Raw genomic sequence first — 57,671 nt, 5'->3', positions numbered from 1 at the left:
TTTGATGCGCTGGACGGAGCGGTGGCGCGGCGGCGAGACATGTGCACCCGCTCTGGCGGGTATTTCGATGCGATGGTCGACCGCTATCAGGAACTGGCGGTGCTGGCGGCGATTGCCTATGTCAACGATGCCTGGGCGCTGGCGCTGCTGGCCCTTTCGGGCGGGGTGTTCACCAGCTATGCCAAGGCCCGCACGGCCATTGAAATGCCGATCAGCAACGAGGCCTGGCCGGATCTGTTCGAGCGGCTGGAGCGGACGATTTTCCTGTGCGTGATGCTGATCGTCGCCGGGGTGGTGCCAGTGTCATTGGTCGCCTCGTCCGATGTGGTGATCGTCGGGCTCGCCCTCTATTCGGCGCTGGCGCATATCACCGCGCTGCAGCGGACACGCCGGGCGGTGATGATGTTGCGGGCGGCGGAAGGCGACGACCGGTAGGAGGCGTCAGAATCGCAGACCGGACAACCGTTTCCCGAACGGCCTTCCGATCTGCGTGGGCAAGATGGATGGAAGGGGCTTACTGCCCCTCGACGCCGAGCAGCTCCACGTCGAATTTCAAGGTGGCGTTGGGCGGGATCACATTGCCGGCGCCGCGTGCGCCATAGGCCATTTCCGGCGGAATGATCAGCTCGCGGCGGCCGCCGACGCGCATGCCGGCAACGCCTTCATCCCAGCCGCGGATCACCCGGCCGGCGCCGAGCGGGAACTTGAAGGGGCGGTTGCGATCCCGGCTGGAATCGAACTTGGTGCCGTCCATCAGCCAGCCGGTGTAATGCACCACCACGGTGCCGCCGGCCCTGGCTTCCGCGCCGGTGCCGACTGTAACATCGGTGACTTTCAGCTCTGCCGCCATCGCCCCGCCCGCCAGGAGCGAGAGAAAGACGGCGGGTATCAAACGTTTCAGCATGGGATCCTCGTCGTGTGAAATGCGCTGCCGTAGCGCGGCTCGGTTCGGTGGTGCGGTGACTTGCCTGCAGGTGTGATCGCGGGCAATCATCCTGTCCAGAACGATACCCGAACCAGGGTAAACGAATGGAGGAGAGGCGGCGTGAAATCCACATGGGAACCGGATCGGATGCGGCCCTTGCCGCAGGATATCGCGCGGTCGAGCCTGAAGGCGCCACTTAGCATAGCTGATTCGCCACGCGATCCCGAGATGCGCGCATGACCCGGTCGTCTCCCAGGCTTGAGCCGCTGGAAGGCGCGGGCACGGGCATCAGTGCCCGCCTTGCCGCTTTCATTGCCGAGACGCCGCGCAGGGCAATCCCCACTGAGGCAAGGGTCAGTGCCCGGCTGTCGCTGCTCGACTGGGCGGCGGTGGCGCTTGCCGGCACGGATGAACCGGTCGCGACCATCGTCCGGACGATGGTGGAGGAAGAGGGCGGGGCGGCGCAGGCAACGGTGGTCGGCAGCCGTTGCCGCCTGCCGGCGCGGGCGGCGGCGCTCGCCAATGGCGCGACGGCGCATGCCCTCGACTATGACGACACCCATTTCGACTATATCGGCCATCCGAGCGTCGCCATCCTGCCGGCGGCGCTGGCGCTGGCGGAAAAGACCGGCGCGGATGGCGCGGGCCTGCTCGATGCCTTCATCATCGGCCTGGAGACCGCTTGTCGGGTGGGGACCTGGCTGGGGGATGCCCACTACCGGGCCGGCTTCCACCAGACCGCGACCGCCGGGGCTTTCGGCGCGGCGGCGGCCTCGGCCCGTCTGCTTGGCCTGGATGCGCAGCGGACCGCCCATGCGCTTGGGCTGGTGTCCACCCGGGCCTCCGGGTTGAAGTCCCAGTTCGGCACCATGGGCAAGCCCTATCATGCCGGGATCGCCGCTGCGAACGGGGTGGAGACGGCAACCCTGGCCGCGCTCGGGCTTGTCTCCAATCCGGAGGGGCTGGCCTGCGCGCAAGGCTTTGCCGCGACCCATGCGGGAGCCGGCGGGGGCGTGGGCGCGGAAATGCAGGCAGTCGATGTCGTCGACGGCCTCGGCCGGGACTACCGCTTCACCCGGGTGCAGTACAAGTTCCACGCCTGCTGTCACGGAACCCATGCGGCGATCGAGGCCCTTTCTGAGCTCCTGTCGGCGGAGCCGGTCCGGCCGGAGCAAATCGCGCGGGTGGTCATCGAGGTGCATCCGCGCTGGCTTGCGGTCTGCAACATCGCCGAACCGCACACCGGCCTTGAAGCGAAATTCAGCTACCGGTTGATTGCCGCGCTGGTGCTGTCGGGCTGCTCGACGGCAGCGCTCGCCACCTACACCGATGCCATCTGCACCCGGGCGGATCTGGTGCGCCTGCGTGACCGGGTCGAGGTGACGACGAAAGACGGGTTCGGCAGTCTGGAAACCCGGGTCGTGCTGGAGCTGAACGACGGGCGGAGCCTCTCCCGGCATGTGGATCTCGACCGGCCGGTGCCGTTCGATGTCTCGCGGGAAAAGCTGACCGTCAAGGCGGAGGCTCTGCTTGGGGCGGCAGCGGCGAGCCGGTTGCTGGCCGCCGTCGACGGGTTGGAGCAAGGTCCGCTCGACGGGTTCGTGGCGCTCTTGCAAGGGTAAGCCGACGGGGCGCGGGCTGGGCCTGAGGAAATTATTTTAAGATTGAAACATCGCGTGCGGCCCCTAGAATGCGCCGCAGCATACGAGATCCAACAGAAAATTCATGCCAGGAGGCAGTCCCGTGACCGAACCGGTTCGTTATTCCGTCGAAGATGGCATCGCCCTGATCGCAGTCGACAATCCGCCGGTGAACGCCCTGTCGCAGGCGGTGCGGGCCGGGCTTGACCGGGCCATCGCCCGGTTCGCCGAGGATGGAGAGGCGCGGATCGCGGTGATCTACGGGGCAGGCGGCACCTTCATTGCCGGGGCCGATATTCGCGAGTTCGGCAAGCCGATGGCCGAGCCGTTCCTGCCGGATGTGATCAACCGGATCGAGGCCAGTGAGAAGCCGGTGGTTGCGGCCCTGCACGGCACCGCGCTCGGCGGCGGGCTGGAAGTGGCGCTTGGCTGTCACTACCGGGTGATCCTGGAAAGTGGCCGGGTTGGCCTGCCGGAGGTGACCCTCGGCATTCTGCCCGGTGCCGGCGGCACCCAGCGCCTGCCCCGGCTTTCGGGCGCGGAAGCAGCCCTCGATCTGATCACCAGCGGGCGCCAGGTGGGTGCGCAGGAGGCGGATCGGCTCAACATTGTCGATTATGTCGCGGAAGGCGACGACGTGCGGGCCGCCGGTCTTGAGTTCGCCCGCCGCCTGCTGGTGGAGGAGTGCCGCGCCCGGCGCACCGGGGAGATCGACCCGGGAGCCAAGGACGCGGAGCTGTTCACCACCTGGCGCGGGACGGTGTCGCGCCGCGCGCGCGGACAGCTTTCACCGATGGTTGCCATCGACGCGATCGAGGCGGCCTATGACCTGCCGCTTGCCGATGGGCTGGTGCGGGAACGCTCGCTCTTCACCGAACTGATGGGCTCCGATCAGCGGGCCGGGCTGATTCATGCCTTCTTCGCCGAGCGGGCGGTGGCGAAGATCCCGGAAGCGGGCACGGCGAGCCCGCGCGAGCTTGCCCGGATCGGCATCATCGGCGGTGGCACCATGGGGAGCGGCATTGCGGTTGCCGCGCTCGCGGGCGGGTTGACCGTCACGCTCATTGAACGGGATGCGGACAGCGCCGAGCGGGCGCGCGGCCTCGTGGAAAAGCTGCTGAACGACGGCGTACGCCGGGGCAAGATGAGCGAGGCGCGCCGGGACGCGCTCCTGGCCGACGCTTTTGCCGCCGTCACCGACTATGAGGCGCTGGCCACCGCCGATCTGGTGATCGAGGCGGTGTTTGAGGATATGGCGGTCAAGAAGGAGGTGTTCGCCCGGCTCGATGCGGTGTGCCGGGCGGGGGCGATCCTGGCGACCAACACTTCCTATCTCGACGTGGACGAGATTGCCGCCTCCACCTCCCGTCCGGCCGATGTGATCGGCTTCCATTTCTTCTCGCCGGCCCATGTGATGCGGCTGCTGGAAGTGGTGGTCGGGGAAAAGACCTCGGCGGATGTGGTGGTGACCGGCTTCGCGCTGGCCAGGAAGCTGAAGAAGATCGCCGTGCGCGCCGGTGTCTGTGACGGGTTCATCGGCAACCGGCTGTTGAACGCCTACCGCAAGGCCGCCGACTACATGGTCGAGGATGGGGCGAGCCCTTATGAAATCGACGCGGCGCTGGTGGCCTTCGGCTTCCCGATGGGGCCGTTCGCCGTCAGCGATCTGGCCGGCCTCGACATCGCCTGGGCCGGGCGCAAGCGCCGGGCCGCGACCCGCGATCCGCGCGAGCGGGTGGTCGGGGTCGCCGACCGGCTGTGCGAGCGGGGCTGGTTCGGCCAGAAGACCGGCCGGGGCTATTATCTTTACGAGGAAGGCGCGCGGCGTGGCACCCCGGATCCGGACGTGGAGGCGATCATTGCCGCCGAGCGGACCGAGAAGGGGATCGTGCCGCGCAGCTTCGACAGCGCGGAGATCCTGCGGCGCTACATGGCGGCGATGATCAACGAGGCGGCGAAGATCGTGGAGGAGGGCATTGCCCTCAGGCCGCTGGATGTGGATGTGACCGTGCTGTCCGGCTATGGCTTCCCGCGCTGGCGCGGCGGACCGATGCATTATGCCGATACAATCGGTCTCGACACCATCCTGGCTGATCTGCGGAGCTTCGCTGAGGAAGACCCGTATTTCTGGGCGCCTGCCCGGCTGCTGGTCGATCTGGCGGAGCGCGGCGAGACCTTCGCCGATCTGAACAAGAGCGCCTGACGAGGCAGGGCCGGCCCGGCCTGTTCGGGGCGGCCGCGATTGCCAAGCCCTCCTGCGCGTTGTAGTTGAGAAGAGGCTGGATTGAAGTCGCCTTCTGGGCGCGACCGGGGACGCATGTCATGCGGGAGACGACAGGGTTCTGGAACGGCGGCGTCGACAGCGGCTATGCCTGGGCACGGCTGATCCTGTCGCTGCTCCTGGCCACGGTCGGCGGGGTCGGCATGTGGTCGGTGATCGTTGTTCTGCCGGGGGTGGAGGCGGAGTTCGGTGTCGACCGGGCCGATGCCTCGCTGCCCTACACCGCCACCATGATCGGCTTTGCCACCGGCAACCTCTTGATCGGCCGTTTCGTCGACCGTTACGGGGTGACCTTTCCGCTGGCGATCTCCTCGGCAGCGCTTGGGTCAGGATTGCTGCTGGCGTCTCAGGCCCAATCCCTGCTGCTCTTTGCGGTGATACAAGGGGGGCTGATCGGCTTTGGCTCGGCGGCAACCTTCGGGCCGCTCCTGGCCGATGTGTCGCATTGGTTTGCCCGCCGGCGCGGGCTTGCGGTGGCTGCGACCGCCTCGGGCAATTATTTCGCCGGCGCGCTCTGGCCCTTGCTGCTTCAGGCAATCATCGAGGATCATGGCTGGCGCACGGCCTATTTCGTCGCCGGGCTGATCTGTCTCGCCCTTCTCATTCCGGCGGCTTTTCTCTTGCGCCGGCCACCGCCCTCGGCTCTGCGTAATCCGCAGGATCTGACGCCGATCAGCGACGGGCCGTCGCGCAAGGTCGCCTTGTCGCCCGGTGCGCTGCAGGCGCTGCTGATCGCCGCCGGTCTTGGCTGCTGCGTCGCCATGTCGATGCCGCAGGTGCATATCGTCGCCTATTGCGTCGACCTGGGCTATGGGGTGGCGCGGGGCGCGGAAATGCTGTCGCTGATGCTCTTCGGCGGGATTGCCAGCCGGCTCTTGTCGGGCCTTCTTGCCGACAAGATCGGCGGGGTGCCGACCTTGCTGCTCGGCGCGGTGCTGCAATGCCTCGCCCTGCTGCTCTACATTCCCTACGACGGGCTGGCCTCGCTCTACATGGTTTCGCTGATCTTCGGCCTGTCCCAGGGCGGCATCGTCTCCAGCTATGCCATCGTCGTGCGTGAATACCTGCCGGCGCGCGAGGCGGGACAGCGGGTCGGCACGGTGATCACCGCGACCATCGTCGGCATGGCGCTGGGCGGCTGGATGTCCGGTTGGATCTATGACCTGACCGCCTCCTATCAGGCGGCGTTCCTCAATGGCATCGCCTGGAACCTCATGAACATCGCCGTCATGGCGTTCATTTTGCTGCGGACCCGCCGGCCGCAACCCGCGCTCGCCTGAGCCGCGCCGCTCAGTCGAGCGGCGCTCCGGCATGCACCCGGTCGATCAGCGCCAGCGCCTGCCGGTTGCAGCCCTTCTCCGTCAGCCAGGACAGCAGGGCGCCGGGCGCGGCGTCCGCCAGCGCTTCCGGTCGCCGGATCAGGGTGAGGTCGCGCAAGGTGCCACCGAGCGAGATCGCCAACCGTCCCTCGCTGTTCGCGAACTCATCCGGAAGCGTCAAGGCCGCCTCTCCGGCGGGCCAGTCGAGCCCCTTGACCCGGGCGTCCTCGCTGCGGGCGGACACGGACAGGGCCTCAGCGGGATCGCGGCGCCAGAGGACCAGCGCAGTGCCATCGGTACAGCGTGGGCCGGAACTGTCGGTGCTCAGGTGCCAGATGCCCGGAGGGGCGGGCAAGTCGCCGGCGCCGGCCCGGGCCGCACCGAGAACGGTGGAGCGGGCGTCGGTGTCGCCGAGCAAGGTCTTCAGCGCCGCGAAGGTGCCGCTTTTCGCCGTCCCGGCCGTCGTTGCGGCACTGTCTCCGGGTGTGCCGGAGAAGGGGCCTTGAAGCGTCTGCATGGTGCCGTCCTGCTTGAGGAGGGTGATCCGCGCGCCGGTCGGAAGGGTCAGTGTTTCGCCAGGATCGACCGACCGGCCGGGTTCCAGCGGCGCCGCCGGGCCGCTGACGGCGATGACGAGCAACTCCGACGCCATGGCCGGTAGTGGCAGGAGCGCGAGGATAAGGAGACAGAAGCGAAGAAAGCGGTGCATCCGGGTCTCACCTTTCATGGATCACTTGCCGGCAAGCACGAGTGTTGCGCCTTCCTCTCCGGCCCGCAAGCGTGTGGCGTGGAGACGGGTCAGCGGGTCGTCCGGGGCAAGGCAAAGGGCGGCCTCGAAGGCGGCGGTTGCCGCATCCGATTTGTCGCGCATCAGGCCGAAGGCCGCCTTATAGGCCTTGGTGACATCGCTGTCCGCCCTGTCCGGCGGCAGCGGTTCAAAGCAGGCAAGCGGGGTCTTCCGCCCCTTCAGCACCAATTCGCCGGCGGGGCGGAAGCTCAGGTCCGGCGCGGCGCTGGCCACCGTTTCGCTGACGCAGATGCGCGTGCCGAGATAGCGGTTGGCGCCCTCCAGCCGGGCGGCGGTGTTCACCGTGTCGCCGATGCCGGTGTAGTCGAAAAAACGACTGCCGCCGAAATTGCCGATCACCGCCTCGCCCCGGTGGATACCGATGCGGGTGACGCCAAGGGCGATGCCCCGGGCGGCGAGCTGGCGGCGATGATCTTCCGCGAAGGCATCGATGGCCAGCGCCAGCTCCACCGCATGGCGGGCCTGCTCCGGGTTGGCATCGGGCGCGCCGAAGAAGCCGACCACCGCATCGCCGATGATCTTGTCGATGGTGGCGCCGTGATCGGTCATCAGCCGGCACATGTCGTCGAGATATTCGTTGAGCAGACCGGCCAGCACGGCAGGCGGCAGCTGCTCCGACAGGCCGGTGAAGCCTTCCAGATCGGTAAAGAGATAGGTGACCTCGCGTTTTTCGCCGCCGAGCGCCAGCTTGAGATCGCCGGAGGCAAGGCGCCTGACCACCGCCGGGCTGACATAGTGGGAAAAGGCGGTGCGCAGGAACGCCCGGTCCGCCCGGTCGGCGATCCAGCGCCACAGCGACAAGGTGAGGGCCGAGGTGATGGCCGCGAGGGTCGGGGCGACGAGCGGCGGCAGCAGGGTCCCGCTGCGAACCAGCACCCAGCTTGCGGCGCCAGAAAGGACAAGTCCGAAACCGAGCAGCAGGTAATGCAGGCGCGGCGAGCCCGGCAGGCTGAACAAGAGGGCACTTGCCAGCGCGGCCAGGGCGGCAAGCAGAGGCGCGGCCAGTGCCGGCAGGGTCGGCAAGGCGATGCCAGCCAGCATCTGCGCCAGGATATGGGCGTGGATGACAATGCCCGGCCGGGTGCCGGCGGCGCTGCCGGCCGCCGTGCCAAGCGGTGTCGGATGGCGGTCGATATCCGGCAGATCCGTGCCGATCAGAACGTATTTCCCGGCAAACCAGTCATCCGGCAACAGAGCCGCCGCATGGGCCGGATAGAGGGCGAAGTCCGGGGCGCCCGGTGGGCTGGGCGCATAGAGAATGCGGCCCGATGCGGCTTCGGTGCCGGCGCTGGCGCCGGTCGCCGTTGTCAGCGCTTCGGCAAAGCCGGGGATCGGCGTCTCCTCCCGGCCGCGCGGGCGGGGCAGGTGGCGCACGATGCCGTCGATCTCGTCCCGCTCCAGCACGATCAGGCCGGCGCGGCGGGTGAGCACATGGGCGGCGACATAGGCCGCCTGCCGCTCGGTCAGCCCGTCGCGGCTGCGGGCGGCGGCCAGCACCACCGGCGCGCTGGCCGCGTCAATGGCGGCGAACAGGCGTTCGTCCTTTTCCACCTCGCTGGGCTGGTCGAACAGGATGTCGATGCCGATGGCCCGCGCGCCGGCCCTGTCCAGACGTTCGATCAGCGCGGCCAGAAAGCCCCGGTCGATGGGCGAGCGATAGGGAAAACCGGCGAGCGTGTCCTCGGTGATGGCGACGACGACAATCCGGTCCCGCTCTGACGCGGAAGGATGCGGGCCGAGGCCGGCGGTGACAAGGTCGCCGATCAGCGGATCGAGCCGGGCACCGAGCGGGAGGGCCAGCAGCACCGCAACACAGGCGGCGATGAGCGCCTGGCGCAAGAGCCGCAGCCGTGAGCGCAGGGGCGGGGCGAGGGGCGCGCTCACCGCAAAGCCGGCCCGTGGAGGCGGGCGACCATCAACGGCGCGGGGCGCGGATCCGGGCGCGTGTCAGCGTGGTACATCGAAACGCTTGACCTCGGAGCGGGTGCCGTCGGCGTAGGTAAGCTGAACGGAGATATAGCGCGTCGCCTTCGGGACGTTGGTTTGCACCTCCGAGCCCGGCCCCTTGTCGGGGATCGCGTGGGGATTGTCCGGATCGCAGGCGCCGACGGGGAAGGTCTTGTCCGGCGTGTCGCTGTCGATGCCGTAGCGCACCTCGGAGATGGCGCAGCGGTAGCTGATCAGATGGGTGAAATAGACCAGCAGCTTGCCGTCCCAGTCGCGGTAGCTCAGCCAGGCGGAGGACATGCGTTCGAGAATGTCCTTCTGGCCGGCCACCAGGGCCGAGGCCGGGTTGAAGGAAAGGGTAAAGGGGCCTTGGGTCTCACCGCGAATATCGAGATATTTCACCTCGATGCTGGTCTTACTGGCGGTGCCGGGCAGCTCGAAGGCGGGATAGGGAACCGGCTGTCCGGTGGTCGGGTCGAGAGCGCCGGAGACGAAGCCGGTGGAGCGGAATTCGCCGTCCGGCAGGCGGATGAAGATCTCGCGGGCGCGGTCGGCGATGGCCAGGGTCAGCATCCAGCCCTGGTTGGAACGCATGGCGTTGAGGGTGACCGGATTGCGGGCAATGGCCGAGTTCATCACCGACAGGGCGGCGAGCCGGGTGCGGGCGTCCTCAAGCTGTTCCGCCGCCATTTGCTGATCGATGTAATAGCCAAGGAAACGGCCGTCCTCGACGCCTTTCATGAAACGGGTCAGAAGCTCGGCCTCCCGGGTCTTGTCGGCGAGCGACTGCTGGCCGAGGCGGGCCTGGGAATAGTCGAGGCTGAGGGCATAAAGGGCGGGGGTGAACTCCGGTTCGGCTTCGGTGAAGGCGGTCAGCCGGCGCACCCGCTCCTCGCGGTCTTGCAGCAGGATCTCGGCGAAGAGGGTGGTTGGGTCGCGTCGGCCCTGCGACAGGGCGCGGTAGACCTCGCGGGCGCCGGCGCGCCCCTCCTGGATCTTCAGCACTGCCTGAAAGCGCAGATGCGGGTCCACCTGCGGCATGCCGAAGGCGAAGTATTTCAGATAGTCCTGCCGCGCCTTCGGGTAGTCGCCCTTGAGTTCGCGCAGGCGGGCGTTGGCGTAGAATTCATGCGGCTGTGTCGGTGTGTCGACAATCAGCGAGCGGCTGGCGAGCTGGGCGAACAGCCGTTCCACCTCGCCGCCGGTGCCGGTCCTCGCCTTTGCCAGCCGGTCGCGGGCGAGGGCGGCGAAGGCCCCTTGCGGATAGCGGTCGAGATAGGCCTGAAGCTGTTCGGCCGAGCCGCTGTCCTTGACGTCGTTCCAGAGCTGCAATTCCAGCCGGACGGCGCTGACCTTGCCAGAGTTGCCAGAGGCGTCGGCGTTGCCGGCCTCCGCCGTCCGGGGCTCGCCGGCGGGCAACAGCACGATATCGGCGGTCAGGGAGGAATGGTCCCAGGGCACCTGTTCGCCATCAGTGGCGGCGACCACCCGCTGGCGCACCTTCTTGAACACCGCCTCGACGCTGCTGCCGGGAACGAGGATCTCCTCGGCGATGGCCGCCGTATAGGGGCTGTTGAGGCCGCTGCCATCGGTTGCGGTGCTGCCGGGCGCGGTGGCGAAGGAGATGAAGCTGCCGCGCGGCGTGCTCTGCAGCAAGGTGAAACCGCCGGCGGTGCCGCCGACCGAGCGGGTCAGCGCGGTGTTGCGGCAGGCATCGAGAATGACGATGTTGGCACCGCCATGGGCTGCCTCGACGGTGGACAGCAGCCAGTCGACGGACAGGGCCTCGAATTCCGCATCGACCTCGTCGCGCAGGTCAGCCTTCAAGGGCGCCAGATAGTTGCGCCCGCCGGCCTCGAACCCGTGGCCGGAGTAGTAGACGGCGGCCAGGCTGCCATCGCCGGCGGCGGAAAGCTTGTCGGTGAAGGCGCGCACCGCCCGTTTCATGCCGCGCAGATCCGCATTCAGCACCAGGGTCACGTCGAATCCGGCGGATTTCAGAGAATCGGCGATCAGGGCCGCGTCATTCGCCGGGTTTTTCAGCGGCGTCAGCGTGGCGCTGTCATAATCGGCATTGCCGACCACCAGCGCATGCCGCTCGGCGGCAAGGGCGCCGCTGGCCAGCACCGCCGACAGGGCGAAGACGGACAGGAGAAGGCGAAGGGCGGAGGCAAGGCGCATGATCATGTCCCGGCGGCGTTGATGTTTGGGCAGAATTTCATACCTTGGCGCGAAATTCGACCCCGGCTTCGCGTTTCCCTCAATCTCGGGGACGGTGTGCCGGCAGGCCTTGCCCTTGGTCCCGACGATCGCCGAAGATGCGCGCGCGAGGTGGACGGAGCGATGATGACAGACCGTGCCGAACAGGCGAAAGACTGACCGATGGCGATCCATCCCTATCTCGCGGATCACCGCTTCGCCGCCCTTGCCCATCGCGGTGGCGGGTTGGAAAACCCGGAAAACAGCCGTCAGGCCTTCGCGGCGGTGGCCGCGCTCGGCTACAGCTTCATCGAGATCGACGTGCAGGCGTCCTCCGACGGGGTGGTTGTCGTGTTCCACGACGACACGCTGGAGCGCACCACCGACGGGCGCGGGGTGGTGTCGGAGATTCCATTCTCGGCCCTGCATGCGGTCAGGATCGGTGGCGGCGAACCGCTGCTGACGCTGGAAGAGGCGCTGCTGACCTGGCCCGAGATGCGCTTCAACATCGACATCAAGACCGATCAGGCGTTGGCGCCGACCCTTGATCTGTTGCGCAAACTGGACTGTCTTGACCGGGTTTGCGTCGCCTCCTTCTCCGACCGGCGCTTGAGGGCCGCGCGGGCGGCGCTAGGGCCGGCGGTCTGTCTCAGCTCCGGTCCGAAAGGCGTTGCGGCGCTGAAATTCGGCTCCTGGCACCTGCCATTTCCGACGCCGGATGTGGACTGTGCCCAGGTGCCCTTGCGAAAATACGGCATCCCGCTGGTGACGCCCGGGTTTCTTCGTCACTGCCGGGTGCGGCGCATTGCGGTGCATGTGTGGACCATCGACGAGGAAGCGGAGATGCGCCGGCTGATCCGGCTCGGGGTGGACGGCATCGTCACGGACCGGCCATCGGTGCTGAAGCGTGTCGCGCAGGAAGAAGGCGTGTGGTGACCCCGCGCGATGCCTGACTATGGGAATGCTTGATTCCGGCGCCGGCCGGAACAATATGTCTGCCGCCCGGATCACCGCCGGACCGTCCACAGTCAAACAGGGAGCAAGATCAGGACCCATGAGCAGCAGCGAAAACACCACCGCCACCACCGATGCCAGCGCGCCGGAGACCCATGCCTTTCAGGCCGAGGTGGCGCGCTTGCTGCACCTGATGGTGCACTCGGTCTATTCCAACAAGGACATCTTCCTGCGCGAGCTGGTCTCCAACGCGGCCGATGCCTGCGAGCGGCTGCGCCATGAGGCGGTCACCCGCCCGGAGCTGACCCGGGACGATCCGGATTTCGCGATCCGGCTGGAAGCGGACAAGGACAAGCGCCTGTTGATCGTCGCCGACAATGGCAGCGGCATGAGCCGGGAGGAGATGGTCTCCAATCTCGGGACCATCGCCCGCTCCGGCACCCGCGCCTTCATCGACAGCCTGGGCGACAACAAGGACGGCTCGGCGCTGATCGGTCAGTTCGGTGTCGGCTTCTACTCCGCCTTCATGGTGGCCGACGAGGTGGAGGTGATCAGCCGTGCCGCTGGCGAGGACACGGCCTGGTGCTGGCGGTCGGACGGGCTTGGCGCCTTTTCCATCGAGCCAGTGGAGCTGGATGCTGCGCCCGCGCGCGGCACCCGGGTGGTGCTGCATCTGAAGGAGGACGCGGCCGAGTATGCCGAGCCGGCGAAGATCGAGCGCATCGTCCGGGCCTATTCGGCGCATGTGCCGGTGCCGATCGTGCTGTTGGCGCCGAAGGAGGCGACGGCAGGCGAGGACAACGGCGCGGCCGCCGAGGGCGGTACCGAGGAGCGGCAACTGGCCGATGGCACGGCGCTCTGGACCCGGCCGAAATCTGGCATCTCCGAGGAGGAGTACAAGGAGTTCTACGGCCATGTCTCCGGTCAGTTCGACGATCCGGCGCTGACCCTGCACTACCGGGCCGAGGGCCGGCACGAATATTCGGTGCTGGTGTTCCTGCCGTCGATGGCACCGTTCGACCTGTTCGATCCCGACCGCAAGGGGCGGGTCAAGCTCTACGTCCGCCGGGTGTTCATCGCCGATGACATCGACCTGTTGCCGGCGTGGCTGCGTTTTGCCCGCGGTGTGATCGATTCCGCCGATCTGCCGCTCAACCTGTCGCGGGAGATGCTGCAGACCAACCCGGTGCTGGAGTCCATCCGCAAGGGCGTGACCAACCGCATCCTCTCCGAGTTGCAGAAGCTGGCGAAGAACGATGTGGAGACCTTCAACGCCATCTGGGAGAGTTTCGGCCCGGTGCTGAAGGAAGGTCTTTATGAGGATGCGGAGCGGCGCGACAAGCTGCTGGAGCTGGTACGCTTCCGCTCCAGCGCCGACAATGGCGCCAGCTGGCGCTCGCTGGCCGATTACGTCGGCGCGATGAAGGAGAACCAGACCCAGATCTTCTACGCCACCGGCGCGAGCCAGGAGGCGATCGCCTCCAGCCCGCATCTGGAAGGCTTCCGCGCGCGCGGGGTCGAGGTTCTGTATCTGGCCGATCCGGTCGATGCGTTCTGGATCCAGATGGTGCAGGGCTTCGAGGGCAAGCCGTTCCAGTCGGTGACCCAAGGGGCGGCGGCGCTCGACGAGATCCCGGCGGAAAGCACGGATGCGGACAAGGCCGAGGCCGACAAGCAGGGCGCGGGCGCCACGGATATCGGCCTGGTGACCGCCTTCCTCAAGGAGACGCTCGGCGACAAGGTCTCCGATGTGCGGGCCTCGGCCCGTCTGTCGGAAAGCCCGGTCTGTCTGGTGGCGCCCGAGCATGGTCCGGACCGGCAGCTTGAAAAGCTGATGGCGCGGCAGAAAGGGGCGGGCGCGGGCATGTTCGCACCGGTGCTGGAGTTCAATCCGAAGCATGCGCTGGTGACCTCGCTGTCCGGCCGGCTCGGCGCGGAAGGCAGCAAGGACGATCTTGCCGACATGGCGTTCCTGCTGTTCGATCAGGCGCTGATCCTCGATGGCGAGGCGCCGAGCGATGCGGCGGCCTTTGCCCGCCGGCTGGCGAGCGTCATGCAGCGGGGTCTGGCCTGATCCCAGGGCTCAAGGTGGGGCGCGGGCCGTTCGCCGGCGCGTGCCCCACGATGATGCAGGCCGGGGAGGGCTGGCGGATGGCGACAGGGAGGATGCCATGTTCGAACTGAAAGACATCGAGATCCTCCAGGACATCGTCCGGGCCGGTGGCTTCCGGGCGGCGGCGCTGAAGTTCGGCCTGTCGCAATCGGCGATCTCCAACCGCATCCAGGCGCTGGAAAAACGCCTTGGCGTGCCGCTGTTCGACCGGGGGCGGCGACAGGTCCGCCTGACCCCGGCCGGTCGGCGGTTTCTGGAGGAAGCCCAACGGCTTGTGGCCGCGCGGGATCATATCGTCCAGCAGATGACCCACAAGGGCGGGCTCTCCGGGACGATCCGCATCGGCGTTGCCGAAACCATCGTCCATACCATCCTCAGCCCCTTGCTCAACCGGCTGAAGGCGGAGCATCAGCAGGTCCGGTTCGAGCTCTTGGTGGATACCTCGCGGCAATTGCGCGAAGCGCTCGTGGACGATGGGCTGGATGTGGCGATCCTCCTGGCCGATTGCGTGCCGCCCGGGGCGACGGTGATGCCGATCCGGCCGCTGGCGCTCGGCTGGTATTGTTCGCGGGAGATGGAGCTGCCCGACCGTCCGCAGACGCTGGAGGAACTGGTGGCGCGCCCCATCGTCACCTTTCCCAAGCACACGCCGCCCTATCGGGAGCTTGAGGTGATGCTTGCCGCGCCGGGGCTGCCGCCGGCGGATCTGCACGGCTCGGCCTCGCTGTCCACGGTGATCCACCTTGTCGGCGATGGTTTCGGCATCGGCGTCCTGCCGGTGCGGATGGCCGAGGCGAAGGGGGTGGGCGCGCGCATCAAGCCGCTGCCGGTGGTGGAGGAAGCACGCCCGAGCGCGCTGCGCTTCGTTGTTGCCTACATGCCGGAACGGAACCGGGAGGTGGGGGAAGTGGTGGCCTCGGCCGTACGGCACTGCGATCAATTTGATGCTGATAATAGATCGTAAAAATCTTATAACGATCACTTGACAATATCATTACGGCTGATGATCCTGTCCTTCCCATAAGGAGAAGGACGGATATGCCTGTGAGCATGACGCTGGAATCACCTGCCGCTGTTCAGGATGGGCTGCGCGATCTCAGCCCTGTCGCGCTGCGTCGTTTGATCCGCGAGGGCCGTTTCACCGGCTCCACCACCGGCCTTGCCCCCGGCGCGCTTCAGGGCAACCTCGCCATCCTGCCGAGCAGCCATGCCGGCGATTTCCTGCGCTTTTGCCAGAAGAATCCCAAGCCCTGCCCGATCATCGGCGTGTCCGAGCCGGGCGATCCGCGCATTCCCGCACTCGGGGCAGATCTCGACATCCGCACCGATCTGCCCGGCTACCGCGTGTTCCGTGCCGGCGAGGCGGGGTACCGCTCGGTGGCCGACCTTGGCGATGTGTGGCGCGACGATCTGGTGACCTTCGTGCTCGGCTGTTCGTTCTCCTTCGAAGACGCCATCGCGCGGGCCGGCATCCCGCTGCGGCACATGGATGCCGGGCGCAACGTGCCGATGTACGCGACCTCGATCGAGACCGCGCCCTCTGGTCCGTTCCACGGTCCGGTGGTGGTGTCGATGCGCGCCTTTCGCCCGGCGGACGCGATCCAGGCGGTGCTCCTGTCCGACCGCTACCGGTTGGCCCATGGCGCGCCGGTGCATTTTGGCGATCCGGCGGAGATTGGCATCAAGGATCTCGCCAAACCCGATTTCGGCGATCCGCCGGTGCTGGAGCCTGGCGACGTGCCGGTGTTCTGGGCCTGCGGGGTGACGCCGCAACTGGCCCTGCGCAACGCGGCGCCGGATCTGGCCATTACCCATGAGCCGGGTCTGATGCTGGTCAGCGATCTGTCGGCGGATGCCGCCGAATTCTCGATTGGCGGGGTTGGTCCCGCCGGTACCACGTCGAACTGAACCCAACTGGAGGAGATCTACATCATGACACGCACCATTCGCGATACGCTTGCCGCTTCGGCCGCCACGGTGCTTCTGGCGGTTTCGCCGGCGCTGGCCGAAGAACTGTCCGTGGTCGGCAGCTGGAGCAGCCTGCCGCTGCACAAGCAGTTCGAGACCCCGTTCTGGACCAAGACCCTGCCGGACGCTTCCGGCGGCGAGATCACCGTGCAGATGACCACCCATGACCAGATGGGCATCAAGGGCGGCGATGTTTACCGCATGCTCGGCGATGGCGTGTTCGACATCGGCATGACGGTCGCCGACTATGCGGTCGGCGATGCGCCGGAGCTGGAAGGGCTCGATGTGCCGCTGGTCGCCACCACCCCGGCCGAGGCCAAGGCGATGGTCGAGGCCGCCCGGCCGATGGTCGAGGATATCTTCAAGGATCGCTTCAACGCGAAGGTGCTGGCGATCGCGCCCTATCCGCCGCAGGTGGTGTTCTGCAAGGGCGATATCGGCTCGCTCGACGATCTTGCCGGCAAGAAGATCCGTGGCTCCGGCCGCATGACCACCAAGTTCCTGGAAGCGCTGGGCGCGGAAGGCGTCAACGTGGCCTTCTCCGAAGTGCCGGGCGCGCTGGAGCGCGGTGTCATCGATTGCGCCGTCACCGGTTCCGGTTCGGGCTACAGCGCCGGCTGGTGGGAAGTCTCCGACACGCTGATGACCCTGCCGCTGGGCGGCTGGGATCCGGTGGTGACCGCCGTCAACATGGACCGCTGGGACAGCCTGTCCGATGACACCAAGGCGATGATCTCCGCCAAGGTCGCGGCCGAATTCGAGGCTCCGGCCTGGGCGACCGCCACCGGCTCGCTGGCGACCGACGTTGCCTGCCTCACCGGCAACGGTGAATGCTCCATGGGCAAGCCGGCGTCGATGAAGCTGGTCGCGCCGAATGATGCGGACACCGCCAAGGCTCGCAAGATCCTGACCGAGACGGTTCTGCCGGAATGGGCGGAGCGCGCCGGTGCGGATTGGGCCAAGCGCTGGAACGAGAGCGTCGGCAAGACGGTCGGCGTCCAGATTCCGCTGAACTGATCCAGCAACCAGAGGCGGAGGTCGCATCATGATCGCCCAGACCCTTGCGGCCCTCCGCCGCATCAACCATGCCCTCGCGGTGGCAACCGGCGTCGTGCTGCTTGTCACCGCGGGATTTGTCATCCTCGACATCACCTTGCGACAGTTCGCGCTGTCCTTTGGTGGCTCGGATGAAATCTCCGGCTATGTGATGGCCGGGCTGGCAAGCTGGGGGCTCTCTTACGCCCTGACGGAGCTTGCCCATGTGCGCATCGACCTGATCCGGCTGCAACTGCGCCAGGGCGGCCGGGCGCTGATGGATCTCTTCGCCATGACGGTGATGGCCGGCACGGTGACGCTGATCGCCATGAAGTCCTGGCCCGTTCTGGAAAAGACCTTGACGCGCGGCTCGCGCGCCAACACGCCGCTGGAAACGCCCCTGTGGATCCCGCAGGCGGTCTGGTTCTCCGGCTGGGTCTGGTTCGCGGTGTCCTCCTGCATTCTGGTGCTGCTCGCCGCGATCCTTTTGTTCCGGCGTGATTTCGCGGGGGTCGACAGGATGATCGGCACCGTGTCCGAGGCGGATCTGGAGGCGGGCAAATGATCTGGAGCGTCGCGTTTTCCCTGCTTGGGCTGTTGTCCCTGTCGATCCCGGTCGGCATCGTCCTGTTCCTGCTCGGCTTCGGCATCGACCAGTTCTATTCGCCGTTTCCCCTGATGCGCGGTCTCGGTCAGGTGGTCTGGTCGGCGTCGAATTCTTCCACCCTGATTGCCATTCCGTTCTTCGTGCTTCTGGGCGAGATCCTGGTGCGCGGCGGCATCGCCGAGCGCACCTATGCCTCGCTCGACAAGTGGTTTTCCTGGCTGCCGGGTGGGTTGATCCACGCCAATATCGGCACCGCGACCATGTTCTCGGCCACCTCCGGCTCCTCGGTGGCCACGGCGGCGACGGTCGCCACGGTGGCGATGCCGCAGGCGGAAAAGCTGGGCTACGATCCGAAGCTGTTTTCCGGCGCGATTGCCGCCGGCGGCACGCTCGGAATTCTCATTCCGCCGTCGATCAACCTGATCGTCTATGGTTTCCTGACCGAAACCTCGATCCCGCGTCTGTTCCTCGCCGGGCTGATCCCCGGTCTGTTGATGGCGCTGGTGTTCATGCTGGTGACGGCGGTCCTGTGCACCCTTCGCCCGTCGCTGGGCGGGGTCAGCCGGTCGTTCTCCTGGGGCGAGCGGTTCGCCAGCCTGATCCAGCTCTTGCCGATTATGCTGCTGTTCGTGGCGGTGATCGGATCGATCTATGCCGGCTGGGCGACACCGACGGAATCGGCGGCTGTCGGCGTGGCCATCGCGCTTGCCATCGCCGCCGCCAATCGCGGTGTCTCGCTGCAGATGATGCGCGACAGCCTGCTGGGCACCGTGCGCATCACGGCGATGATCATGCTGGTGATCACCGGCGCCTATTTCCTGAATTTCACCCTGGCTTCGGCCGGGCTTGGCCGGGACCTTCAGGATCTTCTGACCGGGCTCAACCTGTCGCCCTTCGGCACCCTTCTTGTCGTCATCGGCCTTTACATCGTGCTTGGCTTCTTCATCGAGACCCTGTCGCTGATGGTGGCGACGATCCCGATCGTGGTGCCGATCATGGCCGGGCTCGGCTTCGACAAGGTGTGGTTCGGTATCTTGATGATCGTGCTGGTGGAAATGGCGCTGATCACGCCGCCGGTCGGGCTCAACCTCTATGTGGTCCAGGGCGCGCGCAAGTCCGGCAAGTTCTCCGACGTGATGCTGGGGACGATCCCGTTCGTGGCGGTGATGCTGGCGATGGTGGCGATGCTGGTGCTGGTGCCCGAGCTCGCCCTCTACCTGCCCGATCACTTCTGACGCGGTCCGCCGCTTCCGGGCTTTCCCGCCATGTGCTTGCGGGGAAGCCCGGTCTTCCGAATTCCTGAAACAGGGAGAGGGAGCCGAGGGCGCCTCTCCCTTTGTTGGTGACCGAGGTTCGACATGGATTTTCTTTGCGATGACAAGCTGATCAGCTGCGACACCGGCAATGTGATCGTCGCCGGGTGGACCGGCCGCGATCCGGCGGCGATCCAGCATCACATCGATGAGCTCGCCGCCCTTGGCGTCGCCCCGCCCTCGACCGTGCCGCTCTACTATCGGGTGTCCGCCGGGCTTCTGACCCGCGAGCAGGAAATTCAGGTGGTGGGCGGCGGCAGCTCCGGCGAGGTGGAGCCGCTGATCGTCATCGACGGCGGCGAGATCTATCTCGGCCTTGCCTCCGACCACACCGACCGCGACCTTGAAGTCTTCTCCGTCGCCCTGTCCAAGCAGGCCTGCGCCAAGCCGGTGGCACGCGATCTGTGGCGCCTCTCGGAGGTGGCGGACCGCCTCGACGGGCTGGAGCTGCGCTCCTGGATCCGCGAGGAGGGCGCGCCGGACTGGACCCTTTATCAGGAAGGCACGTTGGCCTCGATTCGCCCGCTTGCGCAGTTGATCGAAGGTGCCGGGCTTGAGGTGATGGCCGCGTCGGGGCAGGCGGCGGCGATGCTGTGCGGCACGCTCGGCGCCATCGGCGGTGTGCGTCCGGCGGAAGCGTTCCGCATGGAGTTGACGGATCCGGTGCTGGGCCGCAGCATCGCGCACAGTTACGAGATCAGGTCGCTGCCGGTGGTGTCCTGAGGCGAAACCGGGAGTAAGACCATGAGTGCATGTGTCGACAAGGCACGGGCGGCGATTGCCCGGGTCGAGGCATTGGGCGAGGCCGCCGGGCGGCTGTTCACCGAGTTCGATCCACAGCGGATTCTGGCCGACGCGGCCGAGGCTGACGCGCGGATCGCGGCCTCCGCCACCGCATTGCCGCTGGCCGGCTTGCTGGTGTCGGTGAAGGATCTTTACGACGAGAAGGGCGCGCGCACGACCGCAGCCTCGAAGCTCTTGCGCGAGCGGGCGCCGGCTGAGGCCGGTTGCCCGGTGGTGGCGCGGATCAAGGCCGCCGGGGCGGTCCCCTTCGGCCGCACGACCATGAGCGAATTCGCCTATTCAGGCGTCGGGCTCAACCCGCATTACGGCACGCCGGGCAATGTCTTCGACGCCGACCGGATCCCGGGCGGGTCGACCTCTGGCGGCGGTGTCAGCGTGGCGCTGGGGCTGTGCGATCTGGCGCTTGGCACGGACACCGGCGGCTCGGTGCGGATCCCTTCCGCGATCAACGGGCTGTACGGCTTCAAGCCGAGCCAGGGCAAGGTGCCGCTCGACGGCGTTCACCCGCTCGCCGCCTCGTTCGACACGGCCGGGCCGCTGGCGCGGGACTTCGCCACCATGCTCGCCGCCTACAAGGTGATGAGCGAGGACGGTGAGGCTTCGGGCGCGCCGGCCTCCGGGCGCCTGCGCCTCGCCGTGCCGGAGAATGCCTTTACCACCGATCTCGACGATTGGGCACAGGCGCATTTCAATGCGGTGACCCGGCGGCTTGCCGCCGCCGGTCATGAGCTGGTGCCGGTCGATCTTGGCTTCCTGCAGGCGGCGATCGGGCTCAACCGCATCCTCGTCTCGGTGGAGGCGCACCGGATCTATGGGGCGCATTTGCAAGAGCTTGAGACCGTCGGCGATCCGCGCGTCCTCGCCCGCATCCGCTTTTCCGAGACCGTCGGCGAGGATGAGGTGCAGGCCGCCTATCAGGCGCGCCGCGAGGTGGTTGCCCGGTTCGCCGAGGCGCTCGCCGGCTTCGACGCGATGATCGCGCCGACGCTGCAGCGCCGGGCGCCGACGATTGCCGAGACGGAAGCGAATTTCGACCAGCTCAACGCGGCGATGCTGCGCAACACCTCGTTGCTCAATCTCGCCGATGCCTGCGCCTTGTCGATGCCGACGCGCGACGGGGCGGCGCCGGCGACCGGCGAACACGTCGGGGCGTTGATGGTCGGGTCGGTCAATGGCCGGGATGCGGCGCTGCTGGCGGTCGCGGCGCGGCTCGACGCGGATCTCGCCGGGAAATAGCGGCCCGCACAGAAAACTGTTGGGTATCAAGACATGGGACGGCGGGCGGTAGCGCGCCGTCCCATTTTGGTTTTCGACCTCAGGCCCGGCGCATCTCAGGCCCAGCGAACCTGCGCGCCAAGCTCGGTGAGCTTTTCCACGAAGCGCGGATGAGCGCGGCGGATCGGATCGGCGTTGCGGATGGTCGACTGGCCGTCCGCCTGGATCGCGGCGAGGAACAGGCCGAGCACCACACGGATGATGTAGGGGGCCTCCACCTCGGCCGGGCGCAGCGAATTGCCGCCGAAGACGATCAGCCGGTGCGGGTCGGACAGGTGCACCCGGGCGCCGAATTTCAGCAGCTCCGAACTCCAGCCGAGCGCGCCCTCATAGATCTTGTTCCAGAACATGATCTCGCTGTTGCAGCCGACGGCCACGCCAATGGCCTGGGGCAAGAGATCGGCGGGGAAATAGGGCCAGGGCGCGGCCTCGATCTTCGGCAGCATTTCCCGGGTGTAGGGACGGGCGATTTCCCGGGTCCAGCCGGTGACGGTGATCGAATGGTCGGTGGTCTCGAACTGCAGCCCCAGCTTGGCGAACTGCCGCAGGATCAGCGTCATATGCGCGGTGACGTCGGTGTTGACCGTCAGCCGTCCGCCGGTGACCCCGCCGATGGCCAGAAACGTCGCCACCTCGTGATGATCGTCCGGCACCCGGGCGCGGGTGCCGGAAAGCCGGTCGACGCCGGTGATCTCCAGCCGCGAGGTGCCCAGACCCTTGATCCGCGCGCCCATGGCGAGCAGCATCTCGCACAGCGCCTGCACATGTGGTTCGGAGGCGGCGTTCATCAGGGTCGAGGTGCCCGAAGCGGTGGCCGCCATCATGGCGAAGGTCTCGGTCGCGGTCACCGATGCGTAATCGGCCCAGATCTCCTGGCCGGTGATCGCCGCCTCCAGCCGGATGTCATAAGGCTGATTGTTGACGATGCGGCTGCCGAACTGCTCCAGGATCTCCAGATGCGGATCGATTTCGCGCAGACCCAGCGCGCAGCCCTTGGCGTCGGTGTCAAAGCGCAGCGCGCCGGTGCGCACCATCACCGGAGCAAGCAGCAGCACGGCCGAGCGGATGCCGAGCGGCAGGTCGGCGCGGGCATCGCGAAAGGCAGTGAAATCGTGCTGGATCGTCAGCGTCGCGCCGTCGTCGGCGCGGGTCACGGACGATCCCATCCGTTCGAAATAGGCGAGGATCTTGTCCACGTCGCTGATTTCGGGGACGTTTTCCAGCGTCACCGCTTCATCCGTCAGCAGTGTCGCGCACAGCATCGGGAGAACGGCATTCTTGTTTCCGGACGGCGTGACGGTTCCGGCAATCGGCTGTCCGCCGTCGACAATCAGATCGGCCATGCAGCTGGGCCTCCAGGTGGCAGGGGCAAAAAAGCTTGAACGCTTCCTAATCGACAATCCGGCAAACGGCAAACGCCGGTTGCCCTGGCGTGGGGTTTCGCACCGGATCGCACGGCGCGGGCGCGCTATGGCCGGCTCCTGACAGGATTTGATGGCGCCGCGATGGCAGGCCGGGTCCCCTTCACGGGAAATTTCCGAGAGGCCGGGGGCCTCGGCGGGCGTCTGCGATGCTCAGGCCACTTCGATGGCGGTGCCGGCGGCGCGCAGGCGATCCAGAATGTCGCGGGGCGGCTCCCGGTCGGTGACGAGACGGTCGATTTCGTCGAAGCCGGCAACCCGGACGAGCGCGCGGCGGTTGAACTTGCTGTGGTCGGTGATCACCGTGCGGATCTCGCCGCAGTGCAGCACCGTGCGGGCGAATTCGGCTTCGGCAAGCTGGTAGTCCATCAGGCCGCCGACCGGATCGACGGCGGCGATGGAAATGCAGGCGTGCCGCACCCGGAAGGCGGCGATGAAGTCGATGGCCGAGCGGCCGAAGGCGGCGCCATTGTCGCCATGCAGCTCGCCGCCGGCCATGTACACCCGGTTGCCGTTGACCGTCGCCAGGGTGCGGGCCACATCTGACGAGTTGGTGACCACCGTCAGGCCGGATTTTCCGCGCAGTTCCCGGGCGAGCATGCTGGTGGTGGTGCCGGTGTCCATCATGATGCTGTCGCCATCGGCGATGCCGGCGGCGACATGGCGGGCGATACGCCGCTTTTCCTCCGCGTTCTCCCGCAGGCGCCGCTCGAACGGCGCTTCCGTATCGGCATTGGCCAGCGCCACGGCACCGTGGGTCTTGATCAGGTCCCCCGCCTCGACCAGCGGGCGGATGTCTCGGCGGATCGTTTCCAGCGAAACGCCCAGCTCCCCGGCAAGGTCGCTGATGCGCTGGCTGCCATGCAGGCGGACCTGTTCCAGAAGGCGTGTCCGGCGTTTGCTGTTGCTCATGGGTGAGGCTCGATTTGTGGTGTTGATCCTTATTTTTGTTGTTTTGACGTCAATTTCAATGATGAAGCCACTTAAACAGATATCAAAACCAAAAATAACACTCATAGTGATTGACAGTGTTGGAAATCCGGTGCCACCCTTTCAGGCAGGGGAGCAAAAGATCCGGCATCGGACAGTCCCCGCCTTCCATCGGTTTTTGAGAGGGGACCGCCATGAAACGTGCCAGGACACCCGTGGCTCTGCTGTCGGCTGCGGTGATTGCCGCTGTTGCCGCCACGCCGCTGCCGGCCTTCGCCGCCGAGAACGACGATCCGATCCGCATGACCCTGCATGACTGGACCGGGCAACTGATCACCACCCGCATCATGGGCGAAGTGCTGCGCAAGGCCGGCTACAACATCGATTATGTCCAGGCCGACTACATCGCCCAGTTCGCCGGGCTGAAGACCGGTGATCTGCATGTGGCCATGGAGGTCTGGGAGACCACCGGCCGGGAGGCGCTCGACGAGGCAACGGCAACCGGCAAGGTCGAGAACCTCGGCGATACCGGCATGCTGGCGATCGAGGAATGGTGGTATCCGAGTTACATGAAGGAGCTTTGCCCGGGCCTGCCCAATTGGGAAGCGCTGAAGGACGAGGCCTGCGCGGAAGCCTTCTCGACGGCGGAGACGGCGCCGAACGGGCGTTATCTTGGCGCGCCGGTGACCTGGGGCGGCTTCGACGATGAGCGGGTCGAGGCGCTGGACCTGCCGTTCGAGGTGGTGCATGCGGGCACGGATGCGGCGCTCTTCGCCGAGCTGGAATCGGCCTATCAGCGCAAGGCGCCGATCCTTCTGTGGGTTTATGCGCCCCATTGGGCGCCGCTCAAATACGATGGCGAGTGGGTGGAATTCCCGCCCTATTCGAAGACCTGCTACGAGGATCCCTCCTGGGGCTCGAACCCGGATGCGGCCTATGACTGCGCCAAGCCGCGCGGGCCGATCTGGAAGGTTGCCTGGGCCGGGGTCAAGGAAAAGTGGCCCGGTGCGCACAAGGCGATCCAAGCCTTCCATATCGATAATGATGAGATGGGCAAGATGATCACCGACGTCGATCTCAACGGCAAATCCGTTGAGGACGTGGTGTCCAGCTGGATGGGGCAGAACGCCGACCGCTGGTCCAGCTGGATCAACTAGCGCCCCTGCCACACCTTGCCGTCGCCGGTTCGATCCCCGGTCGGCGACGGCATTTTTCTTCTCCGTCCCACATCGTCAGCCGCTTGTCTGGTGAGGTCCATGAGCCCGCACTCTGCGCACCCGTGCGCGCCGGCGCGTCCGGTGAAACTCGAATGCCGTTCGGTCTGGAAGCTGTTCGGAGCGGGTGCGCCGCACTACGCGCTCGACCGGCCGGACGCGGCGGACAGCGCCGCGCTTGCCGAGGCCGGGCTGGTCGGTGCGGTGCGCGATGTCAATCTCGGTGTCGCCGAGGGGGAGATCTTCGTCATCATGGGGCTGTCGGGCTCCGGTAAGTCGACGCTGGTGCGCTGTCTGTCGCGGCTGGTGGAACCGACCTCGGGCCAGATCCTGCTGAATGGCGAGAACCTTCTGGCAGCGAATGCGCGGCGGATGATCGAGATCCGCCGCCATCACATGGGCATGGTGTTCCAGCATTTCGCCCTGTTGCCGCATCTGACCGTGCTCGGAAATGTGGCCTTCCCGCTGGAGGTACAAGGGGTGGCGCGTGCCGCGCGCGAGGACCGGGCAAGGGCGATGATCGAACTGGTCGGGCTTGGCGGACGGGAAATGTTCTTCCCGCGCGAATTGTCCGGCGGCCAGCAGCAGCGTGTGGGGATTGCCCGCTCGCTTGCGGTGGAGCCGGAGCTGTGGTTTCTCGACGAGCCGTTCTCCGCGCTCGATCCGCTGATCCGCCGGGAGATGCAGGACGAGTTCATTCGTCTGCAGTCGGTCCTGAAGAAGACCATCGTTTTCATCACTCATGACTTCGACGAGGCGATCCGCCTTGCCGACCGCATCGCCATCATGAAGGACGGCAAGGTGGTGCAGATCGGCACGCCGGAGGAACTGGTGCTGGCGCCGGCCGATGACTATGTCGCCGAGTTCACCCGCGGCGTCTCCCGGGCCAAGGTGGTGCGGGCCGTTTCCCTGATGGTTCCGTACCCGGGCGAAGCCGAAGAGGCCGCCAGCGGGCCGACGGTAGCGGCAAACGCGCCTGTCGCCGAAGCCGCGCCGCTGTTCGCCGCCGGACAGGCTGAAGTCACCGTTATCGACGGCAGCGGACAGCCGCTGGGCATTCTGACCCGCGCGGCGGTGGTCGATGTGATGATGCGGGGCTGAGCCATGAGTGCACCCGCCCATGTCCCCATTGATGACCAGCCATTGGCACAGCCGCACGGCACCCCGGCTGGCGCGCAGGCAACGTTCTGGCCAGCGGTCTGGCTGATCGCTGGCGGGGCGTTCACCCTTCTGTGGCTCTACGGCGAACCGGTCGCCAAATGGGCGTTCAAGGTGCCGCGCGACTGGCAGATCCCGGCCAAACGCTGGATCGGCGATTTCATGCGCTGGCTGGTGGAGGATGCCTCCCTCGGTCTGTTCACCTTCACCGATCTGACCCGGTTCATTGCCGATCTGGTCGATATTCCCTACCGCTTCGTGCTCGGGCTGCTGTCGACCGGCCTTCTCGACGGGCGTGGCAGCAGCGCGGAGGAGGTGCTGCCGCCGCTGTCCTGGATCGCGGTGACCGGGCTCCTCATGCTGTTGGGCCACTATGCCGGCGGGCGGCGGCTTGCGCTGCTGGTCGGCGCCTGCTTCGGCTTTCTCGCGGTCTTCGGCCAGTGGGACAACGCCATGATCACCCTGGCCTCGATCCTGATTGCCGTGCCGGTCGGTGTCGGGCTGGGCTTGCTTCTGGGACTGGCCGGCCATCGCTGGCATCCGGTGGAGGCGGCCCTTCGTCCCGTGCTTGATCTGATGCAGACCGTGCCGGTCTTCGCCTATCTGGTGCCGATCCTGTTCCTGTTCGGCTTCGGTCCGACCTCGGCGATCGTCGCAACGATCATCTATGCGCTGCCGCCGATGACCCGCATTTCGCTGCTGGCCTTGCGCCAGGTGCCGAAGGAGGTCCGCGAACTGGGGCGGATGACCGGCTGTTCCCGCCGGCAGATGACCTGGCGCATTCTGGTGCCGACGGCGATGCCGGGGCTGATGGTCGGCGTCAACCAGGTGATCATGTTGTCGCTCAACATGGTGATCATCGCCTCGATGATCGGGGCGGGCGGCCTCGGGTTCGAGGTGCTGTCGGCGCTGCGCCGTCTCGACATCGGCGCCGGGTTCGAGGCCGGGCTGGCGATCGTGGCACTGGCCATCGCCCTTGACCGGCTGAGCCAGGCCTTCGCCCGCAAGGGGCGCCGACATGCGCAAAGCGCGGGGCATGAACAGGGCGCGGGCCTGGGTGGCGGGCTCTGGCGTCGCCATCCCCATACAGTTGCCGCGATTGCACTGGTGATCTTCTCCCTTGCCGCCGGGCTCCTGTCCGCGCCGCTGCAACGCTATCCGGAGGCCTTGCAGCTTTCGTCCGGCACGCTCGGCTCCGATCTGGTCGGCTGGATCAACGTGAATTTCTTCGACCAGCTCGAAGCGGCCAAGAACCTGTTGCTGCTCAATGTGCTGATCCCGTTCAAGCGGTTCCTGCTCAGCCTGCCCTGGATCGGCGTGGTGGCACTGCTCGGGCTTTGCGGCCTGCGGCTCGGCGGCTGGCGACTGGGCCTTTCGGTGGCGCTGCTGGCGGCGCTGATCGCGCTCACCGGGCAATGGCCGAAGGCGATGGTGACGGTCTATCTGTGCGGCATCTCGGTGGTGATCGCGGCGCTGATCGGCATTCCCATCGGCATTGTTGCTGCCGAACGCGAGCGGCTGTGGAAGGGGGTGGAGATCGTCATCGACACCCTGCAGACCCTGCCGTCCTTCGTCTATCTGATGCCGGCGGTGATGTTGTTCCGGGTGGGCGACTTCACCGCGATGATCGCCGTCGTCGCCTATGCCATCGCCCCGGCGATCCGCTACACGGCACATGGCCTGCGCCAGGTCGATCCGCAGCTGGTGGAGGCGGGCGTCGTTGCCGGGGCAACGCGCTGGCAACTGCTGACCAGGATCAAGTTGAAGCTGACCCTGCCGGAAATTCTGCTCGGCCTCAACCAGACCATCATGCTGGCCCTGTCGATGCTGGTGATCACCGCGCTGGTCGGCACCCGGGACCTTGGCCAGGAGGTCTATATCGCGCTGACCAAGGCCGACACCGGACGCGGTCTCGTCGCCGGGCTTGCGGTCGCCTTCATCGCCATCATCGCCGATCGGCTGATTGCTGCGGGCGCCGCCCGGACGCGGGCACGCCTGGGATTGACACCATCATGACGGGAGCCCAGCCGATGCCGGATGTCGAAGCGCGAGTTCGCGCGCTGCCCCTGTGGCACGGGGATATCCGCTGGCAGCCGCTGAAAGGCGGCCTGTCGAATGAAAGCTTCACAGTGACCGACACGAGCGGCTCTTATGTGGTGCGCTTCGGCCGGGACTTTCCCTGCCACCATGTGTTTCGGGAACGGGAGATCATGGCAACACGGGCGGCGGTCGCCGCCGGTTTTGCCCCGGAGCTGGTGCATGCCGAACCGGGGGTGATGGTCTCGCGCTTCATCGAGGGCAAGACCTATACGGCCGCCGATGTGCTGGCCGACAGGGCCGCGATCGCCGATCTGGTGCGCCGGTTCCATGCGGAAATGCCGGCCTTCGTTTCCGGCCCGGGCTATCTCTTCTGGGTGTTCCATGTGATCCGCGACTACGCCCGCACGCTACAGGCGGGCGGCTCGCGCCTCGCCGACCGCCTGCCGGAGTTCCTGGAGCTGGCGGCGGAGTTCGAGGCGGCGCAGGTGCCGCTGCCCATCGTCTTCGGCCATCACGATCTGTTGCCGGCGAATTTCCTGCATGACGGTGACCGGCTATGGCTGATCGACTTCGAATACGCCGGCTTCGGCACGCCGATGTTCGACCTTGCCGGCATCGCCGCCAATGCAGGCTTCGGGCCGGAGCCTTCGGCGGAGCTGCTGGCGCGCTACTTCGGCATGGAGCCTGACCCGGCGATGCTGCGCAGTCACGCGGCGATGCAATGCGCGGCGCTGCTGCGCGAAACCCTCTGGAGCCTTGTCTCCGAACTCCACCTCAACGCGCCGGGCGTCGACTACGCGGCCTATACCGCCGAGACGCTGGCCGCCTTCGACCTGGCGCTTGACGCCTATCGCTCCCGTTTTGGAAAGGCCTGACCTCCCATGTCCCTCCCGTCTCATGCCCAGATCGTCGTCATCGGTGGTGGCATCATCGGTTGCTCGGTTGCCTATCATCTGGCCCGCGACCACAAGGCCGATGTGCTGCTGCTGGAGCAGGGCCAACTCACCAGCGGGTCCACCTGGCATGCCGCGGGGCTGGTCGGCCAGCTGCGTTCCTCTGCCTCGATCACCCAGGTGCTGAAATACTCCGTCGATCTCTACAAGCGGCTCGACCGGGAGACCGGGCTGGAGACCGGCTGGAAGATGACCGGCTGCCTGCGGCTCGCCTGCAACGAGGATCGCTGGACCGAATACAAGCGGCTGGCGACCACCGCCGGCAGCTTCGGCATGGAGATGCATCTGCTGTCGCCGGAGGAGGTGGCGCAGATGTGGCCGCTGATGCGGGTCGATGACCTGGTCGGCGCCAGCTTCCTGCCGACCGACGGGCAGGCCAGCCCCTCCGACATCACCCAGTCTCTGGCCAAGGGCGCGCGCATGCATGGCGCGCGGATCGTGGAAGGCGTGCGCGTGACCGGCTTGCGCATGGACGGGACTCGCATCACCCATGTGGAGACGACGCAAGGGGCGGTCGCCTGTGACAAGGTGGTGAACTGCGCCGGCCAATGGGCACGGCAGGTCGGTGCCATGGCCGGCGTCAGCATCCCGCTGCAGCCGGTCAAGCATCAGTACATCATCACCGAGCGGATCGACGGGATCACCAGCGAGACACCGACCGTTCGCGATCCGGACAAGCGCACCTATTTCAAGGAAGAGGTCGGCGGGCTGGCCATGGGCGGCTACGAACCCGACCCAGTCGCCTGGACGACGGGGGATGTTCCCGACGATTTCCAGTTCCAGCTGTTCGAGGATGACTGGGACCATTTTGAGCAGCATCTGGTCTCCGCCATTCACCGGGTGCCGGTGCTGGAGACCACCGGCGTCAAGCAGATGATCAACGGTCCTGAGAGCTTTACGCCGGACGGGAATTTCATTCTCGGGTCGGCGCCGGCCTGCGCCAACATGTTCGTCGGCGCCGGGTTCAACGCCTTCGGCATCGCCTCGGGCGGCGGTGCCGGCTGGGTGTTGGCCGAATGGGTGATGTCGGGCGAAGCGCCGCTCGATCTGTGGTCGGTGGATATCCGCCGTTTCTCCGGTCTTCACGAGGATCGGGCCTGGGTGTGCGAGCGCACGCTGGAAGCCTATGGCAAGCACTACACGGTCGCGTTTCCGCATGAGGAATATCAGAGCGGCCGGCCGCACATCGTCTCGCCGCTGTATCAGCGGCTGCAGGGCCATCGTGCCGTGTTCGGCTCCAAGCTCGGCTGGGAGCGGCCGAACTGGTTCGCGCCGAAAGGCATGGAGCCGCGCGATGTCTACAGCATGGGCCGGCAGAACTGGTTCGATGCGGTCGGCGAGGAGCATCGCACCGTGCGCGAGGCCGTGGGCCTGTTCGACCAGTCCTCCTTCGCCAAATTCGAACTCACGGGGCGGGACGCCGCCGAGGCGCTGGAAGGGATCTGCGCCAACCGGATCGGCAAGCCGGAAGGGCGGCTGACCTACACCCAACTCCTCAACTCGCGGGGCGGGATCGAATGCGATCTGACCGTGGCCCGGCTCGCGCCCGACCTTTTCTACATCGTGACCGGTACGGGCTTTCGCACCCATGATGCCGCCTGGATCGCCGAACACCTGCCCGCAGGGCTCGATGCCCGTCTTGCCGACGTCACCGAGGATTTCGGCACGTTGTCGCTGATGGGGCCGAAGGCGCGTCAGGTGCTGGCGGCGGTCACTCCTGATGCGGATGTGTCGAACGCGGGCTTCCCCTTCGGCCATGTGCGCATCCTGTCGATTGCCGGTCATCCGGTCCGGGCGCTGCGCGTCACCTATGTGGGGGAGCTCGGCTGGGAGCTGCATGTGCCGCTTGCGGCCACCGGCGAGGTGTTCGATGCGCTGATGGCGGCGGGTGCCGCCCATGGCATCCGGCCGGTCGGCTACCGGGCGCTGGACTCGCTCAGGCTGGAAAAGGGCTACCGCGCCTGGGGCGCGGACATCACCCCCAACGATACCCCCCTGGAGGCCGGGCTCGGCTGGGCGGTGAAGCTGAAGTCGGGGCTGCCGTTCCTCGGCCGTGCGGCGATGGAACAGGCGGCCGCCGTGCCGCTTGCCAAGAAGCTCGTCGGCTTCACCGTCGGCGATCCGCAGGTGGTGCTGCTCGGGCGGGAGACGATCCTGCGCGATGGTGCCTTCGCCGGATACCTGACCAGCGGCGGCTTCGGTTACACCGTCGGCAAGCCGATTGGCTATGGCTACGTGCGCGCTGCTGGCGGCGTCACCGATGCGTTCCTGAGTGCCGGGCGCTACGAACTGGTGGTGGCGACGCAGCGGGTGCCGGCGACGTTGCACCTGGAGCCGCTCTACGATCCGAAAAGTGCGCGGGTCAAGGCTTAGGGCAGCAAGGGAAGCGGCGTCGAAGCGGCTGCGCGCATCAGACCGCCTGGCGTTCGGCCCGTTTCTGCCGCGTATCGGCGACGATGCGTCCGGATTCCATGCGGATCAGCCGGTCGCATTTGTCGAAACAGTGCTCGTCATGGGTGACGGCGATCACCAGATGGCCGTCGCGCGCCATCTGCGGCACCAGAACATCATAGAACAGGGCCCGCCGCGCCGGATCCTGGTCGGCGGCGAATTCGTCAAGAACGATGATCGGCCGCTTTTCGGCAAGCGCGACGGAAAGCGCGAGCCGGCGCCGCTGGCCGGTCGACAGGGCCAGCGTGGAAAACCTGCCGTCGTCAACGCCAACCCGGTGATCGATGTCGAGGTCGGCGAGATGCGCGGGCAGGGCGTCGCATTCGGCCTCAGTCAGGCCATAGAGCCGGTCGAACAGGTGAAACTCGCTGAACACGGCGCTGAACAGGCTGCGATAGGCCGGGGCATCGGCTTCCGTCACCGGGATGCCGTCGAGCAGGATCGTCCCGCCATCGGGATGGCGCAAGCCGGTCAATACCGACAAAAGCGTCGATTTGCCCGCGCCATTGCCGCCGCAGATGAACACTACCTCGCCGGGGGTAAGGGTGAGGTCGAGCGGCCCGACCGTGAAGCTCTCGTCGTCGCCGGCGGCGGTGGTGCTGGAGAGCACCGTCGTCACGCCCTTCAGCTCGATGGAGCTGAAGCCGGGCCGGTCGGCGACCGGCTGGCCGGTGCGGGCTTCCGCATCGTTGGCAAGGTCGCGTTCAAGCTGGTCGATCAGATGCTTGGACACGGCGGCACGCGAAAAGGACGACAGGTTGCCGAGCACCGTTTCGATCGGACCATAGGTCAGGAGCACGATGGTCAGAATCTGCAGCACAGTCGAGGTCTCCGTGCCGGCGAGAAGCGGCAGGCCGACGACGATCATGCACAGAAGGCCCATCATTGCCCCTTGAGCGATCACCTGGCCCAGACTGTAGTAGCGCTCGGCGACCAGCTTCAGCGACCGCTCGCGGGAGGCGACATCCTCGATGTCGGATTGCAGGGCGGCCTTGCGCGCCTGCCGCAGCCGCAGCTCCTTGTAGCCGCGCAGCACATCGTTGACCCGGTCGAAGAAGATCCATTCGGTGCGGGAGGCCCGTTCCGCGCTCGCCTGGGCCGGCGCCTGGGCGACCAGATAGCCGACGCCGCCAATGCCCACGGCGGCAAGGGTGGCAAGGCCGCTTGGCCAGGACAGGTAGAAGAGATAGGGAATGCAGAAGGCGATCAGCAGCGCCGCTTCGAGGGACTCGATGAAATTCACCGAGGCGTGGGAGATCTCGTTCACCTCCTGGGTGACGATGGAATAGACCTTGCCATGGTCGTTGCGGGCGAGAAACCCGGCCCGGGCGTCGAGGAGCTGGCGGGAGAGCTGCATCCTCAGGCGCCGGCGGGTGGTCTCCACAAGGCGGAAACTGGCGACCCGCGCCAGATGGGAAAAGGTGAGGGTGGCGAGAATGCAGCCGGCGAGCAGCGCCACATTGCCAAGGGCGAGGGAAGCGCCGGCGGCGATGGTGTTGATGGCAAAGATCATGCCCGAGCGGGTGAAGCTGGCAAGCACCGCGAAGACCAGCACCGGCGAGCGCAACAGGTTGCCTTCGCGGATCAGGAAGCCGAACAGCACGAACATGTTGCCGGTTGCCGATCGGTTGCCCGTGGTCTCGCTCGTGGTCATCCTGTCCGCGGCCCTCTTGTCCGTGCCTGCACCCCGGTTGCGGCGCCCTCTGGCCGCGCGCGCATTGCAATCCGTTCGTTCCGCTGCCAGCCGGCTACCGACCGGAAACCCGCCTGTTCGTACGGCAGAGCCTGGAATGGGGCAAGTGCCAATGCGCTCCTCGCACCTTGAGTAGCCGGGGCGGGGCGGCCGGGACGCAGGGAGCGGGACGGGGCGGCGGGGCGCAGGTGCGGCTGTCTGGGGAACGTCGGTTTGTCCCTTAGCGCAGGGGGCTGGGGAGAAATCCACTGCCGGATGCAAAACTGGAGATGAGGTGTCTTGACATCGTCGCGTTGGCCCGACTATATGCGGCCATTCTTCGCGCCGCACTGCCGCGCGGCGAGGATGGCGGAGTAGCTCAGTTGGTTAGAGCAGCGGAATCATAATCCGCGTGTCGGGGGTTCGAGTCCCTCCTCCGCTACCAAATTTCCCGAGAAATTTCTGATGGTTAGGTCTCGCACGCTATGAATGCGTCTGCACGTGGACCGTACCGGGGTCATGCTGGGTGTGACGCGCAAAAACAAATGGCAGCAGAGATCGCGGCAAACTGCCCCCCCCCTGCAAGCGCATGATGGCGGCCAGTCGATGATCCCCTCTGCTTTCATGACCTTCTCAGTCAGGCCACAATGCGACATGTCAGATGCATGATGCTCTGTCGGCCCCAGTTTCACAGAACGGTGCAAGGCGCCAAAGGTGATCGGGTCAAACGCATCGTTGCGCTTGTAGAAGGTCCGACGGCGGTCGGTCTCAACATCGAGCTCACAGTGGTCCGCCGCGCGGAGTAGAAGTTCGCTGTTTTCAGTCGCCTCATGGTGCATGCATGGGGCATCGCTGTACCCCGAATATTCTCGCTCGCCACCCGGCGGTCATCAACCTTCTGTTTGCACCGCGTATCGGTCGACAAACGGGGGGCGATACCTGCAGATCGTTCTTCCTGCAGTCAGAGATACTCCCGACCCATCAACGCCTCTGGGGATCTCCGTTCTGGGGCTGGGCCATGGAAGGGCTCAGATCAAAAGCGCTGTCCTGTCGTTGGGATGTCGGTGGTTGACAATTTACAATCATGGCGCGAATGATGGCTGCCAAGAATTGTGGGTGCTGAGGCGTGCGCGTCGAGGCGGGCTTGTCACGCTCGGAAGAGCTTCGCCTGGCTGAGCGAATCTGCGGGGGTGGAGTGGCTGTGCCGCAGACGGTCGACATGAGCGATGACGCCAGCGCCGTTGTGCCTGCGGCGGAGCTCGCTGAAAGGCAGATTGCAAGCAAAGCCGATAGACAGAGCGTGCGCCCGGTGTCTGGCGCGCGCGTGCGGTTGCGGCTGGTACGCGATACGCAAGAAGACCTTGCCGCAGCGTTGTCGCTCGCCCGGAAGATGCACGCACAAACGATCTTTCGCGACAGCCCGTGCAGCGACGCCAAGGCGCAAGCGTTGGTTCGTCGCGCGATTGAGCGGCCGGATCGGAGCGGGTTGATCCTGGCGGAGGCGCCGAGACCGGGTGTATCCTGGTTGGAAGGCGGCGCTGGAGAGCCGGAACCGCCGGAGGGGGGTGCTCTCGCAGGGCTGGCTTATGTACAGGCGGGGGAATACTTTCTCTCCGATGGGGATCTGGTCGCAACCGTGCTTACGATCAATATCACCCCGGAGATCGTACGGACGCCGCTCGGCGGGCGCGTCGCGTTGAGGTTGGTTCGCGCTGTGCGCCGTTGGTCGGATGCGCGTGGCTGTCGACGCCTTCTGGTGCATGCGACCAGTGGTGAAAATCCAGCGAGGACGGATCGCTTCTTCCGTCGATGTTGATTCAGAGTAATTGGTGGGAACTATGTCTTTTGAGTCGATTATTATTTCATATATTGTTGATATATATTTATTTTTTGTTTCAATTTTTTTCTTTCTTACATGCTTATCTGTATTTAAAGAATTTCGTAAATTTATATATGAAAAGAATATATATATATTAATATTTTTTAAACCTATAATTTCTTGCAGGGCGCTTAACATAAAAGGGAATCATATTATTTTTGTGGTTGCGAATTTTATTATTTCAATAATACTTACAATTATTCCGGCTTTATTCTTATATGTCGATTTTATAAAATTATTCTATCCGAATTATTTATATTATTCAAATAAAATATCATATTAAATTGGAGGGGGTATTAATCGTTTCTGATAACAAATTTATCGTTGGAACCATCGGTATTAATGCTTCTGTCCCGCTTTTTGGGTCAGGCGAATTCACCCTCGCTTAGTGGGAGCCAGTATCGGTGGATGGGGTCATGATTGCGGCTCAATTTCTCTGGATGGAAAGCCTATGGATGGTCCGTCCCTGTTGGGGCTGTTGCTGTAGGGAAGGAGTATCGAGCAGACGGTGGGTGGAACGTTTTTTCAATTGGTTTTGGAAAAAAATTTAGTGACGTGCCTCCCGTCTTTGGATCGGCCCGAACCGGAACTTCCGGGGTCATCGAGCTCAACCCACGTTTCCTCCATGCGGCCGGGGACCGCCTGGCGCGGACCCGCGCCTTGGTGGCCCGCGCCGACTCAGAGACGCAAACGCCAACGGATATCCGCACGCGTGCGGCCTGACCTGGCACGCATGACCGCCGGTTTGCTAGAAGCGAACCTCAAACCTGGCGTTTGCGCCTTGTTCCAGGGCATTGCGTCCGAAGCGTCCTTGATAGGACAGGCCGACTTTTGCACGGTCGCTTAAGTTGAAGCGAACGCCTGCCTGCACGAGTGCTGTGTCCCGGTCGATGGGAACGCCCTGGATGGAGAAACTGTCAATTCCCGCCAAGGCGAGGCGCCGATGGGCGGACAGGCTTCCCAGGGCATGTTGCCAGCCCAGGGTGCCGGTTAGTTCGGCGGTGGTGCCGTTTTGCGCCGACAAGGTTTTCGACAGGCGAACACCGAGGTTGCTTGACCCGAAGATCTGGCTCGATGCCTTGCTGGCCAGCGCGACGTCTGACGAACCGCGTTCCTGAAAGGAATCGCCCTGTTGATGAATAAGTGCAAGACCGGCATAAGGTTCGAGCCCAGCCCATGGCGTATCGAACCTGTAGGACACATCCGCGAAGACCTGCGCCGTGCGCGACCAGTAGTCGGCGGTGACGGTCTCGTCGATACCGCCAAAGGCCACATGCCGGCTGGTCGCCACCTGATGCCAGCTGGAAGCCGCGCCCAGCCACAGGCCGAGCGGCCCCGAGCGGACTGCGCCATAGGCGCCGATCGTGTAGCTGTCCGCCGTAGCGGTCGAGGCGCGTCCGTCGACGCTTGCCCGCGCGTGGCCAAAGGCGGCCAGAAGCCCGAGGCGGATGTCTGGCGTCGGGCTGGCTTCGAGGCCGAGGAGCCCGCCGCCGCCGCTGCTCGAAAGCGTGGCGGCGTTGCCGTCACCCTTGAACCGGCTATAGGCGCCCAGGGCGTGGCCCCAGACCTGCAGGTTCGTGAGCGGTCCTGAAACAGCATCGGAAGTCGCGCCGGAAGCCTGTGGCGCGAGACTGGCGAAGCTGGCCTCGATGCGGGTGCCGACCGCATCGCGCAGACGGGCACTGTCGCTCACGAAGAGGGCGGGCAGGGAGGCATGGATTTCGCCGGACAGGCTGTCATAGGCGGCCCGCGCGGAAGGGGCATCCAGGCCGATCAGCGCGCCAAAGAGCGTGGTGGAGGTCGCCGGATCGTCCAGGCTTGTCGCGACCGCAAACTGGTTTACGGTGCGTGCTTGCGATGCGAAGCTCGTGCCGGAGCGGGTCAGCTCCAGCACCACCGCGTTCGATTGATAGACAAGGGCTGCATCGAGGAAGGCAAAGCTTTCCGTGACGCTGTCGAAACTCCCGAAGACGCCGCCCGTGCCGGTTAGGATCGTGTAGCTGGTCGACGGGGCAAGGGGCGGCGTCGTGCCGGCCAACAGCGAAACATTGACCGTTCCGCCGGTCAGGTCGATGCGCCCGGTCGCCGCCGTCAGATCGCTTCCGCCGGTTCCGTCCACCTCCACCGCATAGATGCTGCCCGGACCGAAGGAGAGGTCGCCGGCCACATTGATGGTGCCGATCGAGTTGCCGGGCGCAAGCGTGCCGCCGGAGACGAGCGAAAGACCGCCGATCGTGCCGGTGCCCTGGAGCAGGGCGCCGTCGTTGACGGTAAAGCTGCCGGCAAGCGTGGTATCGAGTGTGTAGACGACCCCCGAATGCAGGCCGACGTCGCCGGTGAAGTTCGATTGCAGCTGCACCGCGCCGGTGCGGTAGATCTCGGCCGAGCCGGTGAAGCCGGAATAGTCGCCGGTGAGCTGCGTCCCGCCGTTCCGGAAGGTGAGCGTCCCGTCGCCGGTCACATCGGCAGCGAAGTCATAGGCCGCATCCGTGTGATTGAAGACGATGCTGCCGTCGCCCGGCCCGAAAGCGACCGTGCCGGCCAGAAGCGTCCCCGCGCCGACAGGTGCTGCTCCTTCTTGTGCGCCGAAGACGAGAGTTCCGCTCGAGCCGGACGATGTGCCGAGTTCGAGCGTGCCGGTTCCGCCGCCAATTTCGGCGATGCCGTCGTCCGACAACACAAGCAGACCCTGCCCGCCGGAGCCGCTTCCCACCACCGCAGCGGTGGCAATTGACAGGCGGCTGTCGGCTCCCGAGACAACGACCTTGGCGCTGGAAGACCTTCCGACATCGAGGCTCGCGGCGTTGACCACGGCCTTGTCCCAGATCCACAGGTTGCCGCTTCCGCTGCCGCCGGTCTCGCCCAGCGTCAGGTCCGAGCCGATGGTCCAGAGCGTTCCCGCCCCCGAGATTTCGAACTCGGCATCGCTTGTGCCGGCCGCGGTGATTGACCCACGCCCGCTCGACATGGTCTTGCCACTGCCGAAGCTGAGAATGCCCTCATCGACGCCAATCGCGCCGGAGACGGTCGTGTCGCCGCGCAGGAACACGGTTCCGAAACCCGTTTTCGTGATGTCGCCAAGGCCGGAGATTTCCCCGGAAAACCCGGTAACGTCGTCCTGATCGAGGATCAGGTCCGCTTGCGAGCCGGTGCTGGTCAACGTGCCGCCGGTTCCCCACAGCGCTGACATGGTCAGGTCATGACCGGCGAGGTCGAGGGTCCCGCCGTTGATCTCGTAGCGGGTGTTGTCGGCGAATGCGTTCGCGCCGCCGGCGCGCAACGTGCCGCCGTTCACGACCGTCTTGCCGGTGAATGCGGCGTTGTTGCCGGTCAGGATCGTGGTGCCGGCGTGGGCCTCGATCGTTCCCCGGCCGCGGATGTCGGTGGCAAAGGAATAGGCGCCGTCGGTGTGGTTGAAGACCAGAGCTCCGTTGCCGTCGCCGAACGTGAGCGAACTCGCAGTCATGGTGCCGGCCGCCGCTGCGGTTTCACCGGCGGCAGCACCGATGTTCAGGGATGCGGTCCCGGCAAAGCGAGCCAGATAGACGGTCGAGGCTGCATTCAATGCGCCGCCGTCGGTCAGGGTCAAAGTGGATGTCTGCCCGCTCTGGCCGATGGCCACGACATCGGCGGCATTGATCGACGACCCTGTGCCCGACACAGTGACCGTGGCGTTCGAGCTGCTCCCGGATCCCAGGATCAGCAACTTCGACGTATTGAGGACGCCGCCATTGCTGATCGCCACCGTGCCATTGCCACTGGAGCCGACGACCATGTTGTCGTTCGAGGTCAAGGACGACCCGGATCCGGATATGTCGAGTGTCCCGTTTGAACCACCCAGGTTGCCGACCACGGTCTGTTTCCCGGTCGACACTTTCGCACCGTCGGCAATGGAGAGGAAACCGGTACCCCGATACCCAACCCGAAGGTCGTCCGCCACGGTCCAGGAGGAATCCGCGCCGGTTACATTGACGGTGCCGGTGCCGTTGGCGACGTTGCCCAGAAAGGCGTTGTAACCGGTGGTCAAGCTGGCGCCATTGGAGACGGTCAGGCTGCCGCCGTCTCCGCCGGAGTAACCCAGCAAGAGACTGTTGGTGCTGTTCATCGACGTTCCGCTTCCCGAAACGGTCAATGTGCCGGTCTTTCCCGCCTGGCCGCCCAGGTAAATGCGGAAGCTGTCGATTCCGGAGCCGTTCGAGACCACTGCGGCGCCATCCACCACGTGAAAATTGCTTACGGTTGCCGTTGCCCCGTCGAGGTTGAGCGCGCCGCCTGAAACCGTGAGATGGCCGAGCGCGGCGCCGGCCGTGCCGGTCATGGTCCAGGTGGAGGCCCCTGTCTTCGATACGGTTTCGAAGCCGGTGTATTTGGTGCCGATTTCACCGAGATCGAAGCTCGAGCCCGGGCTGGTCTCTCCTCCAAGGACAAGCGTGTCGTTCCCGCCGCCCGCAACGACATTGCCGATGATCGTTGAACCGGCTCGCAGCTCCAGACTGTTGGTGCCGCCGGTGAATTCGATGGCATTGGCGCGATTGCCGCCGGAGAGACCGCCGGAAATCGTGCCGCTGTTGACGATGGTCAGGTTCGATCCGCTGATGCCGGCCCCGCCGAGGCCTGCGCTTCCGGCAGGCCCCGTGCTGGCCGCTATGGAATCGCCTCCTGCGCCCCCGTGGCCGCCCGCGCCACCGGTGATCGTTCCGGAGTTGTCGATGGTGAGGTTGCTGCCCGCAATGCCGGCCCCACCCGCACCGCCATTGCCGCCCCTGCCGCCGGTGTTGGAGTGACGGAAGCCGCCCCGGCCTCCGTTGCCACCGCGTCCACCCGTGATTGTGCCGCGGTTCTCGATTATGCCCTCGCTGCCGGAGACGGCGGCTGCGCCGGCTCCACCGCCGCTGGCGTTCGCATTGACCGATTCATAAGCGCCGTTGCCGCCCGCACCGCCGTTGCCGCCGGTTGCCGACCCGGTCAGCCGCAGCGAAAACCCGCTCCCCGAAACGGCTGTCGTTCCCGCCTCGCCCGCAGTGCTGGGGACAGCGCCGGTTGCGTTGCCACCGTTGGCCCCGTTCCCGCCGGCCGCAGCGCCCGACAGGGCGGCGGTAAGCGCATTGGTGGAGGACACCCCCGACAGCACCAGCGATGTCCCCGATGTCGCGAATGGCGAGCCGGTGATCTCGACCGGGGCGCTTGCCCGAACCGTGACGTCTGCTGCAAAGGCCGGCAATCCGCCCGAGACGGTGATGGTCGCGACGGTGGGATCGATCTCGATCACGTCCCCGCTGGCGCCTGCGCTGGCAATGGCCCAGCTCAGCGAACCGGCGACGGTGCCGCTGCCATCGTCGGTCGCTTCCGTGACCAGATAGGTCGCGGCATGAGCGGGCCGGTCGGACAGGGGCAGGATCGCCGCGGCACACAGGGCGGTCGATGCGAGAAGCCGCAGCGTGCGCCTCCGCGCGGCGCGCGCGCGTCCCGCCGGCTGGCGGGGATGATCTTCTCGGGAGGCCGGTTTGCCCGAACGGTCTGGCATGGGGCCTGTTGCATGGCAAGACCCGCGAGCCGTTGTTTTCGTTGTGTCCATGGATCCCTCTCGGCGCGACGCCACGCGCTCAGGCGCCGGCGTGGCATGGCCGCGGCGCAGGTTGTGTCTGCAACCGTGTTTTTGCGCGGGAGAGGCGATGGGGTGAATCCCCTGTTCAGGGGTTCTTTCGCGGTTTCAGACCCTTGCCGAGCCATAGGGCCATCAGGCTGGAGCGGCTGGAGACCCCGTACTTGCGGAAGATCCGCTTCACGTGGTCGTGTGTGGTGTGCGGGCTCTGGTTGTTCTGCTCGGCGATGCGTTTCTCGGTCAGGCCGAGCAGAAGACCCTTCAGGACAAGCTGTTCGGTCGGCGTCAGCGGCGCTGAGGCGACGCCAATTCCTTCGCCCAGCAGCTGGTGCCGGTAGAACCAGCGAAGCCCGCGCAATGCATGGAAGATCGTCGCCTGGTGCTTGCGGGAGAACGGCGTCTTTTGGAAGCTGCGGTGGAATCCGATCTGCACTTCCGCGTCGGCGCTGACGGGAATGCCCGCCCAGAGGGAATCGCGCCGGTCCAGGGTCTTGTAGTAGCGAAGGTAGGACGGCCCTTCGAACCACTCCGGCGTGGCCAGTTCGCTCAGGGGCAGGACCCTGAAAGTGCCGGCCAGTTCCACATTGCGCGTCGTGGTGATGTCCGGTTCGCCGTTTTCCATCTCCGTGAAGGCCTGGTCGATCGCTTCACTGGTGACCCTGCAAGGGTTCAGCGTGAAGAGGGTGCGAGGCCGCCATCCCTTCATCGGATCGCTGCCCTGGCTCCAGTTCAGCCGCACGCAGCCGATCCAGTCCGCGTTCTGCGCATCCACCATGGCGCAGATCTCTTCCAGCAAAAACCTGCGAGACGCCTGGATATCCACGGCGTCGAAGTCTGCGAGGGCGTCCCACAGCTTGTAGATACGGTCGAGGTTCGGGAAGTCTGGATGCATGAAAAGTCCGCAAACCGAAGGAAAGACAGGGGAACGCAATCGCTGTAGTTAGCGGTTTTTTGTAAAAATCAAAAGGTTGGCTGGTTTCTCGCCGAAAAAGCGGCTCACGCTGCCGCCGGCATCCGAGCCGCGTGGTCCGGGGGGCGGGACTGGACCGCGTTCCTAAATCTTGCTGCTGCGCGCATATGGATGCCAGACCTTGTCACCAGCGCCAGATTGCTGCCCCCCCCCCCGTTTTGCCGACGCACCATCTTTCTGATCTCTGATCGTGCCTTCGGCGATCGCTTGTTTCCCGCAAGTCCCGGCTCTCCCCGTACGAGCGGAAGCGCGTCCGCCTGTGTGAGGACGTTCTGGCGTTCAATGAGCAGTAGCGGGAAGAGCTGCCCGGTCAGATGTGCTCCCACCAAAATCCCTCCTCTTGAGCTGGCGTTTTTCGCGAGGATTTTCCTGTCGGGGGGGGCGGTTTCGGCCGCCGGGCTGGCATCCCTTGCAGTCAATGACCGTCGACAATGCAATTGGCACTGAAGGAGTATCCAACCCCGTAGACCGACTTGATGGGAGGTTCGGCACCGGTGTGATCCTGGATCTTGCGCCTCAGGCGGCTGACGACCGCATCCAGGTGCCGGTTGTCGAAATGGGTCTGGCGGTTGGCCAGCAAACGGGCAAGGTTCTCCCGGGTGCAGGGATTGCCGGCGTTTGCAGCCAGCGCTTCGAGGAAGGTTTTCTCGGTCGCCGTCAGTTTGATCGCCTCTCCGTCCGGAGGGACGAGTTTCCATGAAACACTGTCCAACACCCAATCCGCACCGGTTCCGTTGTCCACGGCGTTTCGCGGCAACCTGCGCAGGAGACTCTGGATCGCGGCCAGAATTTCCCTCAGGCTCGTGTGCTTGACGAGATAGATATCGGCGCCGCTGTCGAAGCCCCGCACCCGGCTTTCCGTATCTCCGTGGGCGGTCAGCATGATGATGCCGGAATTGAACTTCGCCCTGAGGTCTCGCGCCAGATCGAAGCCGTTTCCATCGGGCAGGGAAATGTCGAGGATGACAACATCCGGCAGGTCGTCATCGGTGAGTGCGGTCCACATTTCGGCGGCGCTGCCGGCTCCGGTCACATGGAAGCCATTGAGATGGATGTAATCCATCAGGTCGGCACGAAGCACGCGCTCGTCCTCCACGATCAGGATCCTTCTCATACCGGTTCCATCTCCCGCATGGTTTCCGTTTCCTCCATCTTGAGGCCCGGCCGTGGCAAGAAAACGCTGGCGCGCGTGCCACCGCCGTTTCTCGCGCGAAGCTCAAGCCGTCCCATGTGATAGCCCACGAGTTGCCGGCAGGTATGCAGGCCAAGCCCGCTGCCTCCCGTCCCACCCGTATTCGAGGCGCGGTAGAAACGGCTGCCGATCTGACTCAGGTCGCGTTCGGGAATGCCGATGCCCCGATCTGCCACCTCGATGACGATCCGGTCCGCGCGGGTGGTCATGGCAATTTCCACCCTACTGTCGTCGGGAGAATATTTGAGCGCATTATCGATCAGATTGACAATCATGGTGCGCAGCATTTCGACGTCCGCCCAATAATCCGATACGCGCGCGATATTCAGGAACAGGAGACGGTTGCCGAGACCCGAGTGATCAAAATGCCGTTGAACGTCCTCCGCCAGTGCCGGCAAATTCACCGATTCTATCTTCAAAACCCCCTCTTCATGGCGTTCACTGGATAGAAACCGGTCGATCAGCATGGTCATGCGGGAAACGGCCTCATCGATCCCGCGCAGGCGTTTGGCAACGGCTTCCTGAGGGCGGTCCAACATCAGCGCCAGCATGTCGCTTGCGTAGCGGATGGCCGCCAGCGGCGTGCGGAATTCGTGGCTGACCATGCGCATCAGCTGGCGCTGTTCCTGCCGTGCGGTCTTTTCCCCTTCCAGACTGGCGGACAGGTCTTCCTCCAACTGCCGCCGAAGGGAAACCTCCCGGGCAAGTGCGGCGTTGCGGTCGCGCAGGTCCATGGAAAGGCGCATGCCCACCATGAAGATGAGGCAGAAGAAGAACCCCACGATGAACATGTGTCCCTGGAAGAAGTACCAGGCATTGATATCGGACAGGACCCAATTGGCGACCGTCGCCGGTTTGAGAAAGACCAGCAGGCTCTGAAAAAGGCTCGCGGCGGAATATTCCGCAAGCAGGCCGATCATGATCCAGCGCAGGAAACCCGGCTGTGTCCGGTCCCGGTAAAGCGTGCGGATCATCAGGGACATCATGATCACCGTGAAGGCCGTCGAGGCGTGAATGCGCACGCTCAGATCCGCAGGCACGAAGGTAACGGCGAGGGTCCAGATCACAAGCTGGGCCAAGAGGCAAAGCAGGCTGATGCCGAGGAAACGGGGCTGGCCGAGGAAGCGCGCCAGGCCGTCCGCCCACAGAACGAGACCGAGCTTGATCACCATGTTGTCCATGACGATCCGCACAAGCGACGCGTCGGGTCCGCGCTGAAGAAACAGGAACAGGCCGACGGCAATGGCGACGAAACCGGCTGCGATGACCTTCAACTCATAGATCTGGCGCCAGACAGCCCATACGAGGAACCATGCGATGGCCATGAAGGTCGTCGTGGCGAATTCCAGCAACAGCATCGTCTTGAGGTCGATCATGATTCTGTGATGAGGGATTGCGCCGGACGGTTCAAGTGCAACGGCAGCCGCTTCGATCGTGGTCGCTTCCTTTGTGTGCAGGTGTCACCAAAAGGAAGCAACTACCGTCAGAATCTGTCAGAATTGATTAGTATTGATGGGTGGAACCCGCCCCTTCCCCTTCTGTAATTACACCGATGTTGACCGTCCCGGGCATGGGACGATGCAACATTGGGAGTAATACCGAAAATGGCGCACAAGACCCGAACCTCTGGCAATTTGCGGACAACGAATGCATGCAGGTTCCGGCCTAACTCCGGGGAAGCGGTCTCCCTTGCCGCATTCCTGTTGCTGACAACAGCGCTTGTGCCCCACGCAGCGCTCGCCGGCGAGGTGCTGCCGACCGGCGGTTCCTTCACGAACGGCAACGGGACCATCAGCCGGAACGGTTCCCGGATGGATGTCCATCAGTCGACCGGCACAGGCATTGTCAACTGGGGCGGGTTTTCCATCGGCTCCGGCAATCAGGTTCATTTCGACAATGGCTCGGGTGCCACGTTGAACCGGGTTACCGGCAATGTGCCCAGTCGGATCGACGGCAGCCTCACGGCAACCGGTAGCGTCTTTCTTGTCAACCCGGCCGGTGTCACAGTCGGCAGCGGCGGCCTTGTCTCCACCGGCGGCTCCTTCGCCGCGTCCACGCAAGACGTTTCAGACAGCGATTTCCTGAACGGCGGCAGCCTGACCTTCTCCGGCAACAGCGGGGCGGAGATCGTCAACGCCGGAACGATCCGCTCGGCGCAGGGTGACATCGCCCTGATCGCCCGGCGGGTGGAAAACAGTGGCACCCTGGAAGCGCCCAACGGCACGGTCGGACTTGCCGCCGGATATGAAGTGCTGATGAAGGACAGTGCGGACGCGGATGGGCTCCTCTCGGTAGCGCTCGGCGGGGCCGATACGGAAGCAATCAATTCCGGCACGATTGCCGCCGCCAATGCGGAAATCCGCGCCAATGGCGGCAATGTCTATGCACTGGCGGGCAATACGGACGGTGTGATCAAGGCGACGGGTGTCACGAGCTCGGGCGGGCGCATCTTCCTGACGGCCGGGTCCACGGGAAAGGTCTCCGTCAGCGGCCGCCTCAAGGCGCGCACGGTGGCGACGCATGTGCCGGTGCCGGGCACGAAACCGGCGACCGAAGGCGGCGCAATCACGGTCACCGGCGGTGAGATTGCCGTTGCCGGGACGCTCGATGCCTCGGCTGAGACTGATGGCGTCAACGGCGGCGAGATCATGATCTTCGCCGAAGACACGGCACGCATTTCCGGGGTGCTGAATGCCAGGGGCGGCACCGGCGGAGAAGGCGGCTTTGTCGAGACCTCGGCCAGGAAATCCGTCGATTTCGCCGGCGTACGCGTCGATACCTCCTCTGCGGGCGGCGCCACCGGCCTGTGGCTGATCGATCCTGAGGACATCATCGTCGATGCGGCGGCGGCCGCGACAATCGCCGGCAATCTCGGCAGTTCCAACGTCACACTGCAGACCACCTCGACGACGGCGGGTGGTCCCGTTGCCGGAACACCTGGTGGCGACGGCGACATCACGATCAACTCGGCGATTACCTGGAGCAGCGCCAACACGCTGACGCTGAACGCCTATAACGACATCGCCATCAACGCCGCCATCGACGGTCAGAACGGCGGGTTGACCCTGCTCGCTTACGGCAACGGAGGCTCGGATTATGTCGGAACGATCTCTACCGGCGCAAGCGGCGCTGTGGATGTCAACACTTTCGTGCTCTCAAGAGGTGTCTGGGACCAGGTCGGCGCCAGCCTGCCATCGTTTGCCGCGAACAACATAAGCATCCGCTCCGGCACCTTCATCCGAGCGCAAGGTGGCGATGGCACTTTCTCCAATCCCTATCAGCTCTTTGATGTTTATGGCCTGCAAGGGATCGCCACCAATGATGCGCGCGGCAGCGGTTCCGGTGATATCAGCCTCTATTATGAGCTTGCCAGCGACATCGACGCATCAGCCACATCGTCCTGGAATGGCGGAGCGGGCTTTGACCCTGTTTTCTTGTCCGGAAGTCTGGACGGCAAGGGACATACGATTGACGGGCTCTATATCAACCGGCCGTCCGAAGACAATGTTGCCCTCATAAGCGCGTGGTACGACAACTATTTCACCGCGGGACGAGACCTGGAGATCAAGGACCTCACACTCACCAACGCATCAGTCACCGGCAGGACTCAGACGGCGATCCTGGTAGGCGACACGGGCGCTGGAAACTATCACGGCCACAACATGTCGAATGTCACCGTCAGCGGCACCGTTGAAACGGATCACTGGGGCGGTGGCGTCGTTGCCCGGTATTACGGCAACATCAACCAATCGACCATGACCAATGTTCATGCCGATGTGTCCATCACGGCGACGGGTGCAGGCAGTGCCGCTGGCGGTCTGGTCGGGATCATGAATGAAGGCCTGACAATCTCGAATTCCAGCTCGGCGGGAACGGTAACAGGAGGGCGGGTCGGCGGTCTTGTCGGAACCACCGATGACGACAGCAACAGGATCGAAAACTCCTATTCGACGGCGACAGTCACTGCGTCAGGCCTCTATAATCGGTACGCCGGGGGACTGGTCAGCGACTCACAAGACCTCACGATCTCGAACTCCTATTTTGCCGGCCAGGCGCTCGGCACGAACGGTGCCTCCGCCGGGGGACTTGTCGGTGAGGCCGACAGGAACACGGTCATTGAGAACTCCTTTGTCACAGGTCTGGTGGCGGCCGAAGGGTATGCGGGCGCACTTGTCTCTGAAGTCCGCGCCTCCAGCGTTTCCATATCCGACTCGGCCTGGGACACAGGCACGACCGGACAAAGCGACACGATCGGTTTCATAAACATCTATACACCGACAGTGACCAACACGAGTGGTCTGACAACCGCAGAGATGCAGGGCACGTTGAATTTCGGCGCCTTCAGCCTGAGCAGCGGCATCTGGGGCACCGGCAGCGGTCTTTATCCCTATTTCAACTGGGAGCATTCAACGACGCCGGTCGCCATTTCCGGCACTGTCTACAACGATGCCGGCACGACCACTCAGTCCGGCACCAATGTCAGCGCGCTCTCCGGCGGCAATCTGATCGGCAGCGCGGCGAGCGGTGCGAACGGCTATTACTACATTCTGGCATCGGCCGGATCGCTCGATCCCGCCGGGGTCCTGTCCTATCTGGACGGCGAAAGCACCAAGGCCGCGACCTTCAATGACACGGTGACCGGAACCAGGGTTTCAAACGTCGACATCTGGGGCAATGCCTTCACGGTCAACACAGGCAGTGCGGCGATGACGGATGTTGTCGCTGGCCTGGGGACGACCATCGGTGCGACCAGCGACGGCGATCTTGATTTTCTGTACAACTCTGCGGCCGTCGTAAGGACCGACGGCAATGGCAACCGTCTCGATTTCAATGTGAATGCGGCCTCGGACTTCAATCTCGACGCCGATCTCTATGCCGGCGACAGCCTGACTGTTTCAACGGGCGGAACGTTCTCGGTCGGCAGGAGCAACACCATTCTCTGGGCCCTTGCGGGCGACCTGACGGTGAACGGCGATATCGCCTGGGCGAACAGCAACCTGTTGAACCTCTACGCCGACACCAGCAACACCTCCATCACGGTCAACGGCTCGGTGACCGCCGCAAACGGCAAGCTTCGCGTCGACCGGACAGGCAGCGCCACCGGCGTGACGTCCGTGGTAACGGGCGACATCTTCGTCGACCGGTTCCGGTCCGACACCAATTGGACCCAGATTGGCGGCAGCCTGCCAGGTTTCCATGCCCGCGACTTTTCCATCGACGGCGGCCAGTTCCTGCGCGCGCTCGGCGGTGACGGTTCCTCCGGCTCGCCTTATCGGATCGCCGATATTTACGGCCTTCAGGGCATGGGGTCGAGCAGCCTCGTCGGCCAGTCCTTCGAACTCGCCAACGATATCGACGCATCCGGTACGGCCCATTGGAACGGCGGCGCGGGTTTTGACCCCATCGGCGTTTATGGAACCGAATTCACCGGACGTCTCGACGGACAGGGGTACAGCATCAGCGATCTGATGATCGCACGCGGGAGCGACTACTTTGTCGGCCTGTTCGGCGAAACATCCGGCGGCGCGTCGATATCCGATCTTGTCCTGAGTGGCGGCAGCGTCACCGGCGACGGGTCTGTTGGCGCATTGGTCGGTGCCGGTACCGTTGCCATCGACAACGTGCATGTTTCGACCGCTGTCACCGGGTCGAGCAATGCCATCGGAGGCCTGGTGGGCAACTTCTTCGACGGAGCGATCACCGGATCCTCCGCGAGCGGATCCGTGACGGGCGCCGGCAGCTCGGGCGCCGTCGGAGGTCTGGTTGGCGGCACATTCAACACGTCAACGATCGACCAATCCTATGCGACCGGGAACGTGACTGTCGGAGGCGGGCTCAACCAGAATTTCAATGTGGGAGGCCTGGTCGGTGAAAATCTCGGCAGCATCACGAGATCTTTTGCCACCGGCGATGTCGTGAGCGGCGGAAATGCGGCTGGGGGTCTGGTTGGGTACAACCAAGGCTCGATCGCCGACGCCTATGCGACGGGCTCTGTGACGGCCGCTGCATTCGCTGGCGGCCTGATCGGCGAGCAATCCACTTCCGCGTCTGTCACCCATGCCTATGCGATCGGTTCCGCTGTCGCGGGCGATGGCAACCAGGGGGGCATTGCCGGATACGTGAGCCCTGGTGCGGGCGCCTCGTTCGACGGCGTTTTCTGGAACGCCGAAACCTCGGGTCTGGTGGATGGGTTTGGCTTTTCGTTTGATCCGGTAACCGGCCTGACCGGCGTCACCAGCGCTCAGATGACACAACTCGATACCTTCTCGGCGGCGGGGTTCAGCATCGACGACGCGGGCGGAACCGCGAGCACTTGGCGCATCTACGAAGGCTTTACGGCGCCGCTCCTGCGCGGGTTCCTGACCGATGTCACCGTGACGGCGAACGACGCGTCCAAGGTTTACGACGGAACGGTCTATTCCAGCGGGTTTACCTACACCCTGTCCGACCCGGGCGCGGTGCTGCTTGGCTCGCTGGAAGGCGGCAGTGCCGGTCAGGCGGTAAACGCCGGCTCCTACGCCATCGCCAACGGCTTCTATTCGGATCAGTTCGGCTATGACATCACCATGATTGCCGGAACCCTGACCATCACGGGCGGTCCCGGACCCGGGCCGACAGATCCGGTTGCCGAACCGGGGCAGCAGGTCCTCGAACGCAATCGGTTGCAAGATGTCGATGGCGGGGAGGCGCTCGAGACTCAATTCGAAGCCTGCGAACCGGGCATCGTCTTCGATGAAACGAGCGTGCATCCCTGCAATCGCTCCTTCGGAAACTGGCTCAGCGCGGCGGTTGAATAGAACGATCATGCAGAAAGCTACAGCCACCACCGCACTTCTCGCGATCCTCGCGCTCGCTGCGGGCACTGCCTCCGCCCAGCAGGCCATCGAACGCAACCTGCCCGAGGCAGCGCCGGGCGAACCCGTGTCGCTGGACGTCGCACCGCAGGACTTTGGTGCGCGCGATACCGCACCGCTCGGCGTGGATCTTGCCGGCGTCTACCTGATTGGTCAGGACGACAAGGTCGCCCGCCGAGCACCCCGGGGGATTGGAGGACCGGCGGGAAATCTCTCTCCCGATGCAATGAAGGAAGCCCTGTCGCCCTTCCTCGGCAAGCCGCTGTCCCTGGCCCTGGCCGGTGACATTCAGGCCGCGATCGCGCGGGTCTACAGGGATGCGGGCTATCCCTTCGTCTCCGTTACCCTGCCACCCCAAGAGCTCACGCGCGGCGTCCTGCAGGTCAGGATCATCGAGTTCAAGTCTGGCAACGTGACGGTTCAAGGCATTCCGGTGGACGAGGCGGACGGGATCCGCTCCCGTCTTCGCGTTGTCCCGGGGGAGCGCATCGATGCGCGCGCGCTGGAAGAGGACCTCGGCTGGCTGAACCGCTCGCCCTACCGCCGTGCGGACGGCGTATTCCGTCCCGGCGAGGAAGCCGCGCTCAGCGATCTTCAGGTTACGGTGGAAGAGGGGAAACCCTGGCAGGTCTTCGCGGGCTGGTCCAACTCCGGCTCCCGGGACACGGGACGCGATCGCTACTTTCTCGGCGGCAATGCCCGCCTGCCGCTGCCCGGTGGTCCCTGGATCTCCTATCAGATGACGGCGAGCGACGACATCTGGAGCGATCCGGGAATCGTGATTCCGACAAAGGGGGACTATCCCTCCTACATTTCCCATGCCGGCCGGCTCACCATCCCGACCTTTGCCCGGCAGAGCCTGGAAATCGCGCCTGCGGTGGTTGCCACGCGCCAGACCCCCAACCGCTTCTTCGCCTTCGAAAACACCACCTATGAGCTGCCAGTGATCTACCGCTCGGCGGTCTCCAACCTTCTTCCCGGCCACTATTGGGGCGATATCTACGGCGGCATCGAACTCAAGCGGCTGGAGCGGAGCACCTATTTCAATGGGATCGAAGTCGGCAAGGGCGCCGCGGATCTCTTCCAACTGGTGCTCGGCTGGAGCGACACCTTCGACGATGCCTACGGCCGTACGGCGATCGATCTGAGGGTGAAGGCCAATCCCGGTGGTGTCCTTCAGGGCAATGCCACCGATACCTGGCAGATCTTCACCAACGGCCGTGTCCAGTCGGTCGACTACGCCTATCTGGCGGCCGATATCAGCCGGGCAACCGCCCTGCCGGCTCGGTTTTCCTGGATCAGTTCCCTGTCGGGAACCCTGGCGGGGCAGGTCCTGCCCGACACGGAGCGGATTTCGCTCGGCGGCAGATACGCGGTGCGCGGCTACTATTACGACGATGCCAGCGTGGACAGCGGCGTGATCTGGCGCAACGAACTCCGCCTGCCGTCCGTCGCGCCACTGGCTGGTCGGTTGCCTGAAAACTGGCCAAAGGCGCTCGCTGCGGACAACCTGTCCAGTTACCTCTTTGCCGATATCGGCTTCGGCGTCGACCACGCCACCGACGACAGCGCGACGCTCTCCGGTGTGGGCGTCGGGTTCGACTATGAGCTCGGCAACAGCCTGACGGCAAATTTCGTGGCCGGGGTCGCCCTGATTACCGCAGGCGAAACCTCGGCGGGGGACCTGAATCTGCAGGCCTCGATCACCGCGCGGTTTTGAACTCTCTCCACCTCCTGCGACCCCGTGCGCGGGCAGTCTCGTGGCTGCGCACTCCTTCTTGGTCGGTACCTCGAAGGGCCTCGGCATGCGTTATCTGCAAAGCGCCATCGAATGCCACGCCCGCCATGCCTGGGCCCGGCTCTCTGCCTTGATGCCGTCGATCGCCGGATGGAGAGAAGACGACGACCGCAACAGGCCTTGTTCATCCGTGGGCAATCGCCCGTCCTGCGAACTCGCTCTGAAAATGACATTGCAGACGCGGGCCCCGTGAGGCCGAAAATCCACCAAAACACACCGCGCTGAGGTGAATGACAAAGGGGGCGCAGCGCACGATGCCCGCGGCGAGCCGGAGGCTTGGCGTCGAGATGACAACGAGGTGTGTCCTCAGAGCGCGATCGGCTACAAGGTCCCGGTCGCCATGCGGTTTCCCGATGGGGCGTAGCCAGTCCGTCGCCGCGATCTGAGCCGCAAGACCCCAGCCCCCGGCGCTCCACCTCGGGGGCAGGGCATCTTGGGCAAACGCCAGTTCAGAACGCTTCCGAATGCTGGCGGGCACGTCAACATGCCCCAATCAATCCGGGAAAATCCGCTTCCAGTCGTCCTTCATGCTGATGATGTGCCAGCCTTCAACAGGGGCTGCGTCAAGCGCCTTGTCGAGCAAGCCGAAATGGGTGTTGCGGTCGTAGGCGTATTCCCGTTCGCTGTCGTCGTGATGGACGAGCATTCCCAGCCGTCTTCCTGGTCCGGTTGTCGTATACTGGATCATCTGAAGATCGCCGTCCGAATTGCCGAAGGCCGCGATTGGCCGCTTGCCAATATGTGTCAGGATGCCAATCGGCTTTCCGGCCTTGTCGTCGATGAAGCCAACCTTGGGCGTGCGCATCAGTTTCGGAATTCCATCGACCACCTTGAATTCGGTGACGATGGAAGAACCGACGACCTGTTCCGATGGAATGCCGTAGACCTTTTCGGTCCAGGGACGCATGAATTCGATACCACCGCCAGAAACGATGAAGGTCTTGAAACCATTGGCGCGCAGGTAGTCCATCAGTTCGAGCATTGGCTGATAGACCAGCTCCGTATAGGGCTTGTCGAATTTGGGATGTTTGGCACTGGTCAGCCACTCGGCAACGATTTTCTCAAAATCGTCCGTGCTCATGCCGGCATGGGTTGCCGCCACGATTTCCATCAGCCCCTTTTGTCCGGCCTTGCCAAGGGCTTCCATGTCGTTGTCGAGCACAGCCTTGAAGGGGGGCGTGTTCTTCCAGTCCGGATGCTCGGGCGCGAGCGCCTTCACCCGGTCGAGAGCAAAAGCGAGCTGGGTGTACATCGGATGCTCGACCCAGAGCGTGCCGTCATTGTCGAAGGTCGCGATCCGGTCTTGCGGAGCGACATAGTCAGCTCCGCCTTCAGCGGTCACTGCCTCGACAAACGCGAGGATCGCTTGCTTGTTCGCACTGTCATTCCAGGAGGGAAGTGGATCGGATTGGGCAAAGGCTGCGGATACAGCAAGCAAGGCGCCGACGATACCGACAGCCCACCCACGAAACAAAGACCCGGCTTTCATGGGAAATCTCCTCACAAAGAACTGCGGGAACCGAACTCCGCCCCGCCTTGTCGCGGGACGGATATGCTCAGGGGCTCGGGATCAGTTGCCCGTCGGCAGGCCGATGTGGAAGCCGTCTTTTGCCAGGGACTCCTGGACGTATTTGAAGCGCTGATACTGGCTGAGCGTGATCGGGCCGGTATAGGTTTCAGATTGCAGCTTGCGCGGCGGATACTTGACGTAGGACTTCACCAGCTCTGTCACCTGATCGTTGATCACCGGTAGGTACCAGGTGCGTTCGGTGAAGTTGTTCATGAACAGGTCATAGCGTTCCTGCGGATCATCAAGGAGGTTGAAGACCTGCGGAACTGTGGCGACATAGGAATTGGGGCCCTTCCAGCCGAGATTGCTATCGACGGCCAGACCGCCGGTCTGCGCACCATCATCGCCACGAAGGTTGAACACCGCCTTGTAGCTGCCGACACGTGCCGCGCCAGGAGAAAGCTCGTTCTCGGTGAAATAGAACCAGGCTTTGCGCTCTGAGTCACCCGTGCCCTCCCAGACCGGCGTCATGTCGTAGCTGTCAAAGATAATCGGTTGGCCATCGCGATCCTCGGCCGGCAGGTCAATTCCGGCGACAGATGCGAAGGTTGCCATCAGATCCAGTCCGCCGACGACGGCCGCGCTCTTGGTGTTCGGCTTGACATGGCCCGGCCAGCGAACCATCGCCGGCACCCGGTTGCCGCCCTCGCGAACGGTGCCTTTCGTGCCGCGGAACGGGGTGAAGCCGGCATCGGGATAAACGTCCTGCCAGGCGCCATTGTCCGTGGTCCAGAAGACAATCGTATTGTCAGAAAGACCCAGCTCATCGAGCTTGTTGATCAAGTTCCCAACACGCCCGTCAAGTTCGACGATCGAATCCGCATAGCCCGTCTTGGTGATGGACTTATGCTTGTATTCCGGCGCCGGCATGTTCGGCTGATGCACCTTCATGAAGTTGATGTTGATGAAGAACGGTGTGCCCGGTTTCTTGGCTGCTTCTTCAAGAAATTCGATGCCGGCCTTTTCGACGTACCCATCGAAGAACGGAATGCCCACCACCCCCTTCTCGGGAGTGTTCACATATTGGCCGTTGATCTTGAAGTCTTCCGTGGCCTTTTCCCCGGCCTTGCCGGAGAGCGAACCCTTGGTGACCTTCACGAACATCTCGCGCAGTTCTTCCGGCATGTCCGGGAACCAGGTCGGGTCGGCATAGGTGTAGGCGTTGAGGTGATAAAGGCCGACGTATTTCATGACGTCATAACCCTGGGCGTTCGGCAGGGCGTAGTCGGCTTCCCCCAGGTGCCACTTTCCTGTGAAATAGGTGTCGTAGCCACCGGTTTTCAAAACTGAAGCGAGGGTCCACTCAGCTTCCGGCAAGCCTCCGCCCTGGCCCTGGAAGGCAACCGTCGTCATGCCGGAGCGATTGGGAATGCGCCCGGTCTGCATGGCGGCGCGGCCAGGCGTGCAACTTGGCTGCGCATAGAAATGCGTAAACATCATGCCTTCATTGGCAAGCTTGTCGAAGTTCGGCGTCGGCATGCCGCGGGCTTCGCCACCGAGATAGGCCCCGAGATCGCCATAGCCGGTGTCGTCGGAAACGATGAAGAGAATGTTCGGCTTTTGTTGCGCCTGGGCCAAGGTGGCGCCTGGTGAGACAGAGCAGACGAGCGCGACGGTCGCCAAGCTGGTCAATAGTCTTCTGGACATTACTGATGTCTCCCTTCTGTCACCTTCCATTCAGGGGCGTTGCGGAGGAGCCGTCGCACGGCCTCTGTTCCAGGAGGTCTGGCAATTCCCTCTCCAGTTCGGCACTCGCTTCCGATAGTCCCCCGCGCCTTGGTTTTGTCCGCCTGCCTGCGTTCTCAGGTACAGCTTGCGGTCAGGTCGCCATCACCCAGAAGATGAAGGTGGGACGCGGGTGGCTCAGTCGGTGGGTCAGGAATTCATCGGTTTTAAAGTGGTGAATAATGATATCTGCTGCCGACCTCCTCGTCTCCGAAACGATGATTACTCAAGGGCGCTTATCGACAAATTCGAAATTTAATCATATGGTTATTTTTTTCTTTAAAGGATTTTCAAATATTCCGCGCAACCAGAATAGCGTAAAAATACATTGATGTGCAATCATTGAGAGATGAAAATCACGGAAGAAAAATCTTGGGCTGAAGTGCCGGCCAATTGATTTTATTTGCGAAGCTCTTGCGGCATTTTCCCATGTTGGCCTGGTCCGCGAAGGTGAAGCGCTCCCGTCTCTGGATCGACCCGGGCCGGATCTTCCGTGTTGAGGAGAGTCAATGAGGGCGGGCCGGTTTCGTGGCAAGCTTTCAGCCGTCGCCGGTTCGCGCCGGTTCGCGCCGTCTCGCGGCGTTCCGCGTGGCGATCGGATCGTTCTTGCTGGGAGACGCAGGGTGAGTGTCGGATCGAAGATTTGTGACAAGCCGGAGCCCGCGCATCCGGTTCGGCGCAAGGCTCGACTGCCGTGGTGCGCGCCAAAAGCCCACGACGAGGATCCGGATGCCCCCGCGCTCGTCGAGGCGATCATCAAGAGCGATGCCTACCGGTTGGCCGACGAAGACATCGACTTTCTGCGAAGCGACGACACGCGGGGGATCCGGCTTCAGCTTGACTATCTCAAGGCCGAGAAGCTTCTGGAGAAGCATCGGATCAAACACTCGATCGTCGTGTTCGGGAGCACGCGCATCCCCGAACCACGGGCCGCGGCGAGGAACGTTGCGTCGCTCGAGGCATGTCTTGCCCGGGATCCGGAGAACGAGGATCTTGCGTTCGCCTTGCGGATCGCAAAGCGCATCCGCGCCAAGAGCGGTCTTTACGAGGTGGCAAGGGAATTCGGCCGCCTTGTTGGGAAATGGGAGGTCGCGAACGGGGACAAGCTCGTCCTGGTGACCGGCGGCGGACCGGGGCTGATGGAGGCGGCGAACCGCGGGGCGCATGATGTTGCGGCCACGACGGTGGGGTTGAACATCACGCTGCCGCAGGAACAGTTCCCCAACCCCTATGTGACGCTCGGCTTTTGTTTCCGCTTTCACTATTTCGCGATCAGGAAACTGCATTTCCTGCTGCGCGCGCGTGCGCTGGTGGTGTTTCCGGGGGGCTTCGGCACACTCGACGAGTTGTTCGAGACGTTGACACTCATTCAGACACGCAAGATCGCGCCCTTGCCGGTCATTCTGGTTGGGCAGGATTATTGGCGGCGTGTGTTCGATCCCGAATTCCTGGTTGAGGAAGGTGTCATCGACCCCGAGGACCGCAACCTGTTCTGGTTCGCCGAGACGGCTGAGGAAATCCGGGACGATATCCAGCGCTGGTATCAGCGCGCAGGAAAGGCGTTCCCGGCCTAGGGGAGCGCTGCGGGTTTCCTTGCACGCGAGGCATTTGCGCCTGCACCCACGATGCGGCGCCTCGAGGGCCCCGTCATGCATCAAGGCTTCGGGTGGTGAAAGAGGAAGAGGAGGCACCGATGACAAACGCCAATTACGTGACGAACCTTGAGACGAAACTTCATGCCCTCGACGCTCAGATCGAACATGCGGCCAAATTGCTTGAAAGCGGGAGTGTCCCAGACAAGGCGCAGGCGCTGAACAAACTCGCCCATTTCCGTCAGCGTCATGAGGAGTTGGCCAAACGGATCGAGGAGGCGAGGGCCGAGGGGGCGGCTGATTGGAGTGTCCTGCACACGGATTTTCAAAAGGACGCCGATGCCTTGAAGGACATGCTGGAACGTTGGCTGACACAGTATGACTAAGCGGAGGATGTGAGATGATCGAGGTCATGAAGGAGAGCGAGGGCGCTTTGCTGGGGGTGCATGTTTCGGGCCTCTTGCACGAAGCGGACTACCGGATGTTCCTGCCCACCCTCGAAGAGCGGTTTCGCGAATACGGTAAACTGCGCGTGCTGTTTTATGCCGACGAGAGCTTCGAAGGCTGGGACCTGCGTGCCGCATGGGAGGATGTGTCTGTCGGCTTGAAGCATGCGTCGGACTTCGAGCGGATGGCGGTCGTTGGGGCGCCCGAATGGGTGAACTGGTGCATGAAGCTCAGCGCCTTTCTGATGAAAGGCGAGATCAGGATCTTCGCCCGAGACGAGATCGACGACGCCTGGGCCTGGGTCAAGGGGTAGGGCCGTCCGGTTCCTTCGCTTGGGATGCGGCTCTTCCCGGTGTGGATATTCCGCATGCCAGACAGTGTCTGTTTCTGGAACCTGCTGCGTTCCCGGTGCTCCAAAGTTCGGTCTCAGGGCACGGGGCACCGCTCAGGCGATGGCTGACTCAAAAGAGCTGTGAACCTGCACGGTTTCCAGGGGTGTTCTTTCGGTCGTCGCCCCGATAGGGAATGCACAATCCAGCCTATCGGTCCTGCTTGCCGGCCTCCGCCGCTGGGGCGGCTGTTGTTCGGGCTCGGGTACGGCCCTTGCCGCGCGAGGCACTCTTTGGCATCTCGCTGGCTCCGGATCAGGGGGCAGCTCTTTTGCGCCGCGATCGGTCAACATTGAGCTACTCCCCTTCGGCTGGACAGGATCTGGCTTAATTTAAGCTACTCGTTGCACCTGCTGATCGGGTTGGTTGATATCATTTCTCTGCCAATAGGCCAGCACCGGAGGCTTGCCGTCGAGGGCTGAATGAGGACGCTGGTGGTTGTAGAAGGTCATCCATTTCCGGATGGCCGCTTTCGTCTCTGATCCGGTCTCCCAGGCATGCAGGTCAACGCACTCGTATTTCAGGGTTCGCCACAGCCGCTCAATGAAGATGTTGTCGAGGAACCGACCTTTCCCATCCATCGATATCCGGACGCCCGATCGGCGGAGCCGATCCGTCCAGGCGAA

General features: G+C 64.5%; 39 protein-coding genes and 1 tRNA gene (1 of these 40 running past the window's edge). 26 read left to right on the top strand and 14 right to left on the bottom strand.

The features are described from left to right. Positions 1 to 435 carry the 3' portion of a CDP-alcohol phosphatidyltransferase family protein gene (locus tag LC062_RS07250; protein WP_224910377.1) on the top strand. It extends 192 nt beyond the left edge of the window, so the window shows 435 of its 627 coding nt (coding positions 193-627); its start codon lies beyond the left edge, outside the window; the stop codon is at positions 433 to 435. A gap of 79 nt (positions 436 to 514) precedes the next feature. Here LC062_RS07250 and LC062_RS07245 read toward each other — a convergent pair whose 3' ends face one another. Then, complete coding sequence (locus LC062_RS07245) at positions 515 to 850, bottom strand: FKBP-type peptidyl-prolyl cis-trans isomerase (RefSeq protein ID WP_224910585.1); 336 nt, start codon at positions 848 to 850, stop codon at positions 515 to 517. A 311-nt stretch (positions 851 to 1,161) separates the two neighbouring features. On the opposite strand from LC062_RS07245, the gene LC062_RS07240 reads away from it, so the two are divergent. The 3 genes from LC062_RS07240 (at position 1,162) to LC062_RS07230 (ending at position 6,126) form a co-directional block, all read left to right on the top strand. Further along, positions 1,162 to 2,547 (top strand): MmgE/PrpD family protein, encoded by a 1,386-nt coding sequence (locus tag LC062_RS07240; RefSeq protein ID WP_224910376.1) that lies wholly within the window; start codon positions 1,162 to 1,164, stop codon positions 2,545 to 2,547. Positions 2,548 to 2,668: 121 nt separating this feature from the next. Further along, entirely contained in the window at positions 2,669 to 4,768 is a 2,100-nt protein-coding gene (locus LC062_RS07235) for a 3-hydroxyacyl-CoA dehydrogenase NAD-binding domain-containing protein (RefSeq protein ID WP_318246098.1), read from the top strand. A 119-nt stretch (positions 4,769 to 4,887) separates the two neighbouring features. Continuing rightward, positions 4,888 to 6,126 (top strand): MFS transporter, encoded by a 1,239-nt coding sequence (locus LC062_RS07230; protein ID WP_224910374.1) that lies wholly within the window; start codon positions 4,888 to 4,890, stop codon positions 6,124 to 6,126. A 10-nt stretch (positions 6,127 to 6,136) separates the two neighbouring features. Here LC062_RS07230 and LC062_RS07225 read toward each other — a convergent pair whose 3' ends face one another. The 3 genes from LC062_RS07225 to LC062_RS07215 form a co-directional block, all read right to left on the bottom strand. After that, positions 6,137 to 6,874, bottom strand: a complete 738-nt coding sequence (locus LC062_RS07225; protein ID WP_224910373.1) for a hypothetical protein — start codon at positions 6,872 to 6,874, stop codon at positions 6,137 to 6,139. 21 nt (positions 6,875 to 6,895) lie between these two features. Further along, positions 6,896 to 8,857: a CHASE2 domain-containing protein gene (locus tag LC062_RS07220; protein WP_224910372.1), complete on the bottom strand. Its 1,962-nt coding sequence runs from the start codon at positions 8,855 to 8,857 to the stop codon at positions 6,896 to 6,898. A 63-nt stretch (positions 8,858 to 8,920) separates the two neighbouring features. Beyond that, positions 8,921 to 11,101, bottom strand: a complete 2,181-nt coding sequence (locus LC062_RS07215; protein WP_224910371.1) for a caspase family protein — start codon at positions 11,099 to 11,101, stop codon at positions 8,921 to 8,923. A gap of 201 nt (positions 11,102 to 11,302) precedes the next feature. On the opposite strand from LC062_RS07215, the gene LC062_RS07210 reads away from it, so the two are divergent. The 9 genes from LC062_RS07210 to LC062_RS07170 all read left to right on the top strand — a co-directional run bounded on the left by LC062_RS07210 (position 11,303) and on the right by LC062_RS07170 (position 21,149). Next, positions 11,303 to 12,055, top strand: coding sequence for a glycerophosphodiester phosphodiesterase family protein (locus LC062_RS07210; protein WP_224910370.1), 753 nt, complete (start codon positions 11,303 to 11,305; stop codon positions 12,053 to 12,055). Between the two features lie 118 nt (positions 12,056 to 12,173). Next, positions 12,174 to 14,147 carry a molecular chaperone HtpG gene (gene htpG / locus LC062_RS07205; RefSeq protein ID WP_224910369.1) on the top strand — a complete coding sequence of 658 codons (1,974 nt, stop codon included), beginning with the start codon at positions 12,174 to 12,176 and terminating at the stop codon, positions 14,145 to 14,147. A 97-nt stretch (positions 14,148 to 14,244) separates the two neighbouring features. Then, positions 14,245 to 15,150: a LysR family transcriptional regulator gene (locus LC062_RS07200; protein WP_224910368.1), complete on the top strand. Its 906-nt coding sequence runs from the start codon at positions 14,245 to 14,247 to the stop codon at positions 15,148 to 15,150. A gap of 86 nt (positions 15,151 to 15,236) precedes the next feature. Then, positions 15,237 to 16,094 carry a putative hydro-lyase gene (locus tag LC062_RS07195; RefSeq protein WP_404829695.1) on the top strand — a complete coding sequence of 286 codons (858 nt, stop codon included), beginning with the start codon at positions 15,237 to 15,239 and terminating at the stop codon, positions 16,092 to 16,094. Between the two features lie 24 nt (positions 16,095 to 16,118). Next, the gene (locus LC062_RS07190; RefSeq protein ID WP_224910366.1) at positions 16,119 to 17,171 is read left to right on the top strand and encodes a TRAP transporter substrate-binding protein; all 1,053 of its coding nucleotides are present in this window, start codon (positions 16,119 to 16,121) and stop codon (positions 17,169 to 17,171) included. A gap of 28 nt (positions 17,172 to 17,199) precedes the next feature. Then, positions 17,200 to 17,754, top strand: coding sequence for a TRAP transporter small permease subunit (locus LC062_RS07185; protein ID WP_224910365.1), 555 nt, complete (start codon positions 17,200 to 17,202; stop codon positions 17,752 to 17,754). After that, a complete protein-coding gene (locus LC062_RS07180; RefSeq protein ID WP_224910364.1) occupies positions 17,751 to 19,031 on the top strand; it encodes a TRAP transporter large permease in 1,281 nt (426 codons plus the stop codon). The genes LC062_RS07185 and LC062_RS07180 overlap by 4 nt, the downstream gene beginning before the upstream one ends. 123 nt (positions 19,032 to 19,154) lie before the next feature. Next, positions 19,155 to 19,832: a DUF2848 domain-containing protein gene (locus LC062_RS07175; protein WP_224910363.1), complete on the top strand. Its 678-nt coding sequence runs from the start codon at positions 19,155 to 19,157 to the stop codon at positions 19,830 to 19,832. A 21-nt stretch (positions 19,833 to 19,853) separates the two neighbouring features. Then, positions 19,854 to 21,149, top strand: coding sequence for an amidase family protein (locus LC062_RS07170; protein ID WP_224910362.1), 1,296 nt, complete (start codon positions 19,854 to 19,856; stop codon positions 21,147 to 21,149). Positions 21,150 to 21,244: 95 nt separating this feature from the next. Here the strand turns inward: LC062_RS07170 and LC062_RS07165 are convergent, their stop codons facing one another. Both LC062_RS07165 and LC062_RS07160 read right to left on the bottom strand, forming a co-directional pair. Next, entirely contained in the window at positions 21,245 to 22,531 is a 1,287-nt protein-coding gene (locus tag LC062_RS07165) for a UDP-N-acetylglucosamine 1-carboxyvinyltransferase (RefSeq protein WP_224910361.1), read from the bottom strand. A 231-nt stretch (positions 22,532 to 22,762) separates the two neighbouring features. Continuing rightward, positions 22,763 to 23,521, bottom strand: a complete 759-nt coding sequence (locus LC062_RS07160) for a DeoR/GlpR family DNA-binding transcription regulator (RefSeq protein ID WP_224910360.1) — start codon at positions 23,519 to 23,521, stop codon at positions 22,763 to 22,765. 212 nt (positions 23,522 to 23,733) lie between these two features. On the opposite strand from LC062_RS07160, the gene LC062_RS07155 reads away from it, so the two are divergent. From LC062_RS07155 to LC062_RS07135, 5 genes are all read left to right on the top strand, one after another. Further along, entirely contained in the window at positions 23,734 to 24,696 is a 963-nt protein-coding gene (locus tag LC062_RS07155) for an ABC transporter substrate-binding protein (protein WP_224910359.1), read from the top strand. A gap of 99 nt (positions 24,697 to 24,795) precedes the next feature. After that, on the top strand, positions 24,796 to 25,854 hold the full coding sequence (locus LC062_RS07150) for a quaternary amine ABC transporter ATP-binding protein (protein ID WP_224910358.1): 1,059 nt from the start codon (positions 24,796 to 24,798) through the stop codon (positions 25,852 to 25,854). A 3-nt stretch (positions 25,855 to 25,857) separates the two neighbouring features. Then, positions 25,858 to 27,927, top strand: coding sequence for an ABC transporter permease (locus LC062_RS07145; protein ID WP_224910357.1), 2,070 nt, complete (start codon positions 25,858 to 25,860; stop codon positions 27,925 to 27,927). Next, entirely contained in the window at positions 27,924 to 28,826 is a 903-nt protein-coding gene (locus LC062_RS07140; protein ID WP_224910356.1) for a choline/ethanolamine kinase family protein, read from the top strand. The genes LC062_RS07145 and LC062_RS07140 overlap by 4 nt, the downstream gene beginning before the upstream one ends. Before the next feature lie 6 nt (positions 28,827 to 28,832). Beyond that, on the top strand, positions 28,833 to 31,277 hold the full coding sequence (locus LC062_RS07135) for a GcvT family protein (protein ID WP_224910355.1): 2,445 nt from the start codon (positions 28,833 to 28,835) through the stop codon (positions 31,275 to 31,277). Between the two features lie 37 nt (positions 31,278 to 31,314). Here the strand turns inward: LC062_RS07135 and LC062_RS07130 are convergent, their stop codons facing one another. Then, the gene (locus LC062_RS07130) at positions 31,315 to 33,009 is read right to left on the bottom strand and encodes a cyclic peptide export ABC transporter (protein ID WP_224910354.1); all 1,695 of its coding nucleotides are present in this window, start codon (positions 33,007 to 33,009) and stop codon (positions 31,315 to 31,317) included. Positions 33,010 to 33,395: 386 nt separating this feature from the next. Here LC062_RS07130 and LC062_RS07125 point away from each other — a divergent pair. Further along, a tRNA-Met gene (locus LC062_RS07125) sits at positions 33,396 to 33,472 on the top strand. 774 nt (positions 33,473 to 34,246) lie between these two features. Further along, entirely contained in the window at positions 34,247 to 34,843 is a 597-nt protein-coding gene (locus LC062_RS07120) for a hypothetical protein (RefSeq protein ID WP_224910353.1), read from the top strand. 811 nt (positions 34,844 to 35,654) lie between these two features. Here the strand turns inward: LC062_RS07120 and LC062_RS07115 are convergent. The 4 genes from LC062_RS07115 to LC062_RS21465 all read right to left on the bottom strand — a co-directional run bounded on the left by LC062_RS07115 (position 35,655) and on the right by LC062_RS21465 (position 43,692). Continuing rightward, on the bottom strand, positions 35,655 to 40,430 hold the full coding sequence (locus LC062_RS07115; protein WP_224910352.1) for an autotransporter domain-containing protein: 4,776 nt from the start codon (positions 40,428 to 40,430) through the stop codon (positions 35,655 to 35,657). A 166-nt stretch (positions 40,431 to 40,596) separates the two neighbouring features. Then, the gene (locus LC062_RS07110; RefSeq protein WP_224910351.1) at positions 40,597 to 41,400 is read right to left on the bottom strand and encodes a helix-turn-helix transcriptional regulator; all 804 of its coding nucleotides are present in this window, start codon (positions 41,398 to 41,400) and stop codon (positions 40,597 to 40,599) included. A gap of 493 nt (positions 41,401 to 41,893) precedes the next feature. After that, positions 41,894 to 42,592 (bottom strand): response regulator transcription factor, encoded by a 699-nt coding sequence (locus tag LC062_RS07105; protein WP_224910350.1) that lies wholly within the window; start codon positions 42,590 to 42,592, stop codon positions 41,894 to 41,896. Further along, positions 42,589 to 43,692, bottom strand: a complete 1,104-nt coding sequence (locus LC062_RS21465; protein ID WP_224910349.1) for a sensor histidine kinase — start codon at positions 43,690 to 43,692, stop codon at positions 42,589 to 42,591. The genes LC062_RS07105 and LC062_RS21465 overlap by 4 nt, the downstream gene beginning before the upstream one ends. Here LC062_RS21465 and LC062_RS07095 point away from each other — a divergent pair. From LC062_RS07095 to LC062_RS07085, 3 genes are read left to right on the top strand one after another with little or no spacing between them, the layout of a single operon-like run. Beyond that, complete coding sequence (locus LC062_RS07095; protein ID WP_224910348.1) at positions 43,681 to 44,214, top strand: hypothetical protein; 534 nt, start codon at positions 43,681 to 43,683, stop codon at positions 44,212 to 44,214. The two genes, LC062_RS21465 and LC062_RS07095, sit on opposite strands and share 12 nt — an antisense overlap. A 60-nt stretch (positions 44,215 to 44,274) precedes the next feature. Then, a complete protein-coding gene (locus tag LC062_RS07090; protein WP_224910347.1) occupies positions 44,275 to 49,467 on the top strand; it encodes a beta strand repeat-containing protein in 5,193 nt (1,730 codons plus the stop codon). Positions 49,468 to 49,474: 7 nt separating this feature from the next. Continuing rightward, positions 49,475 to 51,244, top strand: a complete 1,770-nt coding sequence (locus tag LC062_RS07085; RefSeq protein WP_224910346.1) for a ShlB/FhaC/HecB family hemolysin secretion/activation protein — start codon at positions 49,475 to 49,477, stop codon at positions 51,242 to 51,244. Positions 51,245 to 51,815: 571 nt separating this feature from the next. Here the strand turns inward: LC062_RS07085 and LC062_RS07075 are convergent. Both LC062_RS07075 and LC062_RS07070 read right to left on the bottom strand, forming a co-directional pair. Continuing rightward, the gene (locus LC062_RS07075) at positions 51,816 to 52,811 is read right to left on the bottom strand and encodes an HAD family hydrolase (RefSeq protein WP_224910345.1); all 996 of its coding nucleotides are present in this window, start codon (positions 52,809 to 52,811) and stop codon (positions 51,816 to 51,818) included. Between the two features lie 81 nt (positions 52,812 to 52,892). Beyond that, a complete protein-coding gene (locus tag LC062_RS07070) occupies positions 52,893 to 54,539 on the bottom strand; it encodes an arylsulfatase (RefSeq protein WP_224910344.1) in 1,647 nt (548 codons plus the stop codon). A 701-nt stretch (positions 54,540 to 55,240) separates the two neighbouring features. On the opposite strand from LC062_RS07070, the gene LC062_RS07065 reads away from it, so the two are divergent. The 3 genes from LC062_RS07065 to LC062_RS07055 all read left to right on the top strand — a co-directional run bounded on the left by LC062_RS07065 (position 55,241) and on the right by LC062_RS07055 (position 56,969). Continuing rightward, a complete protein-coding gene (locus LC062_RS07065; RefSeq protein WP_224910343.1) occupies positions 55,241 to 56,191 on the top strand; it encodes an LOG family protein in 951 nt (316 codons plus the stop codon). 119 nt (positions 56,192 to 56,310) lie between these two features. Then, a complete protein-coding gene (locus LC062_RS07060; protein WP_224910342.1) occupies positions 56,311 to 56,595 on the top strand; it encodes a hypothetical protein in 285 nt (94 codons plus the stop codon). Positions 56,596 to 56,609: 14 nt separating this feature from the next. After that, complete coding sequence (locus LC062_RS07055) at positions 56,610 to 56,969, top strand: SpoIIAA family protein (RefSeq protein WP_224910341.1); 360 nt, start codon at positions 56,610 to 56,612, stop codon at positions 56,967 to 56,969. A gap of 408 nt (positions 56,970 to 57,377) precedes the next feature. Here LC062_RS07055 and LC062_RS07050 read toward each other — a convergent pair. After that, the coding region (locus LC062_RS07050) for an integrase core domain-containing protein (RefSeq protein WP_224910340.1) at positions 57,378 to 57,671 on the bottom strand (294 nt) is incomplete at its 5' end.

Source organism: Stappia indica, from assembly GCF_020177335.1.
GTDB lineage: Bacteria > Pseudomonadota > Alphaproteobacteria > Rhizobiales > Stappiaceae > Stappia > Stappia indica_B.
This window is presented reverse-complemented; position numbering and strand designations above follow the sequence as displayed.

Excerpts from the sequence above, each read along its gene's own strand:
- LC062_RS07090 (WP_224910347.1), top strand. The coding sequence starts at position 44,275 with ATGGCGCACAAGACCCGAACCTCTGGCAATTTGCGGACAACGAATGCA.
- LC062_RS07175 (WP_224910363.1), top strand. The coding sequence starts at position 19,155 with ATGGATTTTCTTTGCGATGACAAGCTGATCAGCTGCGACACCGGCAAT.
- LC062_RS07145 (WP_224910357.1), top strand. The coding sequence starts at position 25,858 with ATGAGTGCACCCGCCCATGTCCCCATTGATGACCAGCCATTGGCACAG.
- LC062_RS07240 (WP_224910376.1), top strand. The coding sequence starts at position 1,162 with ATGACCCGGTCGTCTCCCAGGCTTGAGCCGCTGGAAGGCGCGGGCACG.
- LC062_RS07180 (WP_224910364.1), top strand. The coding sequence starts at position 17,751 with ATGATCTGGAGCGTCGCGTTTTCCCTGCTTGGGCTGTTGTCCCTGTCG.
- LC062_RS07165 (WP_224910361.1), bottom strand. The coding sequence starts at position 22,531 with ATGGCCGATCTGATTGTCGACGGCGGACAGCCGATTGCCGGAACCGTC.
- LC062_RS07115 (WP_224910352.1), bottom strand. The coding sequence starts at position 40,430 with ATGCCAGACCGTTCGGGCAAACCGGCCTCCCGAGAAGATCATCCCCGC.
- LC062_RS07055 (WP_224910341.1), top strand. The coding sequence starts at position 56,610 with ATGATCGAGGTCATGAAGGAGAGCGAGGGCGCTTTGCTGGGGGTGCAT.
- LC062_RS07155 (WP_224910359.1), top strand. The coding sequence starts at position 23,734 with ATGAAACGTGCCAGGACACCCGTGGCTCTGCTGTCGGCTGCGGTGATT.
- LC062_RS07075 (WP_224910345.1), bottom strand. The coding sequence starts at position 52,811 with ATGAAAGCCGGGTCTTTGTTTCGTGGGTGGGCTGTCGGTATCGTCGGC.
- LC062_RS07225 (WP_224910373.1), bottom strand. The coding sequence starts at position 6,874 with ATGCACCGCTTTCTTCGCTTCTGTCTCCTTATCCTCGCGCTCCTGCCA.
- LC062_RS07140 (WP_224910356.1), top strand. The coding sequence starts at position 27,924 with ATGACGGGAGCCCAGCCGATGCCGGATGTCGAAGCGCGAGTTCGCGCG.
- LC062_RS07210 (WP_224910370.1), top strand. The coding sequence starts at position 11,303 with ATGGCGATCCATCCCTATCTCGCGGATCACCGCTTCGCCGCCCTTGCC.
- LC062_RS07135 (WP_224910355.1), top strand. The coding sequence starts at position 28,833 with ATGTCCCTCCCGTCTCATGCCCAGATCGTCGTCATCGGTGGTGGCATC.
- LC062_RS07170 (WP_224910362.1), top strand. The coding sequence starts at position 19,854 with ATGAGTGCATGTGTCGACAAGGCACGGGCGGCGATTGCCCGGGTCGAG.
- LC062_RS07195 (WP_404829695.1), top strand. The coding sequence starts at position 15,237 with ATGACGCTGGAATCACCTGCCGCTGTTCAGGATGGGCTGCGCGATCTC.
- LC062_RS07215 (WP_224910371.1), bottom strand. The coding sequence starts at position 11,101 with ATGCGCCTTGCCTCCGCCCTTCGCCTTCTCCTGTCCGTCTTCGCCCTG.
- LC062_RS07160 (WP_224910360.1), bottom strand. The coding sequence starts at position 23,521 with ATGAGCAACAGCAAACGCCGGACACGCCTTCTGGAACAGGTCCGCCTG.
- LC062_RS07085 (WP_224910346.1), top strand. The coding sequence starts at position 49,475 with ATGCAGAAAGCTACAGCCACCACCGCACTTCTCGCGATCCTCGCGCTC.
- LC062_RS07150 (WP_224910358.1), top strand. The coding sequence starts at position 24,796 with ATGAGCCCGCACTCTGCGCACCCGTGCGCGCCGGCGCGTCCGGTGAAA.
- htpG (WP_224910369.1), top strand. The coding sequence starts at position 12,174 with ATGAGCAGCAGCGAAAACACCACCGCCACCACCGATGCCAGCGCGCCG.
- LC062_RS07120 (WP_224910353.1), top strand. The coding sequence starts at position 34,247 with ATGAGCGATGACGCCAGCGCCGTTGTGCCTGCGGCGGAGCTCGCTGAA.
- LC062_RS07200 (WP_224910368.1), top strand. The coding sequence starts at position 14,245 with ATGTTCGAACTGAAAGACATCGAGATCCTCCAGGACATCGTCCGGGCC.
- LC062_RS07105 (WP_224910350.1), bottom strand. The coding sequence starts at position 42,592 with ATGAGAAGGATCCTGATCGTGGAGGACGAGCGCGTGCTTCGTGCCGAC.
- LC062_RS07070 (WP_224910344.1), bottom strand. The coding sequence starts at position 54,539 with ATGTCCAGAAGACTATTGACCAGCTTGGCGACCGTCGCGCTCGTCTGC.
- LC062_RS07130 (WP_224910354.1), bottom strand. The coding sequence starts at position 33,009 with ATGACCACGAGCGAGACCACGGGCAACCGATCGGCAACCGGCAACATG.
- LC062_RS07230 (WP_224910374.1), top strand. The coding sequence starts at position 4,888 with ATGCGGGAGACGACAGGGTTCTGGAACGGCGGCGTCGACAGCGGCTAT.
- LC062_RS07245 (WP_224910585.1), bottom strand. The coding sequence starts at position 850 with ATGGCGGCAGAGCTGAAAGTCACCGATGTTACAGTCGGCACCGGCGCG.
- LC062_RS07060 (WP_224910342.1), top strand. The coding sequence starts at position 56,311 with ATGACAAACGCCAATTACGTGACGAACCTTGAGACGAAACTTCATGCC.
- LC062_RS07190 (WP_224910366.1), top strand. The coding sequence starts at position 16,119 with ATGACACGCACCATTCGCGATACGCTTGCCGCTTCGGCCGCCACGGTG.
- LC062_RS07185 (WP_224910365.1), top strand. The coding sequence starts at position 17,200 with ATGATCGCCCAGACCCTTGCGGCCCTCCGCCGCATCAACCATGCCCTC.
- LC062_RS07110 (WP_224910351.1), bottom strand. The coding sequence starts at position 41,400 with ATGCATCCAGACTTCCCGAACCTCGACCGTATCTACAAGCTGTGGGAC.